Below are 43,420 nucleotides of genomic sequence, written 5' to 3'. Positions count from 1 at the left end.
TTATTGATTCTTTTAAGCAGGCTAGCCCGCTAACTCGTTCGCTCTAGTTTAGTGGTGGCTGTATTCGACGCTGCTATACCAATAAACCGCAAGCTGCCAACCTTGCATGATTGACAGGACCAATATGGTATCAATGGCGCTTTTTCTGTCTTTGCCGTTGCTGCTTTACAGCTGTGTGGCGCTTGATCTTTGATTAACGCTAACTTTTGTTTACGACACGCATTGGCTAAAAATCCATAGTGGCGAATACGCATAAACCCCTTTGGCAGTATATGTTGTAAATAACGCCTTAAAAATTCGTCACAACTCAGTGTCATGATCTTATCTCGGTTATTATCTGCATAATCCCGGTATTTAAAACTCACTGTTTGTGAGTTCGCTGATACCAACCGTGATTCTGACATCACGCCTTTTCGGGTGTAACGTGCAAGGTAACTGACTAACTTTTCACTGTACGTTAAACAGGCTTTGCTATAAACACACCATTTAGTTGGCGTGCTTATCTTCGCGAATGAACTATCGCATTCATTGAGCGCCGCGAGCATTTTTCCTCTAAAGACCGTTGATAATGCTTTAACCGGATATAAATAGCCTTTTTCTATTTCATGCCAGTGCGCTTTATCAAGCGTACCTGCGGGTATCATGCAATGTAGGTGAATATGTTGACTTAACTTTTGTCCCCACGTATGCAGTACGCTTGTCATACCTAACTGACCATGCCCTTTTCGTTTCGCAAATTTACTTAAGGTTTGCCATGCGGCTTTAAATAAACAGTGATACAGCACGTTTGGGCTATAGTGCGCAATGATATTCAACTCATGAGGAAGCGTAAAAACAAGGTGGAAATAGCGACACGATAATAAATCCTCTTGTTGTCTTTGCTCCCATTTAGCCGTTGCCATACCTTGGCAACGTGGGCAATGCCGATCTCGACAGCTACAGCCAATTACATATACCAAAACGCCATAGCCTACCCTGTCAATTAATGTACGGTAGTGGGCTTCGTTTAATGGAAGTTGTTCGCTTACGTGTAAAGGATATTGATTTTGATCATTACGGTGTACAAATTTGGCAAGGTAAAGGTGGAAAAAACCGTCAAGTCACATTAGCTAAGGAATTATGTGATGAATTAAAACTACAAATTTTAGTAGTTATACCATTCTGCATAAAGAAGTGTTCACTTAGAATGGCATGGACGACAGTAGAACAAATAAAATTTATGCCGATATAGTTACCCTACATCAAGTAAATTTTATGACGTTATCATGGTGTCCATGCATTCCCAAAGGGCCATTTTTAAAGGCTTATATGCATCGTTATTGATTTTGACAAGGGAACAACCCTTGCCTACAATCAATGCCTTGCCTCTAAGCCTTTAAATTCTGGCTAAGAGATCACTTTCTTATGCAGATTGGTATTAAATCCTATTTCAATAGTGATCAAAAAAACTCATCTTACCAAGGCGTATGGTTACCTTATGCGTTATCAAGAAAATACCCCAACGTAAATATGGAAACGAATTGGCATTATTTATTTCCCTCAGGTAGGTTAAGTGTAGATCCTGAAACAGGTAATTTAAGACGGCATCATATTGATGAAACAGGGTTAAGAAAATCTGTTAAATTAGCCGCTAAGTTAGCTAATATTGAAAAGAATGTTACTTGCCATACTTTACGTCACTCGTTTGCCACTCACTTATTACAACGCGGTGCTGACATAAGAACCGTTCAAGAGCAACTGGGTCATACCGATATTAGAACCACGCAAATTTATACACACGTACTTGAGCACGGGGCAAACGGTGTACGCAGTCCTTTATCTGATCTTATCTAGCTACAAAGGTGTACCTTAATAAAGTGAAATAACTCTAGATTTAAAAAGCTTAAAAAATAAAACGCGATTAAGTTAGCTCGTTTGAGCTGATTTAATCGCGTTTTTAATGGATAAATATTATAAATTAGGGTTAACTCATGTTAATTAAGCAATGTTAGTTAAACCACCCATGTAAGGTTGCAATACGGTTGGCACATCAATGCTGCCATCTGCTTGCTGGTAATTTTCTAAAATAGCTACTAAGGTACGCCCTACTGCTAAGCCTGAGCCGTTAAGTGTATGTAATAATTCTGGCTTGTTGGTTTCGCTGTTTCTAAAGCGAGCTTGCATACGACGTGCTTGGAATGCGCCCATGTTTGAACATGAAGAAATTTCACGGTAAGTATCTTGCGCTGGTAACCAAACTTCTAAGTCAAAGGTTTTAGTGGCGCTAAAACCAACATCACCACTACATAATTGTACGGTGCGATATGGCAGTTCAAGCTTTTCAAGAATGATTTCAGCATGACGGGTTAATTCGTCAAGTGCCGTCATTGATTCTTCAGGCTTAACTATTTGTACCATTTCAACTTTATCAAATTGATGTTGACGAATAAGACCGCGAATATCACGACCACCAGAACCCGCTTCACTTCTAAAACACGGTGTATGAGCGGTCATTTTAATCGGTAAGTCACTCTCATCAACAATTTCATCACGCACTAAGTTAGTTAACGGTACTTCTGACGTTGGGATCAGTGATAATTTTTTGTTTGATAAGTCGGTATGGAACAAGTCTTCGCCAAACTTAGGCAATTGGCCTGTGCCATATAATGAATCAGCGTTAACTAAATAAGGCACGTACATTTCTTGGTAGCCATGCTCTTCTGTGTGTACATCAAGCATAAATTGCGCAATAGCGCGGTGTAATTTAGCGATTTTACCGCGCATTACCACAAAACGAGTACCGGCTAATTTAGCGCCACTTTCAAAATCTAAGCCTTTATCAACTGAAAAGCCTAAATCGACGTGATCTTTTACTTCAAAGTCAAATTGACGTGGTGTGCCCCAGCGTTTTAATTCAACGTTGTCATCTTCATCTTTACCTTCAGGAACAGAGTCATCAAGCAGGTTAGGAATAGCACTGGCAATAGCATCAATTTTTGCTAAAACCTCGTCTTGCTCTGTTTTTGCCGCTTCCAAGTCATTACCTAACTGGCTTACTTGTGCTAGTAATGGCGCAATGTCTTCACCGCGCGCTTTCGCTTGGCCAATAGACTTTGAGCGGGTGTTACGTTCATTTTGCAGCTCTTGAGTTTTCACTTGAATGGCTTTACGTTGCTCTTCTAAGGCACTTAAGGTAACGGTATCTAATATAAAGTTACGTTTGGTAAGTTGTTGAGCGATATTGTCTAAATCAGTTCTAAGCAGTTTTGCATCAAGCATAATTGTTCACATTCTTGTTTAGTAGGTTATTAAAATTGTTGGCGGTTTATGGTACGTACGCGATTAAGTTATCAGTAATTAAGTTAGCTACACTAATTTGGCTTATTTTGCCAAGCTATTAACGATAAATATACCCAGCCCAGCTGCGGCAATACACAGTGACACATTGAGTAAAATATTTATCACCGCTTTTAGCACGTCTCCTTGTTGTAATAATAACAAAGAGTCTAATGAAAATGTAGAGAATGTGGTAAATGCACCTAAAAACCCTATGCCTATTAAGGTTCTATGCACGCTCACATTGAGAATATTATGTTCTATTAATTGGTATAACAAACCCATAGTAAATGAGCCGATGATATTAACCATCAATGTGGCAAAAGGGAAACCTTTTCCGAGCCAATTGAGTACTAATTGCGACATATAAAAGCGTAAACTTGCCCCACAAGCACCGCCAAGTGCGACAAAAGCATATAAGGTAACATTACTAATAGCGCTGGTCATGACTATTCCTATTAAGCTGGTTTAAATAGTCGAGCTTTTCTTTGAGTTTTTTCTCTAAGCCACGCTCTGTCGGTTGATACAAGCTAGTATGCGAGCTATCGCCTCGGGCAAGTGCTTCAGGAAAGTAATTTTCGCCAGCGGCAAAAGCGTTTACTTCATTATGAGCATAACGATATTCACTACCATGGCCAAGCTCTTGGGTAATACTGCTAGTGGCATTTTTTAAATGCAAGGGCACATCTAAATCACAGGTTTGCTGTGCTAGTACTTTGGCTTTGTTAAAGGCTTGATAAACTGCATTACTTTTTGGCGCTAATGCCATATATACCGTAGCTTGCGCGATAGCACGTTCACCTTCACCTGGGCCAACACGATGAAACGTATCCCAAGCGTTTAGTGCCAGTTGCATGGCGCGTGGATCCGCGTTACCTATGTCTTCACTGGCAATAGCAAGTAAACGTCTAGCCACATAGAGTGCATCACCGCCAGCGGTCAAAATTCTAGCGTACCAATATAAAGCGGCATCAGGGCTAGAGCCGCGTACCGATTTATGAAAAGCACTAATTAAGTCATAAAAAGCGTCACCGCCTTTATCATAAAGGGCAATTTTGCTACCCGCCACTTGCGCGATCAGCTCAACGGTAATGGTTTTGCTGTTATCATTGGCTGTTACTGTGCTGTCTAGGCAGTTTTCGAGTAAATTAAGTAACCGCCTAGCGTCACCATCACTGCGATTAAGTAAGCTTTGTTTCGCATCTGTTGTTAAGTTAATCGTTAACTGTTCATCGGTTTCACATAAGCTAATAGCGCGTTGTAATACTTGCGCTAAGTCATCACGGGTTAACTTTTTTAAAGTATATAAACGCGCGCGAGACAGTAACGCTTGGTTTAATTCAAACGCGGGATTTTCTGTGGTCGCACCAATAAAAATAATGGTGCCGTCTTCAATGTGCGGTAAAAATGCATCTTGCTGTGATTTATTAAAGCGATGCACTTCGTCAACAAATAATACTGTTCTGCGTTTGTTATCACCCTCGCCTTGTGCACGCAATTTGGCTTTTTCAATAGCGCTACGAATTTCTTTAATACCCGAGGTAACGGCCGATACGCGTTCTATTTCAGCATTGGCATGCTGGGCAATAATTTCAGCTAAAGTCGTTTTACCACTGCCCGGTGGGCCCCAAAAGATAAGTGAATGACAATGACCTTGTTCAATAGATTGCGCTAAAGGTGAATCGCCACCTAAAATATGCTGTTGGCCAACATAATCGGCTAAGGTTTTTGGGCGCATTTTAGCCGCAAGCGGCATAAAGCTACTTGCTGATGCGGTGTTAGTTACAGCGTTATCGTTAGGCGCGCCTAGGCTTTCATCAGCGGGTAAGTCAAATAGCGAACTTTGGCTTGCGCTTTGGTTTACACCTTGCTTTGAGCTATCGTTTGTCTTCAAGTCTTACACCTTCGGGTAAGGTAAATGTAAATAATGAGGCTTTTGGTTTAACACGGCTGTTAAAGTGACTTAAACTGATTTGACTCACCTGACCCGTAGCATCTTCAAAGGAGAACTCACTTAGTTGTAACTCAGTGTCATTACTTTGAGCAGAGGCATCAGTAAAGCGCAGCGTTAGCTTTTTAATTTGGCTATTGTCATCTTTTGGGATGACGATAAAGCGTAAATCACTTTGGGTATGATCACTTTCATGGCTTTGCTGGCTAACCTCATATTGTTGCCAAAGCTCTGGTTCATCGCTAGTGAGCAATAAAATAGGGGTGTTATGAATAGATTTGGCTAAGCTAAACGCGCTAGCTTGTTCAATAAACGGGTCATAAAACCACAAGGTGTTACCATCGCTAACAATTAAGGTTTCATCCGGGGTAATGGTTTTCCAATTAACAAGGTTGGGCTTACTAATCGCTAAATTACCCGAACCTTGTTGTAATAGTTCACCTGCGTCATTAAGAATTTTTTGGTTAAAATTAGCGCTAAAAAAAGCGAGTTTACTTAATTGCGCCATTAACTGCTGTTTTGCTTGCTCTGATGGCGCGGCAAACACCCTAGTCGTGCTAGTGTTGCTATTATCAATAGGTGCTTGCGCAGCATTAGCCGCAGGTTGATATAAGCTAAGTGCGGGTAGTAGTAAACTAGTTAACGCCACTATTTTAAAAAAGGGTTTACGGGTAAAATTTATTGTCATGGGGTACTTCTAATAAAATGATGCTTTTAATAAATAATCGTTAATATAATAAGCCGGTCAGCCTAAGTTAAAAATCGCGTACTGGCGGCGGCGCTAATACTTCGCGAGCGCCGTTATTGCCCGGTGTTGATACCACACCTTGTTGCTCCATTTCTTCCACTATACGCGCGGAGCGGTTATAACCGATCCTAAATTGTCTTTGTACACTTGAAATTGACACGCGGCGTTTTTCAGTAACAAAGTTAACGGCTTCATCGTAAAGTGCATCGACTTCTTCACCATCACCGCCTTCGGCTTGCTCACCCGGTAATAAAATATCTTGGTCGTGCTCACCTGATAAAATTTCTTCAATGTAGTTAGGCTCACCTCGAGATTTCCAGTCTTTTACCACCGCATGTACTTCATGATCGTCAACAAATGCGCCATGCACACGAGTTGGCACGCCAGTCCCCGGTGGTAAATACAGCATATCACCCATACCCAATAACTGCTCTGCCCCTTGTTGATCTAAGATGGTGCGAGAGTTTAACCCTGATGATACCTGAAACGCCATACGCGTTGGAATATTGGCTTTAATTAAGCCGGTAATAACATCCACTGATGGGCGCTGCGTAGCGAGTATTAAATGAATACCGGCAGCACGGGCTTTTTGTGCAATACGGGCAATAAGCTCTTCAACTTTTTTACCAACAATCATCATCATATCGGCAAATTCATCAACAACGACCACAATGCTCGGTAGTTTTTCCAACATAGGCGCTGTTTGATCCATACCATCATTAGGTTGCCAAGTGGGGTCGATAATAGGCTCACCTTTGGCAATCGCTTCCAATACTTTTTTGTTGTAGCCTTTTAAGTTACGAACGCCCAAAGCAGACATCACTTTATAACGTCGCTCCATTTCGCCCACACACCAACGCAGTGCATTAGCCGCATCTTTCATATCGGTAACTACTTCAGCGAGTAAATGTGGAATGCCCTCATAGACTGACAACTCAAGCATTTTCGGGTCAATCATGATCATACGCACATCTTCAGGCGTAGATTTATAAAGCAAACTAACAATCATGGTATTTACACCCACAGATTTACCTGAGCCGGTAGTACCGGCCACCAGTAAGTGCGGCATTTTACCTAAATCAACCACCACAGGCTCACCGGCAATATCTTTACCTAAGACCATGGCTAGCGACGATGACGACTCTTCAAAGGCAGGACAGCCAATCACTTCACTTAAATAAACAATTTCACGGTGTTTGTTGGGGAGCTCTAAACCTATCACTGATTTACCAGGAATAACTTCAACAACACGTACGCTAATGGCTGATAATGCACGCGCTAAATCTTTTGATAAGCTAGTTATTTTATTCACTTTAACCCCTGGGGCTAAGTCTAATTCAAACCGCGTTATCACTGGGCCTGGGTAAACAGAGACCACCTGTGCTTGTACGCCAAAATCAAGTAACTTGGTTTCAACAAGGCGACTTACTAAGTCTAACTCTTCTTGATTAATAGGGTTTTTCGCTTTATCAGGGCGATCAAGTAAATTGATAGACGGCATTTCAGGTGGTGCTTTTTCTGCAACTGGCAGCAAATTAACGGGGTCATTATGTTGAGACATATTTTGCTCAGACGTAGTTGACGACTTTTTAGCGGGGTTATCATCAGCAACATTAAGTTTTTCTACGTCGGCAAACGCGGCAGTAATCTCTTTTTGACTGACTTGATCTTGCACATTGCCCGCTGAAAGCTCACTCATGAGTTCAGCAATATCAATAAAGGGTTCAGTTTTATTGTGTGTGTTTTCGCTAGTGTTTACTGATATTGTTGGTCCTTGCGCACTAGCAGACAGACTTAAATCAGTATTACTGTTTTGTGCATCTAAGGAAGCTAAAGAAGGTTCTTGAGTTGATGTGGCTAAGACACTCTTATCTGCATTTTTATCTGTACTCTTATCTGCACTTCTATCAGGGTTTTGCTGCGTTAAAGATAACTTTTGCTCGGCTGTACTCTCTTCATTAGTGTCTGTTGTATGCGTGTCTTTAGCTAAACGTTTTTTAACATTGCTTAGCCAGTCTTGCTTATTATCTGATTGTTCATTGGTACCAAAATGTTGCTGAATTAATGTGGGTAAATCCGCTAGCTTAACAGCACCTAAAATGGCGTACCGACCAACCGTGTCTATAAACTTAAGCCAAGAAAAACCGGTAAGTAGCACAAAGCCTGCACAGGTAAAGAGTAAAAACAGTAAGGTAGAGCCAACAAAAGACAAGTACGGTAATAAGGTTTTACTCAGTACGTCACCTAAAATTCCGCCAGCGGAGAAATAAAAAATATCGTCAAAATTCATACTCGCTAACGACGTTACCCCAAGATAGAACATGAAAAAGCCAATTAGCTTTAGCCCTAAGGTTAAGTAATCAAGTCTCATCAACTCATGGAAGCGTTGAAACAACAACCAGCCAATAATGGCGATAACAAAGGGTAAGCTGTAGGCGATAAGGCCAAAAAGATTTAAAAACAAATCGGAGAGATAAGCGCCCACCGCGCCGCCTAAGTTACGCACATCAGATTGATAGCCCGTTTGCGCCCAACCAGGATCAGCGGGATCAAAACTAAATAATGCCAACATCATAAACATGGCAAACACAGTGAAACACAACAACCCAGCCTCAAGTAAACGTTGCACGCCAGTAAGTTGTTTGTTGGTTAATGTATCAAGCGATACATCGGAATTTTCTATAAGATCGGAAGACAATTATAAGTACCATTGGAAATTAAATAGGTAGAATCACCTATAGCACAGCTAAAGTATCAAATTAGCGCTTCGTTGGCAGCAACAAATTACCATTAAGGCATGTTTTTTTATACAGTTATATTAATTGGCTAGCTTACAGGGCTACTTTACTGGCTGCTTTTAGTATCCTATAAGGTAAATGCTTTTACTCAATGAGCGCTAAGTTAGCGCTTAATGGTCAGTAAGTTAGTTGATTTTATTTCATCCATCACCACATAGGTTCTGCTTTCACTGACCGCAGGTAGCCTAAGTAAGGTGTCACCAAGTAACTCTCGATACGCTGACATATCTTTTACCCGCGTTTTGAGTAAAAAGTCAAAATCGCCGGAGACTAAATGACATTCTTGAATGACATCAAGGTCTTCGACCGCTGCAGCAAAATCATCAAACACATCAGGACTGGTTTTAGACAAGGTGATTTCAACAAAAACCAATAAAGCAGCATCAAGTTTATGTGGATTAAGCAATGCCTTATAACCAGTAATATATTGCTCTTTTTCTAAACGTTTTACTCTTTCTAAACAAGGGGTTGGACTTAACCCTACTCGCTTTGATAATTCAACATTAGATAAACGACCATTTTTTTGTAATTCAACTAAAATGTTTTTATCGATACGATCAATTGCTTTGTTATAACTCATGTAACGTGCTCGTTAGTGATATTTTGTATACTAGCCAGTATTAGCTAATGCCAAATTATTCGGATGACCGCATTATATCGTGTTTTGATAAAAGAATGACAATAGCAATAAAACTAAATTACATGGCAAAGTAAAATCGGTTAGAATGGCGCTATTATTGGTTAAGTAATTATTTATACCCCTTGCTTTATTTCCTATCATCCCAACTAATAAGGAATGATAGTAGTTAAGACTAATGAACTACTTCAACCTAAATAAGCTATATCTGTTCAATTTAACACAATCAATTTTTCTTGGAGAACCCATGAGCGACGTAAGACACTGTCCCCTACTAATTTTAGGCTCAGGCCCTGCCGGCTATACTGCTGCTGTTTATGCTGCCCGCGCAAACTTAAAGCCAGTAATTATCACAGGCATGCAACAAGGTGGACAATTAACCACCACTACTGATGTAGAAAACTGGCCAGGTGATGCTGAGGGCTTAACGGGTCCTGCATTAATGGATCGTATGCAAAAGCACGCTGAAAAATTTGATACTGAAATTGTTTTTGACCATATCGAGTCGGTCGATTTTTCATCTAAACCTTATAAATTAACCGGTAGCAATGAATACACTTGTGATGCGTTAATTATTTGTACCGGCGCTTCTGCACAATATCTTGGTTTACCTTCTGAAGAAGCCTTTATGGGACGTGGTGTTTCAGCCTGTGCTACTTGTGACGGTTTCTTCTACAAAAACCAGAAAGTGGCTGTTGTTGGTGGTGGTAATACGGCCGTTGAAGAAGCGCTTTATTTATCAAACATTGCCAGTGAAGTACATTTAATTCACCGCCGCGATACGTTCCGTAGTGAAAAGATATTAACTGACCGTTTATATGAAAAAGTGGCTAACGGTAATATTGTTTTACACACTGACCGTACGTTAGATGAAGTATTGGGCGATAACATGGGTGTTACTGGCTTACGTTTAAAAGACGCTAATTCAGAAGCTACCGAAGAGCTTGACGTTGCTGGTGTATTTATTGCCATTGGTCATAAACCCAATACCGATATTTTTAAAGGCCAACTGGATATGAAAGATGGCTACTTAAGCATTCAAAGCGGTACGCAAGGTAATGCAACGCAAACCAATATTGAAGGTATTTATGCAGCAGGTGATGTTGCTGATCATATTTATCGTCAAGCAATTACCTCGGCGGGTGCTGGTTGTATGGCAGCATTAGATGCTGAACGTTACTTAGACGCTCAAGGCTAATAGCGTCTTAACGTTTAATATTAAGGCGTCGCTTGTCACAAAAGTACCGGCCTTAATGAATAGTGATAATGAACAAGAGGAATAACAATGGGTCAAATTTTATATCAACTTGATGATAACAGTTTGACCTTTCCTCAAATAGAACATGCTCTGACTGAGCCCAATGGTTTATTAGCCCTTGGGGGTGATTTATCACCACAGCGTTTAATCGCTGCCTACAGTCAGGGTATTTTTCCTTGGTATAGCGACAACGATCCTTTTTTGTGGTGGTCACCTGATCCCAGAGCCATTATAGCTATCACACAATTACGCATAAATCGTACTTTACGTAAAGCCATTAACAAATCTCCCTACCAAATCACCTTAAACCAAGACTTTACACAAGTAATACAGTTATGTGCTCAAGCGCCCTTTCGTGTTGGTGGTACTTGGATATTACCTGACATGATAAACGCTTACTTGGCGTTACATCAACAAGGTTACGCTCACTCTATTGAAATATGGCACACGGATGAGTTAACCAACAAAACATTGGTCGGTGGCTTATATGGCGTAGCCATTAATGGTTTCTTTTCTGGCGAGTCTATGTTTTATACACAAAGTAATGCGTCGAAATTTGCACTCGTTGCCTTAGGACAATTACTAGATAGCGCAGGTATTACTTTTATTGATTGCCAGTTACTTAACCCTTTTCTTGAAGATATGGGCGCTAAAGAAATAACGCGCGATACTTTTTTAGCGCAACAAAAAATCGCGGTAGCAACGCCATTACCTACAGATTTTTGGCAAGCGAGAACCTTAACGCTAACGTAGTGAATTAAAATACAGGTGCGTTAATTTGTAAAAGACAATGTACACCATTTTTGACCGCTACCCACTTGAAAATTAGGTATATTATCAATGACTAACACTTCTTATAAACTGGGCGTAACACAATTATTCCCCTGTAATTATTTACCTGAGCAACAAGAGCGTTTACTGATCGCCGTTGATGAACGTTTACATAACAGTGAAAGTTATGCTTGGTTAATGACACAAGGTTTTCGTCGCAGTGGTAATCAAAGTTATCGACCAAACTGCCCTAATTGCAATGCTTGTCAGTCTATTCGGGTGTTAACCAATCATTTTATGCCTTCGAAAAGTCAAAAAAGATCAAAAAAACGTAATAGTCACTTTATTATTAAACAATCATCACAACTAAAAGACAGCTATTACCCACTGTTTGAAAACTACATTAATACTTTGCATCAAGACGGTACTATGTACCCTGCTTCTTTTGCGCAGTTTGAAAGTTTTTTAAGCTGTCAGTTAACAACACAATTATTTATTGAAACCTGGGCTCCTGGCGATAAAGAAAACGGCATTGATGAAGCTGTGCTGGTGTGTGTTGCGGTAACCGATGTGTTAAGTGATGGTTTATCAGCGGTCTATACTTTTTATCACCCTGACTATAAAAATCATGGTTTGGGCGTTTTTTCAATTCTAACCCAGCTGAGTTTTTGTCAACAAAGATCACTACCTTATTTGTATTTAGGCTATCAAATTGATGAATGTCAGAAGATGAATTATAAAGACCGTTACTTTCCATTTGAGCGTTTTATTAACGGTCAATGGCTAATCAATTGCAAGTGAAGTTAACACCTAAGTGGATAAAAATAGCGGCTAGGTGAGTATTTATTAAGCTAAGCTCAGCTTAATAAGCATGAAATTGCTAAATAAATAGCCACAAGCCTTTACATTAGCCAAGCAATTAGGCATCATTCGCGCAGCTTTTTTATCTGCTAAAAAAATATTACCTATATAGGAATATTTGATAGCTATCTGCACAACATTAGAGGTTTAGCGCCCCATGGCGAAAGAAGAAAATATTGAAATGCAAGGTACGGTACTAGATACTTTACCTAACACTATGTTCCGAGTAGAACTTGAGAATGGTCACGTTGTAACTGCACATATCTCTGGTAAAATGCGTAAAAACTACATTCGTATTTTAACTGGCGATAAAGTAACGGTTGAATTAACACCATACGACTTATCAAAAGGTCGCATTACTTTCCGCGCAAGATAAGTAAGTTAATAACTTTTGTAATCTATTACTGATACAGTAATAATAAAAAACCAGCAACTCTTTTAGAATGCTGGTTTTTTATTATCTGCTGTTAGCTAGCGGTAAAATTTATGCTGCAAGCTATATACGACTAAACAAATGCCGATTTGCCTACTGACTTTTATTTATATTGAGCAAGTAAAGATTTATTAAATTGCTCTGTTGTAATGCTTAAACCAAGTTCGGCAATACTCTCGTCGACTTCTTGCCTATGTCGCTCAATGGTTTCTAAAGTAATGGTATTATCATCTAGTTTATACACTTGTAATTGACTTTGGTAATAAAAGAATAGAATAATTAGCGCGTCTTCTTCACCTGCTTTAGCCGCTATTTTAATTTTTTTGAGTTTACGATAAATGAGATTTTGCAGCTGTTTTATTTGCCAAACATAATAAATTTCGGTAAAAAAATCACTTCTTTTAAGGCTATGTAACACAGCCGCATTAGCAAGTAGCGCCAAAATAACGCCTAATAAGTTATAACGAAAGTTAGACTCTTGCTCAACTTGCACCGCATCTGCGCCTACTTGTAGTAGTGCATTGGTGTCACCTACCGTTGAAAATAAACTAATCAGTATTGTGCCAAACAGTAGCGATAACACCAGTAATGAGCCAATAAAGCTAATAATAACAATATTTAAATGCTTTCTATAACGTGCTTTATCTATATCAATCAATTGCATGAGTTTACTAAAATCCTATGTAGTACTTAATGTATGATAAAACGCTATCTTAGCAGCTTTATCGGCTTCAGGTGTTATTTTAGCGATAAGACTTAGCTTAAGGCTGTAGCACGTTAATTGTTAAACCTGAATAACGTTTTACTTGTGTGGTGACGCCTTGTTGCCAAACTCCTTGACTAGCGGCCAGGGTTAGTTGTTTTTTCGCGCGAGTAATCCCCGTGTAAAGTAATTCTCTTGATAATAATTTACTGCCCTTTTGTAGATTTTGCTGCTCACCGTGCGTTTGAGAAAGCACCATAGCTACATGAGAGAACTCACTACCTTGCGTTTTATGAATGGTCATCGCATAAACACTTTCAAATTTAGGCAAGCGTGACGGTAATATTTGTCTAACGCCCTGCGGTGGTATTGATGTTGATACTGTTCCAGCAAGCGTTTTATCGTCAATGTCCTTACTTTCATTGACAATACTTTCACTGGTAAGACTTTCCAAAGCGCTGTCATTAAAAGAGCTTTCTTCGCGTGACTTTTCTTGGCAAGAATTATCTTCAAAACAAGCCATTAAATGTGTTTTACCTTCTTTATCAACAACCGACCACATAATGCCAATATCACCATTATATAAACCTAAGCGGTAGTCATTTTCATTAATCATAATCGGCTGACCATGATACAGGCTATGCTGGTGTTGCCCAAAAGGGCTATTATTTTTGCCTAAATAATCTTTAATGATCTCATTAAGACGTTCAACACCATAATCTCCTTGTCTGGTTGCGCACAACACTCTAAATTGAGCTAACAACGCAAATGCCTCACTCACGGTGGTGCACTTTTCAATGGGTTGATAATATTGCTTCACGAGTGGCGCTAACCACTGACTTAGTTCGCCTTGAGCCATTGATAGTTCGGCTGGGATTTGGCTTGATTGTTTTTGTAGGGCTTGCTTTTGCGCGTTAACTAACAGCTGCCAACTGCGTTTCACATCACCGTTAATGACCGCATTAGCAAGTAAGCCTATACCGCCTTTACCGTCAAAACGTCTTGATTTAACCAAAAAGGATAAATAATCAAAGTGTGCGTTATGGCGGTAACTGCCTTTGGCTTCAATGGCGGCATTAACGCCTTTATTTGCGGTGAAATAATCACTGAGTTGCTGCGCTTTAAGTTGGCAAACTTGGCTTAAATACTGCTCATTAGCAGCACTAAAACCACCATGTGGTCGCGGCGCTATGTCCGCTAAGACACTCCCCGTTGCCACAGAGGGTAATTGATCGGCATCGCCTAGTAATATCACTTTTGCATGGTCTTTTAACGCGCGAAAAACCCGTGTCATGAGCGGTAGGTCGACCATAGACACTTCATCAATGAGTACAATATCATAAGCCAAACGATTGTCTTCATTGTGCCTAAAGTTGGGTGAGTTTGGCAAAACGCCTAACAAACGGTGTAAGGTTTGTGCTTGTGTGGGAATTTGAGCCAGTACTTTATTATCAATTTCACCGGTAAAATCTTTAATAGCCTTAACGATAGATTCTGATAAACGTTGTGCTGCTTTACCCGTGGGGGCAACTAAAGCGACATTAAGCATAGGCGCGTCTTGCTGTGTCAGCTCTTTTTCTGCCATGGATTTTTCTTCTAAGTTATTGTCTTCTAAGATAACTAGCGCAGCTAATAACTTAGTCACCGTATAAGTTTTACCTGTACCAGGACCACCAGCAATAACACTAAAGTTTTTATTAATGGCATTGGCTACCGCCACTTTTTGCCAATCAATCTCTCCTGACGCTCCTCCTTGTTCCTCTTCTGTATTAGGAAAAAGTGCCTCAATACACTGTGCAATATCGTCGTTATCATACTGGCATTGCACGACTAAACGCGTCTTAATAGCTTGTTCTAAATCGCTTTCAAATTGAAAATATCGACGTAAATACAAATTGTTATGGTGTAGTACCAGTAATTGCTGATCTTGTGCACCGATAGTTAGCGCACTAACCATGGCGTGAAGCTGTGTTAAGGTTGCAAAAACAAAACCAGGGTGAGTAACGCCCTGATCTATAACTTCATCGGTTTTACTGTCTGCGTTAACTGGCGAGGTATAGCCTCTACCCCAATGCTGATCAGCAACCGCCGTTAACGGTAAACAACTATGACCTGCTCGTAAACTAGCACTTAACGCTAAAAATAAATGATATAAATGACTACTGCTATCAGGCTCAGATGGCGAACTAAGTGCGGTTGATGCAGGTATAAGCGCGCTGAGCATTTCTTTAGCAAAGAAGTAATCAATCGGTTCAACACCCTGAATCACTGCTTTTACTTGACTAAAACGGCTATAGGTCTGCCCAGCTAGGTTACTTTTATTGTGATTGAGCATGTTAGGCTTCCTCTGTCTTTGCTGGGTTTATCTTTTTTTGAGAAAATAGCGCGTCTAAAGCATTAAGCTCTTGCTCGGTGACCGCTCGATAATAAACACCTGATCCTAGGTGTGTCGGCGCGGTTGTCATGCCACGTAAATATAAATAATAAACACCACCAAAGTGCTGGTTAACATCATAATCGATCAAGGTTTGCCTCAAATAACGATGTAATGCTACTGAATAAATAAGGTATTGCAGGTCGTAATAATTTTTTTCAACATTATCAAGCAAAGCATCAAATTGATAATCCTGGTAGCTATCACCTAAGTGGTTTGATTTATAATCACATAGGTAGTACTTACCTTGATATTCAAAAATTAAATCAATAAAACCGTGCATCATACCTGAGAGTTTTTTGTAGCTTGGTAACATAACCGGATAGGTTAAGGCACTTTTAGCACTATTGTTTGCCTTACTATTTGCCAAATTAATACGCTGAGCGCTATTTCGGTGATCGGTTAGCAAATTAGCTAAAACGCCAGTTCCTTCGCCTTGCATTGGAAAATAAAATTCACTTTCGCGTAAGGTTTTATTACTGGGAAGATCTGCTAAGCAGCCAAACGTTTCATTCACTGTGCCGTCAGTTATATCGTCAGTTATGCCCTGAGTTATCCTGTTATCACTGGTAATAAATGGCGCGTTCAATACTTGCGTTAACCACGCAGTTAACTCATCAGCAGTAAATGACTTATTAGCATTATTGGCACTAGTTGTTAACTCACCATAATCTGACAGTGGCTTTGCCATACTATCTTGCCAATCTGGCGCAGAAAAATCGGTTTTTTCTAAAATATCGTGTAATAAATTACCGGTATGCGCACCTTTAGCTAAGGTAAAGCAGATCTGCTCTGCTTGAGCATAGTCATCAGCCGCATCAAGCGCTAAAGTATTGAACGAGGTTAACGCAGCCATGGCGGTATCGGTATCCCTGTCAGGATTAGAGACACCGCCATGGCGTATATTACGACTTAACGCCGTAAATGAACTTAACCACCAATCGCGTTCTATTTTTCCAGTAAATTGACTGACCACAAGATTACTTACATCCTGTGTATTCTTTGCTAACGAATTGAGTCCGGTTTGATTATCTACATCAACAACTTGGTTAGCAGGTGAGTCAATAACACAATCGAGTGACACCTCTCGAATACCAATAGCATGCTCAGCAGTGGCTTTAAGCGCTTGTAGCGGTTTAATAATGCTTTCTTGCTCTGCAAGCTGTAGTGTTTGACCTAAAGGAGATAAATGATACTCATCAAAGGCACAAGACAACAGGTAACATCGCCGCTCTGCTCGGGTGATCGCGACATACAATAAGCGAATACTTTCAGCATAAGACTCCAAACTCATGGCTTGTTTAGCTTCTTGGGAGCCATCAAGACTTAAGCATAAATCACCGTTTTTATCATGATATTCCAGATAGCTCACCGACTTATTACCAAACTTAAGGGGATCTTTATGACGACAGGCAAAAGGAATAAACACATAAGGGTATTCAAGTCCTTTTGAGCCATGTTGGGTTATCAAGCGGATAAGATCACCATCACTTTCTAAACGCAATTCCGCTTCAACGTCATTAGTTTGTGCATGGCATTGCTGCTCAAACCAGTGGACTAATTCTTGTCCTTGGCTTAATCGCACGCTCGCCGCTTGTAAAATTTCAAATAAATGCAATACATTGGTTAAACAACGATCTTTATTATGCTGAGGCACGTCAAGTAAGTTGTGCATCAAGTTAATCGCCATGGTAATAAAGCCTTGGCGTTGCCATTGGCTGCGATAATCAATAAAAGTAAACTTGAGTGTTTGATAAGCGAGTTCATCTTGTTGCAGCTGATGTAACTTTTTGGCATCAAACCCTAACAAACCACAAGATAATGCCGCGACAAATAAACGCTCATCTTCGGGTAATAACACCCCTTTAAGTAGCCCTAGTAATTGTTTAGCTTGCGCAGAATGAAATAAGTTGGCTCGGTCTGATAAAAATACGCTATCAAGCCCTGCTTGCTCTAAGGCATGCTTTATATCTCGGGCTTCGGCGCCATCTCTGACTAGTATGGCGATATCTTTAGGTTTTACCTTTGGCGTTACCTTAGTGCACAGTAAAGCCACTATTTCATTGGCGCACCAGGCAGCCAACATAGGTCGACTTGCTTGCGTCACTTTATCCGTTTTAGTACTACCATCTACATCATCTGTTGGCGCACTAAAATGGATAAATTGCAGCGCTTTATCACTGTCAACCAACTTACCACTATTGACCATTAGTGAATGATTCGTCGCTTGAGTATTTTGCTGCGTTTGTTTACCCGCCAGTACCGGTAAATAAGGAATACCAAAGCCGAAGACACTTTCTCCCTGCGCAGCACTTTCATTGCGCTGGTAAGTAAACAGTTGGTTATAGCCGGCAATCATGTCAGGCGTTGAGCGCCAGTTAGTATCCATCAGCCAATGATGATCACAACCGCGGCGTGCGTTTAAATAGGCAAATATATCACCGCCTCGAAAGCCATAAATAGCTTGTTTAGGATCGCCAATAAGAAATAAGCCCGCGTTTGAATGTTTAGCCTTATCGCCATAATAAATGGCTTGTAAAATACCAAATTGTTTAGGATCGGTATCTTGAAATTCATCAATTAACGCCACCGGGTATTGGCTCAGTAATTGTTGCGCGAGTAAATTAGCGCTTTCGTTTGCGGCGCTAAGACAATCCGCTAACGTATTAATAAGATCGTCAAAATCTAACAAGTTAAGTGCTTGTTTTTGTTCAATCACCTCTTGTCTAATACTATAAATACCAGACTTAACAATCGCGTAGGCTTTGGCTTTATTAAGGTTACTCGCTATTTTTTTCAGCTGTTCTTTCAACGCCTTTACTGGCTCAAACGCGGCTAGTAACTCGCTTTTAAAGGCTGAACGCGCATAACGTTTACCATCAAAAAAGCTATCCGGCATTTTTACCTTGCCCTCGCCCGCCGCCATTACACTAAGCTCTTCACTGATAATGCTGTCCAGCCAATGCACTAATTGTGACAATTCACTACGTCTTTTTTCTTGCTCTGCGCCTTTTTTTACCAATATTAACGCATTTTCAAATAAGTCGCTGTTAGCCGATAACGTTTGCGCAGCAAGACGCACTAAGGCAATAAATTCAGCTGCAATGCTATCAACATCAATTACGGACAAAGCACTGGTGTGACCGATAGCTTTACTAAAACTTGCTAAAAAGCTATCGGGTGTTGGCCAAAAGCTAGCCAATAGCATAAAACTTTCATCGTCTGATTTAGCTAAACTGCGATACCAATCTTGGCAAACTTGCAGCGTAATGTCAGAGGAGTTAGCAGCCATATTGGCATTAAAAGGCAAACCACTGGTAAACGCATATTGACTCAGTACCCGCTGGCAAAAGCCATGAATGGTAAAAATAGCGGCTTCATCTAAGAACAATAAAGCACGTTTTAATAGAAATTCGCGCCGCGTTTTATCAATACGTTTATCAAGTTCAGTAAAATAGGCATCTGTTGTACACAAACTATCCCAGTCTTTTAGGGCTAAACGAATAAACGTATCAATGCGCCCGCGTAGCTCTTGCGTGGCATCCTTGGTAAAGGTCATTAACAATATTTGTTCTACGGTTAATTCGCGCTCAAGTAATAAACGTAAGTAAATACGGGTAATATTGTAGGTTTTACCGGTGCCGGCACTGGCTTCAATCAGGTGTTTTCCGCTTAATGCAATACTGGCAGCATCAAGATTTTTCAGCGTTAGCTCTGCTTGCGTCATTAGTTAGCCTCCTTGCTTGGCTTAGCGGTTGTTTTTACTGTTTGAGCTTTAGCTGCTGGCTTAGCTTTATCTTTAGTGACCACCTGATATAAATCTTGATAAATAAAGTCGAGCGCGCCTTGGTGATCTTGATACTGCGGACACTCAGGCCAAAAATACTGAAGATAATCATCATCACCCAAACCACGGGTGCTCATATCGCCAAACCATAACGCTTCAAAACGCGCTTGGGTCATGTCAACAAGTTTACCGCGCTTGGGGGTAAATACCTGCTCTGCTAGTTCGCCATTTAACAACAGCACTTGCTGCTGGCCTTTAATAAATAGGGTAATAAGGTTCATTAATTTGGCTTTAGCATTACTAATAGTCGCAACACTAAACTGCTCTACTTTTTGCGCTTTGGTATTAAAATATAAACCAATAGAGTCAGTGACTTGCGCTAGCTTAAGCCGCTGATTTTTTTCATTGCTACTAGCAACACTGCTGAGGTTATGAGTAATTGCCTGATCTTGCCATACCTGCACAACAAGTTGGTGCAAGTACATCATAAATTTATCTTTGGCTTTAGCGCTTGAACTACGATAATGCACTAACTGGCTATTTTTAACCGCTACTTGGCTACTTAATATGACTTTCATCTGTTTAGCGCCATTTGGCGCAGTGCAGCCAATATCGCTGAGATTAAGTTCAAGTGTTAGCTTACAATCGATAATCTCAGGGTTTTCACAGCCAAGTTTATTGATTTCTTCGCTAAATTGCACAACATCTTGCTGATAATCGCTAAACAAGTTAGACATTGTTGGTAAATCAGGAAACTTACCTGATAATTGCGCACGGGTTACTACTTGCTCAAACTGAGCTTGGGTTGAGGCGTGTTCGATTGCGCCAGTTACTGTCGTTTTGTCTGTTAACGCCACGCTAAGTAAGTCTTGGCGTAATAAATAGCTTTGTAAGTGATTAACGCTAAAGGGTTCAACATCTTCAAGTAAGGTATTGTTATTCTCAAAATATAAATTAAGTTGCTGCTGGGCAAACATCTTAGCGGGGTGCTGATAAAAACGACCTAATTGCTGACAAGACAGGCTCAGAGTCTCGGTTGTTGTTATTAACGATGCTACGGACAGTTTTTCTGATAAAAGTTCCGGTGATACAACCCCCGTATCGCTGATAGAACCTTGTCCTAACGCCAGCCAATTGGCATCAAAACTTGGCCATTTTCCTCGATAATTATTAGGACTAAAGGCTTGCATAGCCACTTGATAAATAGCCAATGGCTTATCTTGCTCCTCTGCATCTAGCCCCTCTAAACTACCTTCTTTATTGCCTTTATTACTGTCATCTTTTGAGAACTGCCAACCATAACCTTGCGCTAAATATTCCATCAGCTCTTTTACCACCAATGAGGGTTGCTTCTCATTGTTGTTTTTAATATTGCGACCTTGATAGCTTAAATATAATGCCTTTCTTGCTGAAATTATTGCTTCAAGAAATAAATATCTATCATCGCCACGACGCGACCTATCACCTAATTCGGCTTTAGAAAGTGACATAAGATCAAAGCCTAATGGTTGGCGTTGACGCGGAAATTCACCATCATTAAGACCAAGTACCGCGATGATTTTAAAAGGAATACTTCGCATAGGTAACATAGAGCAAAACGTCACTTGCCCAACCATAAACTGCTTACTGGCATCACCTTGACTAAAATGCTGCGTGAGATAATCAACCACAATCAACAGTGAGATATCATCAGTAAAGTTAGCTTGGTGACAATGCTCTACTAACCCAGCGATGGCTTGTTCTATCACCATCAAGCTGTTTTCATGGCTGATATTGTCGGCGTCAACACGACTAAATAAATGGCTTAATTGTTCTAGTAAAAAAACTTGCCATTGCGTTGCCGTGCGTGAGCGTTGTAAGTTTTCACTAAAGTAATGTAATTGTTCAATAAATAACATTAACTGACCCAGTAAAACACCGTCACTGCCTTCAACATTACTTAATAACAGCTGCTGTTGGTACACTTGCTCGTGGTCAGCGTAAGCAAAACCGCGTAGTAAGCGTGATAAGCCTTGTTGCCAAGTAAACGAGGCATTGGCTTGTTGGCCTAATAAAGACTTTTTATGATACCCATCTAGGCCCCAATGCACAGTTGCCTGTTCAAGCCACGCAGAAATTTTAGTTAAATCTTCACTGTTAATAGCAAACTGATTTGCCATCGCGGGTAAACGTAAAAACGCTAACAATTGTGAGACACCAAAGCGGCTATCGGGTAAGGTTAATAGTTCGGTAAAGGCGGCGACTAACGGATCACTATCTTTGGCACTACGATCAGCAATTGAGCAAGGCAGTGGCGGTACTTCGCCAGCAATATCTTGCCAGCCTCGAGTAAAGACTGCATTAACATACGGGGCGTATTGCTCTATTTGCGGACACATCACCAAAATATCTTTGGGTGTTAAGCTGCTGTCTTGATTAAATTGATGTAATAAGTAGTCATGTAATGCTTGAACTTCGCGTAAGGCACTATGGCAACTGGTGATAACAATGGAATCATCATGCTGGGTGTCTATTGAGTTACTCTCGTGTTGCTCTCTGGCATCAGAGAGTTCAAGAATATCATTTTGGAGTTGATGTAAAACACTGGTAGCGGAGCGATCAGGTAACGACTGCTCAGGCGTTAGTAAATCACTACTGGCTTGTTCAAACAGCTCTACATCAATGGTACTGTACTCTTGTAACATTGAAATAAACTCTCGCCCCTGCTGGCCTAAGTTTGCTAATAACGGATTACCGACAAAGTTATGTGCGTTACTTTCATCGGCTGAGACACCGTCTGACCATTGAGATAATTTAGCGATGGCACTTTTTTCACTAATAATATCGCCCCAATAGGAAAAGCACGGATTCAGATGAAAGAAATGTACTTCAACCTGCTCGCTTAAGGCGTTAATAAAGTTTAACCACATCGGTGCCATAGTATTAAGGCCAAAAAAACTAATACGTGGCGGAATGAGATCTTTTTTATCTTTGATATTAGCAATGGCATCATTTAATAATTCAACCGGATTGTAAGGTAGCTGTTCAATTAATAAACACCACAATTTTCCTTGCCATTTGTGCTCACTAGTTGCCGTATTTTCTAAGCCCTTTAAATCAAAATTACCCTGTTGCCAGTTGTCTAACCACTGCGGTCTAAAAATCAAATATTGCTCATATAAATCGGCTAATTGAGTCGCTAGTTGATAGCGTTTTAACTGAGCATGTTTACCTTCTTGATAAGTGTTATCACCTGTTGAATTGACATCTATTTGACCACGCCAATAATGTGTTGCTTGGCTAAAGTCGTTATCTGTTATGACAATATCCTCAGCCAACAGTTGATGAATTCGCCAACAAAGCACTTCTCTTGAATAAGGTGACTGATCAGGTACTTTCTCATCGCTAGCAAGCGATCTTATTAGCTTCCACAAAAACTGCGCAGGTAACGCGTAACGCATATTCATGCTAATGCCGCGTTGTTGAGCAATGGCTAAGTTAAGCCAATGTTGCATACCGGCATTTTGCACAACAATAACTTCTTGATTAAAGACACCGAGAGGAGAAAGCTGAGAAATTTTGTTGAGCACAAGCAACAAATTTTCCATTTTGTTAGCGGGATAAAGGTAGATCAAGGTATGCCTCGTGAGCTAAAGTTTTAGCCAACTTTTAGCTAATTTTTTTGGGAGATATTTAAAAGTAATTTAACCATAAGGCGTAGATGAACACTAGTAAAATCAGTAAGGTACTTTCCCTTGGGGACTTGCTCAATGCACTCTACGCGCGTTAAATTTATTTAATGTAGAATGAACCGAAACAAATTTGCCTTGTTATTGCACATCGAGCATAGCGTTAAAGGTGAGTTCGTAAAATATAGTCAGATTTTTATTTAATAAAATCTAGATGCTCTTGATAGAAATCACCTAACAAAGGCACTGCATATTCTTTTCCTTGGATAGCGCAACAAAGCCCAACTAGCCAAGCTAAGAGCACCACGACATTAAGTGCCCAACCCACTAATGGAATTAAGGAAAGTATAGCGCCAGTAATAATTAGACCTAACGATTGGCGTAAATGAAAATTTGCTAAGGAAGATTGATGCTTATCATACATCACTAAGGCCACTATCCAGCCAAGTAGGGTGAAATAGCTTATAACCGCAATAAACGTCGCCATGTTAAAGCGCTCAGCAAGCGGGGCTTTTTTTTCAAAAACATTGTCGTATTCACTTCGAGTATGTCGCATAGTAAACACTCCTTAGTACGTGTTAAAAAACAGCTTAACGCATTTTTACCATAAACCTACTGAGGGTATTCATGGTGAAATTACGATAAAACAAACTATAAAATCAACGCTTCCTGCACTTGTTAAAGGAATATATTCCTAAAATAAGATAACTTTACTGTACTCTTTTTCTGTCATTTTTTCTGTCATCGTGACTATTTTTTATTACGCTATAGTACCTACCCTACACTAACTGTTAAATATTTCAATTTTATGAACACCTATAAATTCCTCATAGTGGAGAAGATAAGTTACGAGGCTTTATGATTGTCACTTTTCACTAGATGAACAAAGTCATGGTATTGCTGCTGCATAACCAATAGCAACTCTGCTTGTTCGCTAGTTGACAAGCTCTGATAACACAAACGATTATAACTTGCGCTTAATCGGCTAAAGGCAATAGCTAACCGAGGATAGTGCGCTTGAACTTGCTGAGTAAAATCAGTCACTGTCATCGCCGCTGGCTTCTCAAGTCCATAGTTTGCTAATAGAGTTAATGCTTTTTGATACCATAACTGCCACTTTTTTAACGGTACTGTTGCTCGCTTAGGGCGATTAAAAAAGTCGATAGAAAATAAAATAATAGCGACACTAACAAGTAAAGAAAGCGTTAAAATTAAGGCGGTTTTCCATGAAGCCCTATGACCAAACCAGCGTTTAAATACATCCGTTTGCTGCTTACGAGTAAAACCAATAACCCAACGGGTCCATTGATAATCAAGCGCATCAAATTGTAAACGTAAAGTATTTAGCCAAGCGATATTTTTTAATTGATATAAACTAAATAGCTCCTGATTAAGGAGTGATTGCTCTTGCAGTAATTGCCTAGACCAGCCCGAATTAATCCGCTGGGGATCAACAGCACTGGTTGGGTCAATGCGAAGCCAGCCTTTACCTGCTACCCATATTTCAGACCAAGCATGAGCATCATATTGATAAATACTTAAATGACCTTGGCTAGACCATTGACCTGTAGAGCCAAGGATATTATTGGTGCCGTTATATTCTCCGCCTAAATAGCCGGTAACTAACCGTGCTGGAATGCCAGAGGCGCGCATAATAAAAGTAAACGCACTGGCATAATGCACACAAAAACCGGCTTGGGTTTCAAAAAAGAACTGATCTAAACTGTTATTTATCAATAATGGCGGTTGTAATGTATACGAAAAACTCTGCGTATTTATTCGTGCCAATACCGCTTGTGCCCTTGCTTGAACATTGGGGTAGTTATGCTGTAATTGCAGCGCCAATTGCTCCAGCTTAGGATTACTGCCTTGTGGGTAATATAAATTAGCAAGACGATTTTCCTTAGATAATGCAAACGTTAATGGCGCTGATAAATAACTCGTCAGTTGATATGACTTGGCTTGAGTAATCGTTTTTTCACTGCTAACGGTATAATCGTCATGACTGATAACCGTTTTATTTTCCTGATCAGATATCGCTGGCGCAAGGGTAAATAAATACCGTTGAAAGCTCGGCTCTACCGTAATTTGATAAGACAACGCAGTAACGCTAGTATCAATGCTATTAACAGCGAGAACACGCTTGTTTTTTGCGGTTAATTTGTTTCTCGTCCATTGTTTACCATCAAAATTTTCTAATACCATTGCACGCCAATATAACTGCGAATAAGGGGGAACGGCTTGTTGACCAAAATCAGCACGAAAGGCCAATGCTGAGGAACGCGATAAATTAGCAATATCTCCTGGTTTAACCCGGTCAGACAAGCCTGTTTCTGCCGACTGTGTCAGTGGTACTTGCCAAAAAGGTGATAGTCGAGGGAATACTAAAAAAAGAACTACCGCCAACAACACACTCTGCGCAAGTAACATAATAATCACTTTAATATGGGTAAAAAATGACCTTACTGGGGTGAATAATTGCAACAATACCGCTAAATTAATAATCAATAAAGCAAGCGTGATCAGTGACGACGTTAAATTTTGTCTAAAAATGAGTGCCGATGCTAGAACAAAGAGCCCTAACAAAAACAATTGGTAAAAATCACGACGATTTTTGAGTTCAAAAGCTTTAAGCACATAAGAAAAACACAGTAAATGTACCATACTTGCCAGTATACCGACCTGATTTGCTTTAATCGCAATCACTATACAGCCAAGTACAGCAAACACCGTCAATAAAATAGATGATACATGAGTAGTGAATGGCTTATTTTGTTGATTTTGTAACTGATTATCGAGGTGTTTTCTTAATTGATGGTTTTGATGAACGGCTTTAATACTGGCTTGTTTTTTATTGTTATGAAGTAAAAATGCTTGCCATGCCAGTAACACTGAAATGATAGCCAGCAGCCAAGTACTTAACTCGAGCGCAATAACGGCAATATTTAAGCATTGACACAACCATAATAACCAAGCATTTTTTCGATGCAAACTAAACGCTATTACGCGTTTAGTTTGAGTACTTTCTTTTACTTTATGTTTTGCTTTAGCGTTGAAAAAAATCATCGGTATAATGCTAACGCAGTCAAACAATCTTGTTGATGAAGAACGCCAACGTTAGGCGTAATAGTTAACGTTTCATCGCCCGTCTCTGTACCAAGTACTAAACCAAAGGATTGATTATTTGCCGTTAGCTCTGTAATAAGAAAACTTAAATAAGCCAATTTTGTTTCAACATTATTACCCGGCATACTATCAAGACTTAACCACGTGAGTGTGGGCTGGTTTGCTTGATAATGTTTTGAATAGTGCCCTTGGCCTTTAGCCATTTGCTTCCAAGCAGTACGCGCCCTTGACTCCCCTTTAACAAAAGGTTTTAGCTCGAAAAAATCGTCTGTACCAAGAGTCGCCACTGTTTGACAATGCTCATAACTGGCTTCATTTAATGGCGCTGATAATGAGTACTGCTGATAGTTTACGTACTTGGGTTTAGGGTAAATAATAGCGTAATGACCAAAATCTAACATGGCTTTACTTTTAAAAATACCTAAAGAATACTCACTAAATACGCTAACACGACCTAAGTAGTGCTTACCTCGTGTAGAGGATTTATAAGGTATTTTTATTAGGTGACTACCTTGGTGACACTGAGCTATTTTTTCTACCGTACTGTTTAGCGTACCATCGCTAAACTGAGCATTAATATCATAATGTGTTTTTTTAGTGGTAATGTTAATGACAAAATATAATACGTCATCGGCATAACCTTGTTGTTTTGCCTGACTATAACAGCGTAATTGCGATAAATTATAAAAACTATGCAACATGACACTCATAAATAAGCTTGCCAATAAGTAACTCAACAATAAAATAATATTATTTTGATAGTTAGTGCCAAGTACAAACACCAAGATAACAAAAGCTACATACGATAAACCAAAGCGCGTTGGGTATATGATAATATTAGCGCTGTTTAGCTGATGTTCATCACTTTTTGGCAGCCGTTTTGACAGCCAAGCCTCAACATGTTTATCAATAAAAGTACTGATTACAGTAGGCAGTAAAAAATGTTTTTTTGTTGCCATCGCTAAGCCTTGTTTTGTCTACGGGGAGTTAAGAGTTATCATTACCCTCAAGTAATTACCTGTAAGTCATTATCAATAAAAAAGCGGGTTTATCACATCAACACTATTGAGCACCTGATTAGCTAAACTATTATTGTTAGTAGAACTCCTAGCTAGTTGTTGATTAGGATGTATTTCTAAGCGGTGTTGGCAGACAGCGTAAAAAACTGCTTGCACGTCATCAGGTAAAACATAATCACGGCTATCTATAAAAGCCATCGCTTTAGCTGCTTGTAGTAATGCTTTTGAAGCTCTTGGTGATAAAGGCTTACAATTAATTTCTAAGTCACTTTGTTGGCTACCTTGCTGAGTATATGCTCGCCTACTAACATGACTTAAGGCAATAATATAATCAATAACCTCATTAGATACGTGAATTTGAGTCACCACATTTTGCATAACTCGCAGCGCTTGCTCTGTGATTATTACCGCACGTTCAGCGTTATCGCCTGATGGTGTTTGCTGGGTTCGCTCTGTGGCATTGAGTAACATTTTCTTTTCTGCGTTTATATCAGGAAAACCTAACGATAATCGCATCATAAAACGATCAAGTTGTGACTCTGGTAAAGGGTAAGTCCCTGCATGAAATAAAGGATTTTGCGTAGCAATAACAAAAAAGGGCTCTGGTAATTCATAAGTAATACCATCGATACTTACTTGATGTTCGGCCATGGCTTCAAGTAATGCACTTTGTGTTTTTGGGCTGGCTCTATTAATTTCATCCGCGAGCACCACCTGGTTAAAAATAGGCCCTTTGTGTAGCTTAAAACGCTTAGTCTCTTTATCAAAAATGGAAAAGCCGACAATATCCGCGGGTAATAAGTCATTGGTAAACTGAGTACGTTGATAGCGTAAACCCAGTGTAGCGGCTAACGCATGAGCAAGTGTTGTTTTGCCCATACCGGGTAAATCTTCTATTAACAAATGCCCTTGGGCAAGTAAACAGGCAAGCGCTAACCGACAGGCTTTTGGTTTACCTAAGATGATGGATTCAAGGGCAGTTAACATAGCCGTAATAGCGTGCTGACTGGCCTGAACTTGATTGATAACGGACGATATTTGTGGCATAAAAAAACGTCTATTTAACAAAGTTAATAGACGTTTTATCATAAATTAAGTACAAAGGGAATGGCGAGTACTTCGGCGATACTACCCCGCTAGACTCTCGATGTTATACTAGCTTTAGCTATTTCTACGGTCAATAACCGCTTCATTTAACTGACTTAATAATTTTTCAGTATCATCCCAACCAATACAAGCATCGGTAATACTTTGTCCGTAAACTTCGGCTTTACCATTAACAAGACTTTGATTACCTTCAACTAAATGGCTTTCAACCATTACACCAAAGATATTGTCATTACCTTTACTAATTTGCTCACTAACATCGGTAGATACGATTAACTGATTTTCAAATTTTTTGCTTGAGTTAGCATGACTAAAATCAATCATCACTTTAGTATTTAAGTCTGAGGTCGCTAACTGCTCAGTTACGGCGCTAACACTTTTAGCATCAAAATTAGTTGTTCTGCCACCGCGTAAAATAATATGGCAATCACTATTACCTGTGGTTTCAACAATGGCCGCATGGCCAAACTTATTAACCGATAAAAAGTGGTGTGACGCTGAAGCTGAGCCAATGGCATCAATGGCAACTTTAATGGTGCCATCTGTGCCGTTTTTAAAGCCTACTGGGCATGATAACCCTGATGCTAATTCACGGTGAACTTGTGATTCTGTGGTACGTGCGCCAATAGCGCCCCAACACATAAGGTCTGCCATGTATTGTGGCGTGATCATATCTAAAAACTCACCGGCGGTAGGTAAACCTAGATCATTTAACGCGACTAACAGTTCGCGACCTATGCGTAAACCATCATTTAATTGAAAACTATTATCCATAAAAGGGTCATTAATTAAACCTTTCCAACCAACGGTAGTACGAGGTTTTTCGAAATAAACACGCATAACAATTTCAAGACTGTCTTTATATTTTTCACGTAACTTTATTAAACGTTGGCCATATTCAAGCGCCGCTTTAGGATCGTGAATAGAACAAGGACCAATAACCACTAATAAGCGATCATCCTTACCTTTAAGAATATTGTGAATAGCAGTTCTACCTGCCACCACTGATTGCGTTGCTTGTTCTGACGCGGGAAAACGCTCTAATAAAGCAATTGGAGGTAATAGATCTTTAATTTTATTGATGCGTACATCGTCAGTTCGGTACATAGTGAGCTCTCTACTGCTATTTCGTTGTTTATTCATCATCAATAGATGATTATTCATTAATAATAGATAATTAATCGATAGTTAATTAGCATTCCAATATTAATTTAGCAGTGTTAATGTTTGAATGCTATGGAAAATTGTCGTTAAAAGTAAGTTTTTAGAATATTTAGTCTAACAGGGTAATAATTACCTTTATCATAATTAACCTCGTTCATTTTCAGCGCAAGAAACTCGAGTGCTAACGTTTTATTATTTCAGTAATTCATGCCCGGCTGGTAACTGTTTAGCGATCCACAATGCCAGTTTATGTTTCATGTTGGGTTGATCTTCACTATCAACGGCCAGTGGTTGAATAAGTTTGTCGTTGACTAATAAACGATAGAGGCTTTCTACTTTATCTTTCGCTGAATTGGTCGCCGAAAAACTATTATAGCCGCGATTAACGGCGTACCTTTCACCAATGGTTAATGCTTTTTTCAGTAATTCAGCTTCATTTTTTAATTTTTTCATCGCATATCTACCTTTTAGCAAAGTTTATGGCTATTACCATGCGTTAAAAGTGACGTAAATACAAGTGTAATTAACGACATAAAACATTAAATATGATTGATAAACAAACAATTAGGCAACGTATTGATAACTTGGGGGTAACTCGCTTTAAAGTCAGTTTACTACTGTGCACCACAATATTGTGTACAGAATAGAGTACTCAAAAATGGCGACAGTAAGTATCACTAAAACTCATATTCTATCGCTAAGCGCAATATATGCCCTTGGCTTTCATTATTGATTCCCGTAATAAAAGCCGCCTCCCACTTAATCTGTTTTTGACCACTAAACCGTTGAATACCCATAAACGCAGGACCTAAGCCAAGGTAGTTTTCACCGGAATAGACTTCAATCGCTGGTTGAAATTGTTCAAGATGACGAAAGCGATATTGTAATCGAAATTCAGTTTCTATTTCATTGGGTAACGTATCGCCCCACTCATAAATTAAAAAAGCATTTAACGTCAGACTAGTACGACCAAACTCCTTTTCCATAACCATCCCTGAGGTTAGTTCCCAATTGTTTTCTTGGTGCTGCTTTTCAACTTCAAACAACATACCCCAATCGGCCCAATACTGTCCCTGTTCAGTTATCATCCAGCGCGCTTCAACTTCATAAGCACTTAAAGAAAAGTTATCATTTTTGTCACGTTGACCAATAAGGTAAAACTCCAACATGACATTGTCGGTGATTGATTGGCCATAAGCGATTTGGTGCGCTAAATCATTACTGACACCATTTTCGCGCTGGGCAAGCATACGCCATTCAACTTCTCGCTCATTAGGCAACACGTAAGGATGATAAACTTTATCAACTACAACACCATCAGCAACCCCCCTACTTGAGAAGAGCACCATAACAACACATAGACTATGTATTAGCCAAGCATAACTAGATCTACTTTGGCTAGGTTGAGCGTTGACATACTGATACTTAAAAATAAACATTACTCAGTCCCATTGGTTAAAGTCGCATGGTGGTGTTTGTAAGTGATAAATTTACCAACAGATAATGGCAATAGAATAGCGCTAATATAAACCGCTAATTCCATAGCAGAGGGTGTCGCTTCATAACCAAATAAAATAGTAAGGAAATAACCAAGCTCTGAGTCTTCACTAATAAGGTAACTAGTACTCCATAAATGGCTATTACTAGCGATAATATCGACTTGTTCAAGTAACTGTAGCCCTTGCATTAATTGACCGACACCAAATAATAATAACAAGTAACTAGCCACTTTACTGGTTGGTTTTTTATCTACTGTCATCAAGAAAAAATACAATAAAATAGCAATACTTAAACAAATACCGGTGCCAATAATAATACCCATAACGATGCCCGCATAGAACGGAGTAATAGACATGCTTTGAGTCGTTAAGCTCTTTAGATAAAAGCTAAAATAACTACCGTGAACAGAAAAAACTAATAATAATATGGCAATATTTATCAGACTGTTCTGCCAAGTAACGCGGCTATCTTTATGGCGATTAATAAGCGGTTTTTGACTGATTAAAAAGGCCAGTATAATAAATCCATAAATCAAACCAAAGAGTATTGAAAAAATTATTTCTAGACCGTTACCGGTAAATAGTTGGCTAAGACTTGGCATGTAGTAACTGAGTAAACAGACGATAATAAAGGCAAAAAAACTTGTGTTAATTACGTTGGCTAACGTAATGGAATTCGTTAACTTAGCTGCGCTAATTACTGACAAGTCATCAAGGTGACTGACTTGTTCTGTTTGCTTAGCGATTGTTTCATCGCCTGTATTAGCGGACCTCGTTAAAAGGTTTTGCCGTTGCAGAGCAAGCAATAAACTCACCACTAAAAAAATAGGGAGTAGGCTCTGTAATAACACTAAAACGGTATTAATTAACATTATTAGCCTTCTTGGTAGACTTGGTCAGTACTGCGTCACTCACCGTAATGACGCCTCTAGCACTATTAGGATGATACTCACCAAAAAACGTATAATGCCCTGGCGGCAGTGGGCCAATATAAATAATGGCTTGTTGCTGAGGAAAGAGTACTTTTTCTCGATTAAGTGAAAAGCTATCAAACTCTTCAACACTGTCATCTTGATTATCGATAATAAGTTTTATTTTTTTATTGGCTGGTATGATCATTTCGGCCGGATAAAAAAGATGATTTTTCAACACAAGCTTAAACACTGGTCGCTGCGCCAACACGCTCGCACTTACCATAAACAGTAATATATAGCTGGTAATAAAGCTTATTTTAGCGACTATTTTAAACACCTTTGTCTCTAGCCTCTCTGCTCTTAGGTTGAACCTTATCTTCAATATTTTGCGTAAAAATCACGGTCACCTTAAGTCCACCTAGCGATGCTGATTGAGACAATATAATTTTGCCTCCGTGCATATCGACTATATGCTTAACTATCGTTAAACCTAAACCACAACCAAATACAGTTGAGTTATGTTGATCGCCGCCCACGCGATAGAAGCGATCAAATACACGGTGGTATTCTTGTGGCGCTATGCCCTCACCTGAATCTTCAATAATAAGCTTCACTTGACTACTTTGCTTATCTGCCTGTAGTAGGTACTTTGTACTGACCTTGATTTCACCCTTGTTTGGTGTGTATTTAGTCGCATTAGCGATAAGGTTCGTTAACATCAGTTGCAGCGACATTTCATCGCCGTTAATCATTATATCATCAGTGATTAAGGTAATGGTTTGTTCTTTATTATTGATATCTTGGTAGAGGTCGGCAATAACTGATTGCACTAATGGCTTTAGTTTAACCCGCTGTTGGTGCTGATTTATTTGATCCGGATTCGTGCGATTTAAATGCAGTATTTGATCAATGACATGCCCCATTCTGTCAACACTTACCGTAAGTGGTGCAATTAAATTTGCGGCGTTGTCTCGTCTATTATTTGTGGTGTGCTCTATTATATTATTTGCTAAAGAGTCTGTTGAATGACTGTGTTGTTGCGCATTTGATTGGCTTTTATTTAGTGCTTGTGAGAGGTTATGCACATTTATTTTTAATACGCTTAATGGTGTTTTCAACTCATGAGCCGCATCGGCAGCAAAATGTCGCTCTCGCTGGAATGCTAAGTTTAACCGCGCAAGAAGTTGATTTAAGGTAGTAACAACACGGCTTAACTCGGTATTTTCAACCGTTAATGCTAGCGGAGTAAAATCATTACTTTGTTTATTGGCTAACGCTGTGCTGAGTTGGTGTAGTGGTTTTAAGCCTTGTGTGATGATAGCGTAAATAAGCAGTGACAATAAAACAATAGCAATAATCATCGGGGTAACCGCTGCAAGAATAACCTCTTGAGCCAACAAAAATTGTTTCTGTAGCGGTTGAGCAACCATAATGACCAAGGCTTTATCGTTTGCTGTACTGCTATTAGCGTTAGTCGCTAAATAAACGGCCCGCCATCGTTGCCCTGAAAAATTGACTTCACCAAAATGAGTAGACGCCAGCGGTATAGCCTTTATTGGCATGATGGGCTTGGTTGGCGAGTTAGCACTTTGGATAACTAAGCGATCTCCTTGCCATACTTGAAAAGCAAAACTAGTCTGCTGTTTGTCCACAACAAGTTGTTGTTCGTTATTGTTAAAAGTTTGATGAAGACCTTTTACTATTTGAGCAAAATCAACTAACTGTTGTTCAAATGACTTTTCCGCGCGCGCCATACTAGCTTTATAACCTTGAATAGCGGCAATAAAAGTAATTAATGTTAATGCAGCAACTAAGGTCAGTACTAAATAACGGCGAATGCTCATAGAATAATGTCGATGTGATAGCTCATTTGCAGGTGATTAACCTTTAGGATGATTAATAATGTAACCCACACCTCGAACATTTTGTATAAATTTAGTCGGTAGGCTTTTTCTTAATTTGTGAATATGTACTTCAACCGCATTACTTAACACCTCTTCCCCCCAATGATAGAGTTTAGATTCTATTTGCTCACGTGATTGAATACGTCCTGCATTCTCCATCAATGCCTTTAGTACCATAAATTCTTTTTTTGAAAAGTGTACTTCAATGGCATTATCTTCACTGGCATTATCTTCACTGGCATTATGTTGCTCCGCATTATCACTAGCGCATGGTGCTAAAAAGACCTTATGGCCTTTAGTATCTAAGCTAACACGGTCAACTGTTATCATTGAACTGGACGAAGTTCCTAAGCGTCGTTCTATTACTCTCAACCTGGCCAATAATTCCTGCATATTAAAGGGTTTTGCTAGGTAATCATCTGCACCATAATCTAAGCCTTGTACTTTACTATCAATAGTGTCTCGAGCGGTTAAAATTATCACGGGTAGGTCATTTTTTTGCGATCTAATCTCTTTCAAGACCATTAAACCATCCATATCTGGTAAACCTAAATCAAGCATCACCATATCATGACTCGGTGCTGCTAACGCTATTAACGCCTGCTTACCCCGTGAGACATGGTCAACGACAAAACCTTCTCGCTCTAGAGATTGTTGTAATGCCTCTGCAAGTCCCTGGTCATCTTCTACTAATAAAATTCTCATGCTGAATGCTCGTGATAAGTGCTTATGGTAAGTTTGATGGTAAATAGTTACCTTCGTGCCCAAAAAGTGATGTTTTGCTCGGTTAAAAACTGTTCGGCATGTTCACCTTGTAATAAAGCTAAGGTTGCTAAAATTCCCGCTTGAATGCACTGCGGTGCGACGGTGGTAATAGAGCGTGGCGCATTCACAATAGGCCACCCCGTTTTTGCATTGATTACATGACCATATCGAACACCATTTTTGATTAAATAACGTCGAGCATCTCCACTGGTTGCTAGTGCACCCTGGCTAAGTGCAATAATCATATCTTGTGATTGCCCAGGTACCTCTCGGTTTGGGTTTTCAATAGCCACTTGCCATGCTTGATTGTTAAGTCTCGCACCGGTTACTGCTAAATCGCCACCTAAATTAACTAAAATAGGCGCATCCGTTAATTTTTTGGCTAATAATAAGCAGCGATCAACAGCGTATTCTTTACCTATGCCGCCAAAATCAAGCTCCATATGTTGTGGTAAAGTAATACTGTGTTGATCATAAATAACGCTCGGCCAATCGACAAAATCAAGCAACTTATTAATATCGGCCGCATTAGGAAAGTGTTGACACTCGCCGCTAACGCTATCAAAACGCCATACTTTTCTTAGAACACCTGAGCTAATATCAAAAAGTCCGTCACTGAGTTGATAGCATTGCTCAGCGAAATTTAGTAGCAAGTAGGTTTCTTGATCAATAGCAATGTCATGACCATTACTGGTATTTATTTTGCTACAAATACTGGCGCTATCATAACGACTGTATTTTTGTTCAATACGCCACACTTCATCACTAACACACTGAGCAAGCTGCTCAACAACATGCTTATCTTGCGTTTGTATGAGCACTTCACAAGGACTTGCCATGGCATTAAAGCTAATGCGATAGTTGTCTTGTGCTTGGCTTACTTTAACTGAACGTTTTGTTAGCATGTATTGAGATACTGATATAATTTAGCCTACTATCTTACCTAAGAATGATTATTAGTGCAGCTTAAAATGAATAACTGACTTGAGCAATAATCGCTTCAACAACCGGATAGACATCGATACTATTTAAGCCGTCGGGATCAACAAACCCTGCATTGGTAGGCATTTGACGGTAATATTCCAACCTAAAAGAAAGTTCATTACCACCGTTAAGCACGACACCATATTTTGCGCCTACGGTTACTGCTGTCATTTCACCAATACGATAGTCTGTACTAATAAAGCCCGTTGGCACTTCATCATCCATAATGTATGGTTTATAAAAGTCCGCTGCACTTTGTTGATAAAAGCGAATATGTGGCTCAATATAACTTACTCGACCAATAGGAATAGTAAAGCGCGAGTCAATGGTATGAGAGTTGATACCCCAATCATCCCACATGTAACGATAAGAAACATCGGCAACGGTATTTAGTAGGCTATCATCAAAATGGTATTTAGCCTGCATAAACGTACTTTGTTTTACCCGTGAGTCGGGCCGGTTTTCATAAATATAATCTTGCGCTATACCTTGATTATTTAACACACTAGCCACTTTAAACGGATCCGTTAAATAACCATCAACCATTGAATAAGAGTAATTAAACGCGGTGATCATGCGGCGATTAATTACCTGGGTAAAGCCCACAAGAACATCTGCTGTGGTTTTATCTTCACTAGTGCCTAGTCGAGTTTTAGCAAACTCTTTATCCCACTCAGGTGAACTTGAATCACCCACTAGCATAGACGAAAGTGGTTTTGGAATGCCTCCTTCAGGGGTAAAGGTATCTTGAAAATAACTTAGTCCCATTGAAAAGGTAGAGTTTTTATTATTAAAGTCATAAGCTACATTACCATTAACACCTAGCGATAAATAATCATACTCTTTGGAAAAGTGTCCGCCGACACTGCCAGTAAGGTTATCCGCTATAAGCTGAGTCCATTGGGCATTTAATTGCACACGCGTATCGTGAAAGGTATCATCAAGTGGTGTTTCACCAGCGGCGATTTCATACTGTCCGTTACCTGAAGGACGAGTAAACGTTTGTGCTTGGGGCTGTGCAACAGCACCATTAGCCGATGCGCCTGTTAACGCATCAACAGTGATTTTTAACGCCAAAATTTCGCCATCATCAAAGGTTTTGGTACCCGCGAGAATACCTTCACCTGCTGTGACCCTATCGGCTTCAGAATAGAGTAAAAAGGCACTGTCAAATTGCCATTCATCAACCTCTTTGGCTTGCACTACTGGCGCAGTAGCAACACTAGTGCCCAGTAATGCACTAGTCGCTAAAGATAACGCCGCTTTGAGATGATTTTTTTTATTCATTGTTTTTGATTTACCGTCTAAATTGCTCATTAGTTACACCCACAGCCGCCGCCACCAAAGCTCTTACCACCGCTTGAGGCTTCTTTTGAAAAATAAATGTGATCATCTAAAGCAGCATCAACAGGGCTAGACGTTAGCGCCATTGCTTTAGTTGCCAATAAATCACGTTCCCATGGCTCTACACCTAAACTGCTGCAAGCGCTAAGGTTAAGGGTAATAGCGGTTAATAAAAACAATTTGATTTTAGGGTTAACGTGTAAAAACGTTTTCAATACGGGTTTATAGACTTGCATGGCTAGCTCGCTTGATTTTATTTGCTGATGTAGTAGGAATATTGTTGATTGTAGAGTTTGTCACTGTAGACAGTGTCGTAGGTGACTCATTAAGCAACTGTTTGATTTCACTTTGATAATTATCTATTTTGCTGGTAAAAAAACCACTGTGACGATAAGTAATAACACCATCACGGTTAATTAACATACTGGTTGGCATCCCCTGAATCCCAAAGTGCTTAGCGAGACTACCTTTACTATCAAAGATAACAGCGAATGATGCCGGGTTTGCTTGTAAAAATTGATTCGCCTTATTTTTATCCGCATCAACATTAATGCTGATCACCGTAAAGCCCTGCGCTTTATATTGCTCTTGTATTTTATTCAGCCAAGGAAAAGACTTAACACAAGGACCACACCAAGACGCCCAAAAGTCGATATAAACCACTTTACCGGTTTGTGCTAACAACGCTTGTTCAAGCTGCTGTTGAGGGCTAAGGGCTTGTTCGGCCGATACCGCTGAAAAGGTGATGCTTAGTAGTACGACAACCAAAGCGAGTGTTTTTTTCATTATATCTCTCTCGACACTATTTAATATAAAGCTAGTGTTACAAGAATAGTTAAGTAAACTTAACTAAAACTTAAGAATACTTAACGCTAAAGAATTGATGATCTTTAGCGATTTTATTAGCGCTTTTTATTGCGTATTTATACAAGACAGAGCCCTTCTCCTCTGGTGAACTCCCATAAAAAAGCGATGATGACGTCCCAATATCAAACCGAACCGGGTTAAACATTTGTTAATGCTCAGTTCAACTGCGCTTAATTATTACGCTAATAGCATAGATTATCATTCCCTTAAAAGTCACTTGTGTATATACTGCGCGGCTATGGCACTAATTCAGGGTTCACTCAAATAATGACTACTCATAAAGCGTTAGCTTTACTGTGTTGTTTATTATGCTTTTGCTTTTTAAGCACGAGTTATGCACAGCCTTACTTGGTGCAAGCTCAAGTAACTAATGATGTTTATTATCATCTTTGTATTGATGAGCAACCTGAACCCTATCTATTTGTTAACACTAATATCACTATAAATACTAGCCGTTACCTCGACCTAGTTATTAAAAAAAACGCTCTCAAAAACAAACAAAGTCAGGTATTACCTTGCTGTAATCGTGGACCACCGTTAGCTCATTAGGTAAACAGCAATCAATACGATATGTGCTACACATAAGTAGCATTCAACGAGTATCGCATTCCCTTTTAATTAAGCCGGACTGTTCACTAACAATTAATTTGTTATAACAGCCAACTTAGCGCGTTAGTAGCCCTTATTATGATTAATACTGTTATTCTTATCTTAGTTATCATCAGTTTTTTGATGATTATTACTGAAGATATAATTCACATCAACAAAGCAAAAACAACACTCTTTATTGGTACACTTTGCTGGATGTTGGCTTTTATTTTTCCAATAAATAATAGCTTAACCAGCAACACCACCCATCAACTTAATGAAAACTTACTTGAAATTGCCACCTTATGGCTCTTTCTTATGTCTGCAATGACTTTTGTTGCTTACTTAAATAGTAAAGGTTTTATTTCAGCACTAGTACAAAGAATATTGCCAAAACAAATATCTGAACGTGGTTTAATGTTCGTTATTGCTATATTCGCTTTTGTATTTTCTTCTTTTGCCGATAACGTTACCGCCACCTTAGTCTCTATTGCCGTGGTAATGAATTTACAATTAGAGGTAAAGAAACGCTTAAAGTATGCCACGTTAATTATATTTTCAGTGAACAGCGGTGGTGTCTCGCTTATTACCGGTGATGTCACTACCTTAATGATATTTTTAGAAGACAAAGTAACTATTGCTAACTTACTAATTCTTGTCGTGCCATCATTCTTAGGTGTGCTAACGCTTGCCACCTTATTATCGATGAAACTTACCGGTGAAGTTGAACTGGCTCAAACTCGCATTAAAATTGATAGATCCGATATTATTATTGCCGTCATTTTTGTGTTAACTATTTCAGCAACGTTATTAGCTAATGTGTTATTTCAAATTCCACCGGTATTAACCTTCTTATTTGGTTTATCTGTCATGTTTTTAGTCGCTAATATGCTGCCTAATAAAAACAATAAAGATGCTTTAAACTATATACGTGAAGTTGAATACGATGCGCTGCTGTTCTTTTTAGGGGTGTTATTACTGGTAGGTATTTTAAAAGAAATTGGCGTACTTAATGGTTTTACTCAGTTATATCAACACTTCCCTGCGATTGGCGTTAACTATTTAGTTGGCTTTATGTCATCTGTGATTGATAACGTACCGTTAACCGCTGCCTTATTAAAATCAGAAGTTGAGATGAAAACTACTGAGTGGTTAATGTTAACTTATGCTACAGGCGTTGGTGGCTCAATTTTAGTTATTGGCTCTGCCGCAGGTATTATCGCGATGAGTAAAATTAAAGAGTTAAACTTTATTAGTTACTTACGTAATGCTTTCTATTTAATTACCGCATACACGGTAGGTTATGTTGGTGTTTATTTTGCTGCTAACTGGCTGATTGCCTAGTATAAAAACAGGCATAGTCCCCTTGCATATAAGGGGGGCTAGGCTTAGTTAAGTGGCATTTATTTTTACTCATTAACACTAAATAACGCTCAAAAAATTTATCATCTTGAAAAAAAAATAATTACACAATATACAAAATAACTAGTGTTACATATACTTAAGCCTATTAAGGGCTGATATATTTTACTAAATTAAGAGGTTATTATGAAAAAATTACAATTATTTGATTTAGATTTAATCGACAAAGTCGTTTCTCCTGAACATTTTGAACAAACAACGTTAACATCTCCTGCTAAAAATATATTTACTGATTTTAAAACTCATAAAGCACTAGTCATTGAAGATTCTACGCCCGCGGTTGAAGCATTAAATTTAATGTTTCAAGCACACGTTAGAATGCAAATAGTGTTATCAAAGACTAATGATTTCATGGGCATTATTAGTACTGAAGAATTATCAGAACGATATATCGTCGCTGAAGTGGCTAAAGGCACTGATCGAAAGGATGTATTGGTTAGTGATTTAATGGTACCAAGAGACATGCTGCATGCGTTTGATTTTGCTGAACTAGAAGTCGCTACCGTTAATGATGTAGTGGCTGCTTTAGAAAATTATGGCTTACGCCATTGCCTAGTTTTAGATAGAGAACATCATCATATCAGAGGTGTTATATCATCTAGCGATATTGCGCGAAAACTACATTTACATATAGACATTTATGGAAAATCTTCTTTTAGTCATATATTTAAAGTAATTAACGGTTAACAACTACTGCTTGTTAATCTTGGGGAATTTAGTGGACGTTTACCCATGATAATTAACTACCTAAATTAACCACGAAAGCCAAACAGTGATGAAAGTGGACGATAAGAGAAATAATTAATGACTCTTATCGTCCACTTTTTGTTCTTTCCCGTTGCCGTATAACAATGGGTGTAAAAACTTTACTTTAAAAGTCTTGTTTTTTTCTGTCAATGTGGCACTGTATCACCTCTGAGTATTTACTTAACCTACTTATTTAACTTATATATTTAGTCAACGTACTCAACAAACATAGTAAACTCACAATTCAATTCAACAATAATTAAAGGAGTAGCGCTTCAATGTGTTCGATCTTTGGTATATTAGATATAAAAACAGGTGCTGATGCACTTCGTCCTATAGCGTTAGAATGTTCTCGTCTTTTACGTCACCGCGGTCCTGATTGGTCAGGTATTTATCATAGCGAACATGCCATATTAGTGCATGAACGTTTATCTATTGTCGATACTGAGCATGGCGCTCAACCGTTATACAATAACGACAAAACCAATGTATTAGCCGTCAATGGTGAAATTTATAACCACAAAGCGTTAGCGAGCAAGTTAAACGTTGATTATGATTTTCAAACAGCCTCAGATTGTGAAGTAATTTTACCTTTATATGAAGAATTTGGTGTTGATTTTGTTGACAAACTGCAAGGTATGTTTGCTTTTATTTTATATAACGAAAAAGATAATTCATACTTAATCGCCCGCGATCATATTGGTATTATTCCGTTGTATACTGGCTATGATAGCGAAGGAAACTTTTATGTTGCTTCAGAAATGAAAGCACTTATGCCTATCTGTAAAACAGTAAGTGAATTTCCTCCTGGGCATATTTTAGATAGCCGTGTTGGTAAAGTACAAAAGTACTATAAACGCAACTGGCAAGATTACGCTGCAATAAAAGACAACACCACTAGCACCACAAAAATTCGTGAAGCGTTAGAAGAGTCGGTAAAAAGTCATTTGATGACTGATGTACCTTACGGTGTATTGTTATCGGGTGGTTTAGATTCATCATTAATTTCAGCGATTACCCAAAAATTTGCGGCTCGTCGTATTGAAGATAATGATTTAGCTGAAGCATGGTGGCCAAAAGTGCATTCTTTTGCCTGTGGTCTTGCTGGCTCACCAGACTTAATTGCCGCTCAAACAGTAGCCGATAGTATTGGTACTATTCATCACAGTGTTATTTTTACTGAACAAGAAGGTATTGATGCACTTAAAGAAGTTATCTATCATTTAGAAACTTACGATGTTACCACGATTCGTGCCTCTACCCCGATGTACTTAATGGCGCGTAAAATCAAAGCTATGGGGATTAAAATGGTACTTTCTGGCGAAGGTGCTGATGAAATATTTGGTGGCTATTTGTATTTCCATAAAGCGCCAAATGCACAAGCGTTCCATGAAGAACTTAACCGTAAACTTGAGCGACTACATAAATTTGATTGCCTACGCGCTAACAAATCCATGTCGGCTTGGGGCATTGAAGCACGTGTACCATTTTTAGATAAAAACTTTATGGATGTTGCGATGCGCATCAACCCTGAAGATAAATTATGTGGCAATGGTAAAATGGAAAAAGCTATTTTACGTGAGTCATTTGAAGGTTACTTACCTAAAGAGATTTTATGGCGTCAAAAAGAGCAGTTTTCTGACGGTGTTGGTTACTCATGGATTGATGGCTTAAAAGCCCATGTTGAAGCACAAGTGACCGATAAACAACTTGAAAATGCCAGCTTTAGATTTCCAGTAAATACCCCTGATAATAAAGAAGGTTACTTCTATCGTTGTATTTTTGAAGAAAGATTCCCGTTAGCCTCAGCTGCTGATTGTGTTATTGGCGGTAAGTCAGTCGCTTGTAGTACTGAAGAAGCGCTTGCTTGGGATGAAAGCTTTAAAAACAATGCTGATCCATCGGGTCGCGCGGTATTAAGTGTTCATAATGAAAGTTACTAACACTCTCTAACCCTTAACTAACCGCTTATTAAGTGCATGGTTGTTAAGGTAAATAGCGATAAAAAAGCCGATAATTATCATTATCGGCTTTTTTAATGTCTAGGTTGTCATTATACATTTGGTCACTTAACATCAACAGACAACTTGAGTAGAATATCACTATGGCTTATCTAGGCTTTATTAACTTAACTATTTATTAACTTAACTAAGGTTATCACGTGACAAAAAAATACCTCATTTGGGATTTACCCTTACGAATTTTTCATTGGAGCTTTGCTGCCACTATACTCGGCTCTTGGTATACCGCGGAGCAAGGTGATGATTTAATTGATATTCATATGCAATTAGGTTTTGTTGCTTTAGCATTAATTGTTTTTCGAATTTTATGGGGTGTGGTCGGTCCTAAACATGCGCGATTTGCACAGTTTATTCCCTCCCCTAAAAGACTGATCAATTATGTGCGCAACCCAAACAGCAAAACACCAGGTCATAACCCAATGGGAGCTTTAATGGTTGTGTTAATGATAGTACTTATCTCATTACAGGCGGTCAGTGGGTTATTTATTAATGACGATGTTTATTCATCAGGCCCTTATTATGGCAGTATCAGTAACGACTTAGAAAAAATAATGTTGTTTATACACCATAATGTTTTTGACTTTA

The 43,420-nt window shown here is 39.2% G+C and carries 34 protein-coding genes and 2 pseudogenes (1 of these 36 running past the window's edge); 10 read left to right on the top strand and 26 right to left on the bottom strand.

The features are described from left to right. Positions 1-29: 29 nt before the first annotated feature. A pseudogene (locus tag FCS21_RS12735) lies at positions 30-947 on the bottom strand (IS91 family transposase); the annotation flags it as partial. A 62-nt stretch (positions 948-1,009) separates the two neighbouring features. On the opposite strand from FCS21_RS12735, the gene FCS21_RS17170 reads away from it, so the two are divergent. Together FCS21_RS17170 and FCS21_RS12725 are read left to right on the top strand one after the other, a co-directional pair. Continuing rightward, positions 1,010-1,231 (top strand): hypothetical protein, encoded by a 222-nt coding sequence (locus FCS21_RS17170; RefSeq protein ID WP_503328514.1) that lies wholly within the window; start codon positions 1,010-1,012, stop codon positions 1,229-1,231. A 221-nt stretch (positions 1,232-1,452) separates the two neighbouring features. Continuing rightward, positions 1,453-1,833: pseudogene (locus FCS21_RS12725) on the top strand (tyrosine-type recombinase/integrase); the annotation flags it as partial. A 144-nt stretch (positions 1,834-1,977) separates the two neighbouring features. On the opposite strand, the gene serS reads toward FCS21_RS12725, so the two are convergent. The 6 genes from serS to lrp form a co-directional block, all read right to left on the bottom strand. Then, positions 1,978-3,258 carry a serine--tRNA ligase gene (gene serS, locus FCS21_RS12720; RefSeq protein WP_138623923.1) on the bottom strand — a complete coding sequence of 427 codons (1,281 nt, stop codon included), beginning with the start codon at positions 3,256-3,258 and terminating at the stop codon, positions 1,978-1,980. Positions 3,259-3,360: 102 nt separating this feature from the next. Then, positions 3,361-3,762 (bottom strand): fluoride efflux transporter CrcB, encoded by a 402-nt coding sequence (gene crcB, locus FCS21_RS12715; RefSeq protein ID WP_138623922.1) that lies wholly within the window; start codon positions 3,760-3,762, stop codon positions 3,361-3,363. Next, positions 3,746-5,071, bottom strand: coding sequence for a replication-associated recombination protein A (locus FCS21_RS12710; RefSeq protein ID WP_138623935.1), 1,326 nt, complete (start codon positions 5,069-5,071; stop codon positions 3,746-3,748). Before FCS21_RS12710 ends, crcB begins: the two co-directional genes overlap by 17 nt. A 121-nt stretch (positions 5,072-5,192) precedes the next feature. Next, positions 5,193-5,954 carry an outer membrane lipoprotein periplasmic chaperone LolA gene (gene lolA, locus FCS21_RS12705; protein ID WP_138623921.1) on the bottom strand — a complete coding sequence of 254 codons (762 nt, stop codon included), beginning with the start codon at positions 5,952-5,954 and terminating at the stop codon, positions 5,193-5,195. Between the two features lie 67 nt (positions 5,955-6,021). Next, positions 6,022-8,712 carry a DNA translocase FtsK gene (locus tag FCS21_RS12700; RefSeq protein WP_138623920.1) on the bottom strand — a complete coding sequence of 897 codons (2,691 nt, stop codon included), beginning with the start codon at positions 8,710-8,712 and terminating at the stop codon, positions 6,022-6,024. 203 nt (positions 8,713-8,915) lie between these two features. Then, entirely contained in the window at positions 8,916-9,392 is a 477-nt protein-coding gene (gene lrp, locus FCS21_RS12695) for a leucine-responsive transcriptional regulator Lrp (protein ID WP_138623919.1), read from the bottom strand. Between the two features lie 304 nt (positions 9,393-9,696). Here lrp and trxB point away from each other — a divergent pair, with 304 nt between their 5' ends. The 4 genes from trxB (at position 9,697) to infA (ending at position 12,715) form a co-directional block, all read left to right on the top strand. Then, positions 9,697-10,647: a thioredoxin-disulfide reductase gene (gene trxB / locus FCS21_RS12690; RefSeq protein WP_138623918.1), complete on the top strand. Its 951-nt coding sequence runs from the start codon at positions 9,697-9,699 to the stop codon at positions 10,645-10,647. A gap of 87 nt (positions 10,648-10,734) precedes the next feature. Beyond that, positions 10,735-11,460, top strand: a complete 726-nt coding sequence (aat, locus tag FCS21_RS12685; protein WP_138623917.1) for a leucyl/phenylalanyl-tRNA--protein transferase — start codon at positions 10,735-10,737, stop codon at positions 11,458-11,460. An 87-nt stretch (positions 11,461-11,547) separates the two neighbouring features. After that, on the top strand, positions 11,548-12,279 hold the full coding sequence (locus FCS21_RS12680) for an arginyltransferase (RefSeq protein WP_138623916.1): 732 nt from the start codon (positions 11,548-11,550) through the stop codon (positions 12,277-12,279). A 217-nt stretch (positions 12,280-12,496) separates the two neighbouring features. Then, entirely contained in the window at positions 12,497-12,715 is a 219-nt protein-coding gene (gene infA / locus FCS21_RS12675; RefSeq protein WP_114325846.1) for a translation initiation factor IF-1, read from the top strand. Between the two features lie 160 nt (positions 12,716-12,875). Here infA and FCS21_RS12670 read toward each other — a convergent pair whose 3' ends face one another. The 19 genes from FCS21_RS12670 to FCS21_RS12580 form a co-directional block, all read right to left on the bottom strand. Then, positions 12,876-13,436, bottom strand: coding sequence for a DUF3087 family protein (locus FCS21_RS12670; RefSeq protein WP_138623915.1), 561 nt, complete (start codon positions 13,434-13,436; stop codon positions 12,876-12,878). A 97-nt stretch (positions 13,437-13,533) separates the two neighbouring features. Beyond that, on the bottom strand, positions 13,534-15,810 hold the full coding sequence (gene recD, locus FCS21_RS12665; protein ID WP_138623914.1) for an exodeoxyribonuclease V subunit alpha: 2,277 nt from the start codon (positions 15,808-15,810) through the stop codon (positions 13,534-13,536). Position 15,811: 1 nt separating this feature from the next. After that, positions 15,812-19,636 (bottom strand): exodeoxyribonuclease V subunit beta, encoded by a 3,825-nt coding sequence (gene recB, locus FCS21_RS12660; protein WP_138623913.1) that lies wholly within the window; start codon positions 19,634-19,636, stop codon positions 15,812-15,814. Further along, a complete protein-coding gene (recC, locus tag FCS21_RS12655) occupies positions 19,636-23,283 on the bottom strand; it encodes an exodeoxyribonuclease V subunit gamma (RefSeq protein ID WP_371287240.1) in 3,648 nt (1,215 codons plus the stop codon). Before recC ends, recB begins: the two co-directional genes overlap by 1 nt. 277 nt (positions 23,284-23,560) lie before the next feature. Further along, the gene (locus FCS21_RS12650) at positions 23,561-23,920 is read right to left on the bottom strand and encodes a DUF4870 domain-containing protein (protein WP_138623911.1); all 360 of its coding nucleotides are present in this window, start codon (positions 23,918-23,920) and stop codon (positions 23,561-23,563) included. A gap of 290 nt (positions 23,921-24,210) precedes the next feature. After that, the gene (locus tag FCS21_RS12645) at positions 24,211-26,430 is read right to left on the bottom strand and encodes a transglutaminase TgpA family protein (RefSeq protein ID WP_138623910.1); all 2,220 of its coding nucleotides are present in this window, start codon (positions 26,428-26,430) and stop codon (positions 24,211-24,213) included. Continuing rightward, the gene (locus tag FCS21_RS12640; protein WP_138623909.1) at positions 26,427-27,449 is read right to left on the bottom strand and encodes a DUF58 domain-containing protein; all 1,023 of its coding nucleotides are present in this window, start codon (positions 27,447-27,449) and stop codon (positions 26,427-26,429) included. The genes FCS21_RS12645 and FCS21_RS12640 overlap by 4 nt, the downstream gene beginning before the upstream one ends. A gap of 72 nt (positions 27,450-27,521) precedes the next feature. Beyond that, the gene (locus tag FCS21_RS12635; RefSeq protein ID WP_246047234.1) at positions 27,522-28,556 is read right to left on the bottom strand and encodes an AAA family ATPase; all 1,035 of its coding nucleotides are present in this window, start codon (positions 28,554-28,556) and stop codon (positions 27,522-27,524) included. Between the two features lie 114 nt (positions 28,557-28,670). Continuing rightward, complete coding sequence (aroG, locus tag FCS21_RS12630; RefSeq protein WP_138623907.1) at positions 28,671-29,723, bottom strand: 3-deoxy-7-phosphoheptulonate synthase AroG; 1,053 nt, start codon at positions 29,721-29,723, stop codon at positions 28,671-28,673. A gap of 249 nt (positions 29,724-29,972) precedes the next feature. After that, positions 29,973-30,233 (bottom strand): DUF5062 family protein, encoded by a 261-nt coding sequence (locus FCS21_RS12625; RefSeq protein ID WP_138623906.1) that lies wholly within the window; start codon positions 30,231-30,233, stop codon positions 29,973-29,975. 224 nt (positions 30,234-30,457) lie between these two features. Further along, on the bottom strand, positions 30,458-31,129 hold the full coding sequence (locus FCS21_RS12620; RefSeq protein WP_138623934.1) for a hypothetical protein: 672 nt from the start codon (positions 31,127-31,129) through the stop codon (positions 30,458-30,460). A gap of 89 nt (positions 31,130-31,218) precedes the next feature. Beyond that, positions 31,219-32,151, bottom strand: coding sequence for a hypothetical protein (locus FCS21_RS12615; RefSeq protein ID WP_138623905.1), 933 nt, complete (start codon positions 32,149-32,151; stop codon positions 31,219-31,221). Next, the gene (locus FCS21_RS12610; RefSeq protein ID WP_371287241.1) at positions 32,141-32,500 is read right to left on the bottom strand and encodes a cupredoxin domain-containing protein; all 360 of its coding nucleotides are present in this window, start codon (positions 32,498-32,500) and stop codon (positions 32,141-32,143) included. The genes FCS21_RS12615 and FCS21_RS12610 overlap by 11 nt, the downstream gene beginning before the upstream one ends. A 22-nt stretch (positions 32,501-32,522) precedes the next feature. Then, positions 32,523-34,037 carry an ATP-binding protein gene (locus FCS21_RS12605; RefSeq protein ID WP_138623904.1) on the bottom strand — a complete coding sequence of 505 codons (1,515 nt, stop codon included), beginning with the start codon at positions 34,035-34,037 and terminating at the stop codon, positions 32,523-32,525. A 36-nt stretch (positions 34,038-34,073) separates the two neighbouring features. Next, the gene (locus FCS21_RS12600; RefSeq protein WP_138623903.1) at positions 34,074-34,802 is read right to left on the bottom strand and encodes a response regulator; all 729 of its coding nucleotides are present in this window, start codon (positions 34,800-34,802) and stop codon (positions 34,074-34,076) included. 47 nt (positions 34,803-34,849) lie between these two features. Next, a complete protein-coding gene (locus FCS21_RS12595; protein ID WP_138623902.1) occupies positions 34,850-35,767 on the bottom strand; it encodes an FAD:protein FMN transferase in 918 nt (305 codons plus the stop codon). 61 nt (positions 35,768-35,828) lie between these two features. Continuing rightward, positions 35,829-37,163, bottom strand: coding sequence for a DUF3570 domain-containing protein (locus tag FCS21_RS12590; RefSeq protein WP_138623901.1), 1,335 nt, complete (start codon positions 37,161-37,163; stop codon positions 35,829-35,831). Beyond that, positions 37,163-37,426 (bottom strand): DUF4266 domain-containing protein, encoded by a 264-nt coding sequence (locus FCS21_RS12585; protein ID WP_138623900.1) that lies wholly within the window; start codon positions 37,424-37,426, stop codon positions 37,163-37,165. The genes FCS21_RS12590 and FCS21_RS12585 overlap by 1 nt, the downstream gene beginning before the upstream one ends. Continuing rightward, complete coding sequence (locus tag FCS21_RS12580; protein WP_138623899.1) at positions 37,413-37,976, bottom strand: TlpA family protein disulfide reductase; 564 nt, start codon at positions 37,974-37,976, stop codon at positions 37,413-37,415. The genes FCS21_RS12585 and FCS21_RS12580 overlap by 14 nt, the downstream gene beginning before the upstream one ends. A gap of 768 nt (positions 37,977-38,744) precedes the next feature. Here FCS21_RS12580 and nhaD point away from each other — a divergent pair. From nhaD to FCS21_RS12560, 4 genes are all read left to right on the top strand, one after another. Continuing rightward, positions 38,745-39,989: a sodium:proton antiporter NhaD gene (gene nhaD / locus FCS21_RS12575; protein ID WP_171035704.1), complete on the top strand. Its 1,245-nt coding sequence runs from the start codon at positions 38,745-38,747 to the stop codon at positions 39,987-39,989. A gap of 204 nt (positions 39,990-40,193) precedes the next feature. After that, positions 40,194-40,754 carry a CBS domain-containing protein gene (locus tag FCS21_RS12570; protein ID WP_138623898.1) on the top strand — a complete coding sequence of 187 codons (561 nt, stop codon included), beginning with the start codon at positions 40,194-40,196 and terminating at the stop codon, positions 40,752-40,754. Positions 40,755-41,092: 338 nt separating this feature from the next. Continuing rightward, positions 41,093-42,757, top strand: coding sequence for an asparagine synthase B (gene asnB / locus FCS21_RS12565; protein WP_138623897.1), 1,665 nt, complete (start codon positions 41,093-41,095; stop codon positions 42,755-42,757). A gap of 218 nt (positions 42,758-42,975) precedes the next feature. Then, on the top strand, positions 42,976-43,420 hold the 5' portion of the coding sequence (locus FCS21_RS12560) for a cytochrome b/b6 domain-containing protein (RefSeq protein WP_138623896.1). 236 nt of this gene lie beyond the right edge of the window; 445 of the gene's 681 nt are visible here — the first part of the coding sequence; it begins with the start codon at positions 42,976-42,978; the stop codon falls past the right edge of the window.

The organism is Colwellia ponticola, from assembly GCF_005885605.1.
In the GTDB taxonomy this organism is placed as follows: Bacteria; Pseudomonadota; Gammaproteobacteria; order Enterobacterales; family Alteromonadaceae; genus Colwellia; species Colwellia ponticola.
This window is presented reverse-complemented; position numbering and strand designations above follow the sequence as displayed.

What these genes read in the sequence shown, in the direction of transcription:
- lolA (WP_138623921.1), bottom strand. Translation starts at nt 5,954, where the DNA reads ATGACAATAAATTTTACCCGTAAACCCTTTTTTAAAATAGTGGCGTTA.
- recB (WP_138623913.1), bottom strand. Translation starts at nt 19,636, where the DNA reads ATGACGCAAGCAGAGCTAACGCTGAAAAATCTTGATGCTGCCAGTATT.
- FCS21_RS12670 (WP_138623915.1), bottom strand. Translation starts at nt 13,436, where the DNA reads ATGCAATTGATTGATATAGATAAAGCACGTTATAGAAAGCATTTAAAT.
- FCS21_RS12625 (WP_138623906.1), bottom strand. Translation starts at nt 30,233, where the DNA reads ATGAAAAAATTAAAAAATGAAGCTGAATTACTGAAAAAAGCATTAACC.
- FCS21_RS12640 (WP_138623909.1), bottom strand. Translation starts at nt 27,449, where the DNA reads ATGGCAACAAAAAAACATTTTTTACTGCCTACTGTAATCAGTACTTTT.
- recD (WP_138623914.1), bottom strand. Translation starts at nt 15,810, where the DNA reads ATGCTCAATCACAATAAAAGTAACCTAGCTGGGCAGACCTATAGCCGT.
- FCS21_RS12605 (WP_138623904.1), bottom strand. Translation starts at nt 34,037, where the DNA reads ATGAGCATTCGCCGTTATTTAGTACTGACCTTAGTTGCTGCATTAACA.
- aroG (WP_138623907.1), bottom strand. Translation starts at nt 29,723, where the DNA reads ATGTACCGAACTGACGATGTACGCATCAATAAAATTAAAGATCTATTA.
- trxB (WP_138623918.1), top strand. Translation starts at nt 9,697, where the DNA reads ATGAGCGACGTAAGACACTGTCCCCTACTAATTTTAGGCTCAGGCCCT.
- FCS21_RS12680 (WP_138623916.1), top strand. Translation starts at nt 11,548, where the DNA reads ATGACTAACACTTCTTATAAACTGGGCGTAACACAATTATTCCCCTGT.
- FCS21_RS12590 (WP_138623901.1), bottom strand. Translation starts at nt 37,163, where the DNA reads ATGAGCAATTTAGACGGTAAATCAAAAACAATGAATAAAAAAAATCAT.
- FCS21_RS12585 (WP_138623900.1), bottom strand. Translation starts at nt 37,426, where the DNA reads ATGCAAGTCTATAAACCCGTATTGAAAACGTTTTTACACGTTAACCCT.
- FCS21_RS12635 (WP_246047234.1), bottom strand. Translation starts at nt 28,556, where the DNA reads ATGCCACAAATATCGTCCGTTATCAATCAAGTTCAGGCCAGTCAGCAC.
- FCS21_RS12710 (WP_138623935.1), bottom strand. Translation starts at nt 5,071, where the DNA reads ATGCCGCTTGCGGCTAAAATGCGCCCAAAAACCTTAGCCGATTATGTT.
- lrp (WP_138623919.1), bottom strand. Translation starts at nt 9,392, where the DNA reads ATGAGTTATAACAAAGCAATTGATCGTATCGATAAAAACATTTTAGTT.
- FCS21_RS12650 (WP_138623911.1), bottom strand. Translation starts at nt 23,920, where the DNA reads ATGCGACATACTCGAAGTGAATACGACAATGTTTTTGAAAAAAAAGCC.
- FCS21_RS12620 (WP_138623934.1), bottom strand. Translation starts at nt 31,129, where the DNA reads ATGGTGCTCTTCTCAAGTAGGGGGGTTGCTGATGGTGTTGTAGTTGAT.
- FCS21_RS12570 (WP_138623898.1), top strand. Translation starts at nt 40,194, where the DNA reads ATGAAAAAATTACAATTATTTGATTTAGATTTAATCGACAAAGTCGTT.
- aat (WP_138623917.1), top strand. Translation starts at nt 10,735, where the DNA reads ATGGGTCAAATTTTATATCAACTTGATGATAACAGTTTGACCTTTCCT.
- FCS21_RS12645 (WP_138623910.1), bottom strand. Translation starts at nt 26,430, where the DNA reads ATGATTTTTTTCAACGCTAAAGCAAAACATAAAGTAAAAGAAAGTACT.
- crcB (WP_138623922.1), bottom strand. Translation starts at nt 3,762, where the DNA reads ATGACCAGCGCTATTAGTAATGTTACCTTATATGCTTTTGTCGCACTT.
- serS (WP_138623923.1), bottom strand. Translation starts at nt 3,258, where the DNA reads ATGCTTGATGCAAAACTGCTTAGAACTGATTTAGACAATATCGCTCAA.
- FCS21_RS12595 (WP_138623902.1), bottom strand. Translation starts at nt 35,767, where the DNA reads ATGCTAACAAAACGTTCAGTTAAAGTAAGCCAAGCACAAGACAACTAT.
- FCS21_RS12580 (WP_138623899.1), bottom strand. Translation starts at nt 37,976, where the DNA reads ATGAAAAAAACACTCGCTTTGGTTGTCGTACTACTAAGCATCACCTTT.
- recC (WP_371287240.1), bottom strand. Translation starts at nt 23,283, where the DNA reads ATGGAAAATTTGTTGCTTGTGCTCAACAAAATTTCTCAGCTTTCTCCT.
- asnB (WP_138623897.1), top strand. Translation starts at nt 41,093, where the DNA reads ATGTGTTCGATCTTTGGTATATTAGATATAAAAACAGGTGCTGATGCA.
- infA (WP_114325846.1), top strand. Translation starts at nt 12,497, where the DNA reads ATGGCGAAAGAAGAAAATATTGAAATGCAAGGTACGGTACTAGATACT.
- FCS21_RS17170 (WP_503328514.1), top strand. Translation starts at nt 1,010, where the DNA reads ATGGAAGTTGTTCGCTTACGTGTAAAGGATATTGATTTTGATCATTAC.
- FCS21_RS12615 (WP_138623905.1), bottom strand. Translation starts at nt 32,151, where the DNA reads ATGTTAATTAATACCGTTTTAGTGTTATTACAGAGCCTACTCCCTATT.
- FCS21_RS12600 (WP_138623903.1), bottom strand. Translation starts at nt 34,802, where the DNA reads ATGAGAATTTTATTAGTAGAAGATGACCAGGGACTTGCAGAGGCATTA.
- nhaD (WP_171035704.1), top strand. Translation starts at nt 38,745, where the DNA reads ATGATTAATACTGTTATTCTTATCTTAGTTATCATCAGTTTTTTGATG.